Source organism: Variovorax sp. Soil_C_39 (assembly GCF_057656815.1).
In genome coordinates this window covers 1-55,369 of the sequence record NZ_JBDGJQ010000001.1, presented here as the reverse complement: position 1 = coordinate 55,369, position 55,369 = coordinate 1, and the positions used below count along the sequence as shown (strand labels likewise).

Here is a 55,369-nt window from a genome sequence, read left to right as displayed (position 1 = left end):
TAGTAGTTGAACCCGCCGAGCACCGCGAGGTAGGTCAGGTCCTTGAGCGGGTCGTAGGGCGCACCGGTGATGTGCGGCATCCGGAACACGCCCACGGGCACCGCCGTGAGCGTGTAGCCCGCGGGATCGGTGGAGAGCATCTGCACCGCGCCCAGCGTGCCGTTGGCGCCCGGGCGGTTCTCGATCACCATCGGCTGGCCGAGCCGCGGGCCCGCGAGCTCGGCCAGCGCGCGGCCCATCTGGTCGGTCACGCCGCCGGCCGAGTAGGGCACGATGAGCTTCACCGGCTGCTTCGGATAGTCGGCCTGCGCATGGGCCGTGAGGGTGAAGGCTGCCGCACAGGCGGCGATGAGCGTTGAAATGCGTGTCGCGATGGTCGTCATGGTTGTGTCCCTTGTTTTTCGGTTCAGGCTGCCGTGGTGCCGCCGTCGATGGTCCAGGCTGCGCCGCGCACTTCCTGTGCATCGTCCGAGCACAAGTAGGCGGCGAGCGAGGCGATCTGGTCGATGGTCACGAAACGACCCGAGGGCTGGCGCAGCCCGAGCAGCTTGCGTGCGGCGGTCTCGTCGTCGAGGTGCTCGCGCTCGGCCAGTGCATCGACCTGGCGCTGCACCAGCGCGGTGAGCGCCCAGCCCGGGCAGATCGCGTTGCAGGTGATCGGCGTGTCGGCGGCCTCCAATGCCACTGCCTTGCTCAGCCCGATGAGGCCGTGCTTGGTGGCGTTGTAGGCCGACTTGCCGGCCCGGCCGCGCAGACCGCTGATCGACGCGATGTTCACGATGCGGCCCCAGCCGCGCTCGCGCATGCCGGGCAGCGCCAGTCGGATGGTGTGGAAACTGGCCGACAGGTTGATGGCCAGCATGTCGTTCCAGGCCGAGACCGGAAACTGCTCGATCGGCGACACATGCTGCATGCCGGCGTTGTTGACCAGGATGTCGATCGCGCCGCCGCCGAGTTCGCTGGCGGCCGCCATCAGCCGTTCGATCTGCGCCGCGTCGCGCAGGTCGGCATGCAGGTAGTCGGCGCGCACGCCGAATTCCGCCGCGAGTGCCTTGCAGATGTCCTGCCCTTCGGCCTCGGGCGCGATGCCGTTCACGACCAGGTGCGCACCGCCGCGCGCCAGGCGCCGTGCGATGCCGAGGCCGATGCCGCTGTTGCCGCCGGTCACCAGTGCGGTGCGTTGTTCGAGTTCCACGTGCTGATCCTTTTGCTCGTCTGTAGTACTTTCATGCTAGGAATTCGCCATTCAGATGTCCAATACCGAATACACCGGCTATTGATATCGTGTCAGTCTGAATACGGAGAAGGGCTTCTCGATGGAACTTCGGCATCTGCGCGGCTTCATGGCCGTGGCACAGGAACAGAGCTTCACGCGCGCGGCCGAGCGACTGCACATGGCGCAGCCGCCACTGAGCCAGCGCATCCTCGAACTCGAGCGCGAACTGGGCGTGCGGCTGTTCGACCGCCACACGCGGCAGGTGTCGCTGAGCGCCGCCGGCCGCGCATTCCTCGAGGGCATCGAGCCCGTGTTCGCGCAGCTCGAGCAGGCCGCCGAGGCCAGCCGCCGGGCGCACCGCGGCGAAACCGGGCGCCTGCGCCTGGGCTTCACCGGCCGCGCCAGCCACCATCTGCTGCCCCGGCTGGTGCAGGCCTTCCATGCACGCCATCCCGGCGTGGCGCTGGATATCGAGGGCCCGCTCGCCACCGGCCCACTCAAGGCGGCGCTGCTGAACGGATCACTGGATGCGGCGCTGTGCTTTCTGCCGCTCGGCGGCGACGGGATCGCGACGCGCGCCTTCGCGCGCAGCGAACTCGCCCTGTTCCTGCCCGCAGCGCATCCGCTGGCCGGGCGCCGCAGTGTCTCGCTCGCGGCATTGGCCGGCGAGCCCTTCGTGGGCTATCCGGCCAACCGCGGCTTCCACCTGCGCGAAGCCATGGACGCGGAATGCCTGCGTGCCGGCTTCACGCCGCGCGTGGTGCGCGAATCCGAGGCGTCGCAGGTACTGCTGTGCCTGATCGCGGCGGGCGCGGGCGTGTCGGTGCTTCCGCGCGAACTGGAAGCGCTGGAGGAGTTCGGCGGCGTGGTGCTCAGGCCGCTGCGGCCGAAGGTGCGTGCCTTGCAGCACGGGCTGGCGTGGATGGCGGGCAACCGGAATCCGGCGTTGGCGAACCTGCTGGCGATCGCTTGAGGTCCGCGGTCCGATGCGGCGCGGCGGCCGATGTCAGTGGGACTCCGCATTCCCCAGCACGTCCCGGCAATGCAACTGCAACTGCTGGAAATGCGAACGCCAAGCGACTGCATCGACCCAGTGCTCCAGGTCCAGCCGCAACCACACCTGGCGCTGGCCTTCGGCCTGCTGCGTGAGCTTGACGCGCAGCCCCTGGCCGCTCGGGCGGGTGGCGAGCTCGACGCTGGTCTCGAGCAGCGGGATGACGATGCGCTGCATTGCCGCGGCGCTGTCGAGCGTCTTCTTGAGTACGAGGTGGCATTCGTCGCGGCTCGCGAGCCGGCGTGGCCTGCCGCCGTGTGCGAGATAGCCGTTGAGCACGTTCAGGTGCTCGGCCATTGTCATCTGGCGCACGCTGGGCGCGTCCTGGTTCGGATAACGACTGCAGCCGGCCGCGAAGGCCACGGCCAGCACCAGCGCGGAGGCGGCCGGCAGCGATGGCGTGCGGATGCGGTTCATGGGCGAGACAATCGTCGAATGCGGGGTAGCTGCCGAAGGCCGCGCCATGATAGCGGCACCCCGCGCGTCCCTGATGAAGTCCGGCGGCGTGGCCACTCAGGGATATCCCCGCGGAACTTATTCGGCTTGGCGCGCCCAGACGGGCTCGCCCGGCATCCGCCGGACATTTCAACCCCATAGAAAAGGAACCCGTTCTCCATGAGATTCACCCGACTTCCCGCCTTGCTGCTGGCCTTCGCACTGTCGTGCATGTTGCTGCCGGCCGCGTTCGCCGCCCCGCAGATGGTCAGCGTCGCGGTCAAGACGCTGAACATGCGCACCGGCCCCGGCCAGCGCCACGAGGCCCACTGGACCGTCGGCAAAGGCTATCCGTTCCGGGTGATCGGCAGGAAGGGGTCGTGGCTCCATGTGCGCGACTTCGAGGGCGACAAAGCCTGGGTATTCCGCTCGATGACCAACAAGACGCCGCACCACGTGGTTAAGGTCGCGATCGCGAACCTGCGCCGCTCGCCCAGCACCACGAGCGCGATCAAGATGAAGGCCGCCTACGGCGACGTGCTGCGCACGCTGGCGCGGCGCGGCAACTGGATCAAGGTGAAGCACGAAAGCGGCGCCACCGGGTGGATCTCGCGCAAGCTGCTCTGGGGCTGGTAGCCGCCGCGCCGCGACGCGCAGCGGCTACGCCTGCGTGGCCTGCCGTACGGCGCGCTCCCAGCGCGCCATCGACTCCTCGGCCTGGGCACGGCCCATGGTCGGCATGAAGCGCCGTTCGATCTTCCAGAGCTTCGACAGCGCGCGCACGTCGCTGTAGAAGCCGGTCGACAGGCCGGCCAGGTACGCCGCGCCGAGCGCGGTGGTTTCGATCACTTCGGGCCGCACCACCGGAATGCCCAGCAGGTCGGCCTGGAACTGCATCAGCAGGTCGTTCACGCTGGCGCCGCCGTCGACGCGCAGTTCGGCCACCGGCGTGCCGCCGGCTGCCACCGCATCGCGGCTCATGGCCTGCAACAGTGCGGCGCTCTGGTAGGCGATGCTCTCGAGCGCGGCGCGTGCGATGTGCGCCACGGTGGTGCCGCGCGTGAGGCCGGTGATGGTGCCGCGCGCCTCGGCATTCCAGTAGGGCGCGCCGAGCCCGGTGAAGGCCGGCACCATCATCACGCCGCCCGCATCGGGCACGCTCTCCGCGAGCGACTGCACCTCGGCGCTGCCCTTGATGGCCTTCAGCCCGTCGCGCAGCCACTGCACCACGGCGCCGCCGACAAAGACGCTGCCTTCCATGGCGTATTGGGGCATGGCATTTGTTTGCGCGGCGCTGGTCACGAGCAGGCCGTTGTGCGAGGGCTGGAATTCGCCGCCCGTGTGCATCAGCAGGAAGCAGCCGGTGCCGTAGGTGTTCTTGGCCATGCCGGGCCCGAAGCAGGCCTGGCCGAAGAGGGCGCTCTGCTGGTCGCCCGCAACGCCGCCGATCGGCAGCGCGCGGCCGAGCAGCGCGGCATCGGTGTCGGCGAAGTGCGAGCTCGAGGGCTGCACCGCGGGCATCAGCGCGGCCGGGATGCGCAGCGCATCGAGCAGCTCCGCGTCCCATTCGTTGCGATGCACGTCGAACAGCATGGTGCGCGAGGCGTTGGTCACGTCGGTCACGTGCACCTTGCCGCCGGTGAGCTGCCAGATGAGCCAGCTGTCGACGGTGCCGAAGGCGAGCTCGCCGCGCTCGGCCTGCGCGCGCGCGCCGGGCACGTTGTCGAGCAGCCAGCGCAGCTTGGTGCCCGAGAAGTAGGCGTCGATCACGAGGCCAGTCTTCTGCTGGATGGTGTCGGCCATGCCTTCGTCGCGCAGCTGCGCGCACAGCGGCTCGGCGCGGCGGTCCTGCCAGACGATCGCATGGTGCACCGGCTGGCCGGTCTTGCGGTTCCACAGCAGGGTGGTCTCGCGCTGGTTGGTGATGCCTATCGCATGGATGTCGGCGGGCTGCAGCTTCGCCTTGGCGAGCACCTCGCGCGCGGTGGCGAGCTGGCTGCGCCAGATCTCCATGGGATCGTGCTCGACCCAGCCCGGCTGCGGATAGATCTGCGTGAGCTCCTTCTGCGCGATCGCGACGATGCGGCCTTCGCGGTCGAACACGATGCTGCGGGAGCTGGAGGTGCCCTGGTCGAGGGCGAGCAGGTAGGTGGTCATGGATTCATCTTCCTCTGTCTTGCTCCTTCCCCTCCCGGGGGAAGGTTGGGATGGGGGCCGGCGTTCGTTCGGGCGCCGCGCTTGTCCGGGTGCTGTCGTGCCCCCACCCCGGCCCTCCCCCGAAAGGGGAGGGAGGCAGACGGGGAGGCCTCATGATTTTGCGATCTCCAGGCGCACCTGCGCGGCCTGCAGCAGGTCGGCGAAGGGCGGCGGCGGCTCGGCGTCGGTGATCAGGCGGTCGATCTGCGACAGGGTGCCGAGCTGGATCATTGCGGGCCGGTTGAACTTGCTCGCGTCGGCCGCGAGCCAGACCTCGCGCGCCTGCGCGATGATGGTCTGCGCCACCTTCACCTCGCGCAGGTCGAAGTCGCGCAGCGAACCGTCCGACTCGATGCTCGACACGCCGATCAGCGCGATGTCGACCTTGAACTGGCGGATGAAATCGATGGTGGCCTCGCCCACGACCGCGCGGTCGCGCGGGCGCACCGAGCCGCCTGCCACGATCACCTCGCACGACGCATTGCCGCTCAGGATCGTCGCGACGTTGAGGTTGTTGGTGATCACGCGCAGCCCCGTGTGGCGCAGCAGCGCCTTGGCAATGGCCTCGGTGGTGGTGCCGATGTTGAGGATCAGCGAGCAGTCATTGGGCACCAGCTCGGCCACGCGGCGCGCGATGCGCGCCTTGCCTTCGGCATTCAGCGTTTCGCGCTGCTGGTAGCCGATGTTCTCGGTGGTGGAGCTCGGCACCCGAACGCCGCCGTGAAAGCGTGTGAGCAGCCCCTGGTCGGCGAGGCGCTGCACGTCGCGGCGCACCGTCTGCAACGTGACGCCGAGCATGTCGGCGAGCTGCTCGACGGTGACGGACCCGCGCGTGCGCACGGTGTCGAGGAGGTTGATCTGGCGTGGGTTGGAATTCACGGAACGGTCGCGGAAAGCAGTGAGACTGCCGCCGAGGGTACAGGCGGGCTACTTTAAAACGAAAGAAAACGAATACCTGTAAGGGAAAACTCGGAGGAAAATCGCGTCGAAAGGAATCCAAATGAAAAGATGCGAAAATACAATGGCGCCCTTCCGTGAACAAAGTCACGATTCGAACGGGCCATTTTCAGTGAGCGATTTGTCCTCCGACCCGAAGGCGCCGGCCACCACCGAATGCGACGTGCTGATCGTCGGCGGTGGCATCAACGGCTGCGGCATCGCGCGCGACCTCGCGGGCCGCGGCTGGCGCGTGGTGCTGTGCGAGAAGGACGATCTCGCGGCGCACACCTCGTCCTCGTCGACCAAGCTGATCCACGGCGGCCTGCGCTACCTCGAGTACTACGAGTTCTCGCTGGTGCGCAAGGCGCTGCAGGAGCGCGAGGTGCTGCTCAAGAGCGCGCCTCACATCATGTGGCCGCTGCGCTTCGTGATGCCGCACGATCCCTCGATGCGGCCCGGCTGGATGATCCGCATCGGCCTGTTCATGTACGACCACCTCGCCAAGCGCGAGGTGCTGCCGGCCTCGCGCGGCATCGACCTGCGCCGCCACGTGGCGGGCGAGCCGCTCAAGCGGCAGTTCGAGCGCGGCTACGTCTACTCGGACGGCTGGGTCGACGACGCGCGGCTGGTGGTGCTCAATGCGGTGGACGCGCGGGCGCACGGCGCCGAGGTGCTCACGCGCACGCGCTGCACGCACGCGCAGCGCGACGCCGAAGGCTGGACCGCGACGCTTGAGGTGGCGGGCGGCGCCACCCGCGTGGTCCGCGCGCGCGCCGTGGTCAACGCGGCGGGGCCGTGGGCCGAATCGTTCCTGCGCGGCGTGGCGCAGTCGGCCAAGGGCGAGGCCCTGGCCACGCGCCACCTGCGGCTCGTCAAGGGCAGCCACATCGTGGTGAAGCGCCTGTTCGCGCACGACCATGCCTACATCTTCCAGAACCCCGACAAGCGGATCATCTTCGCGATCCCCTACCAGGACGACTTCACGCTGATCGGCACCACCGACATCGAGCTGAACGCCGACGATCCCGGCGCGGCGCGCATCTCGCAGGACGAGATCGACTACCTCTGCACGCAGGCGAGCCGGTATTTCGAGCGGCCGGTGGTGCCGGCCGACGTGGTCTGGACCTATTCGGGCGTGCGGCCGCTGCTCGACGATGCCTCGGGCGACCCGTCGGCCGTCACGCGCGACTACATGCTCGAATCGAACACCGCCGCGGCGCCGCTGCTATCTGTGTGGGGCGGCAAGATCACCACCTTCCGCAAGCTGGCCGAGGACGCGGCCGACGAGGTCGGCCGGATGCTCGGCGAGCCGGGCCCGAAGCGCGCGGCCTGGACCGAAGGCGCTTTCCTCGCCGGCGGCGACCTCTCGGCATGGATCGGCGCCGCGACCCGGCCCGACGACGACTTCGAGCGCTTCGTGGCCGCGGTGCAGGCCCGCCATGCCTGGCTCGACAAAGCGCTCGCGCGGCGCCTGGCGCGTGCCTACGGCGCGCGCGTGGCCGACCTGCTGGGCGATGCGCAGTCGATGGCCGACATGGGCGAGGCCGTGGCCCCGGGGCTCCATGCGCGCGAACTGCATTTTCTTCAGCAGAACGAGTGGGCCACCAGCGCGGACGACGTGCTCTGGCGCCGCTCCAAGCTCGGCTTGCGCTACACCGCCGCCGAGCGCGCGCAAGTGGCCGCGTGGATGCAGGCGCACGCCGCCCACCCCAGCGACAACATCATCAACCAGGAGCGCTGATGCAATTGACTCTGGAGCGCGTCACCCAGAAGGTCGGCGCGCAGACCTGGCTCTACGAGCAGAGCATCGCGCCGAAGAGCGGCGCGGTCACCGTGCTGCTGGGCGCGACGCAAGCCGGCAAGACCAGCCTGATGCGGCTGATGGCCGGGCTCGATGCGCCGAGCACCGGCCGGGTGCTGGTGGACGGCAAGGACGTGACCGGCATGCCGGTGCGCGAGCGCAACGTGGCCATGGTCTACCAGCAGTTCATCAACTATCCCTCGCTCACGGTCGCCGACAACATCGCTTCGCCGCTGAAGCTGCGCGGCGAGCCGGACATCGATGCGCGCGTGAAGGCGCTGGCCGACAGGCTGTCGATCGGCATGTTCCTCGACCGCTATCCGTCCGAGCTCTCGGGCGGGCAACAGCAGCGCGTGGCGCTGGCGCGCGCGCTGGCCAAGAACGCGCCGCTGATGCTGCTCGACGAGCCGCTGGTGAACCTCGACTACAAGCTGCGCGAAGGCCTGCGCGAAGAGCTCACGCAGCTCTTTGCGAGCGGTGATTCGACGGTGGTCTACGCCACCACCGAGCCCGGCGAGGCACTGCTGCTGGGCGGCTACACCGCGGTGATGGATGCCGGCGAGCTGCTGCAGTACGGCCCCACGGCCGAGGTATTCCATGCGCCGCAGTCGCTGCGCGTGGCGCGGGCCTTCAGCGATCCGCCGATGAACCTGCTGCGCGCCACGGCATCAGCCGGGCGGGTGCAGCTCGAAGGCGGACCGGCGCTCGCGCTGGCGCTGCCCGGTGACACGGGTGGCGCGGTCACGGTGGGCCTGCGTGCGAGCGCGCTGAACGTCGATGCGGGGGAGGGCGACATCGCCTTGCCCGGCAAGGTGGAACTGGCCGAGATCTCGGGCTCGGACACCTTCGTGCACGTCGAGACGCCTGTGGGCGAACTGGTGGCGCAGCTCACGGGCGTGCACCGCTTCGAGCTCGGCACGTCGATCACGCTGTACTTCAGCGCATCGCAAGCCTATGTGTTCGATGCCAGCGAGATGCTGGCGCTGGCGCCGGCCTGGCGCAGGGGAAACTAGTCATGGCACGCATCGACCTCGACCTGGCGCACGCCTACCGTCCGAGCCCCACGCAGGACAGCGACTATGCGCTGCTGCCGCTCAAGATGAGCTTTCGCGACGGCGGCGCCTACGCCTTGCTCGGCCCCTCGGGTTGCGGCAAGACCACCATGCTCAACATCATCTCGGGCCTGCTGGCGCCGTCGCAGGGCACGGTGCAGTTCGACGGGCGCGACATGACCCGTGCCACGCCGCAGGAGCGCAACATCGCGCAGGTGTTCCAGTTCCCGGTGATCTACGACACGATGACCGTGGCCGAGAACCTGGCGTTTCCGCTGCGCAACCGCAAGGTGCCCGAAGACCAGATCCGGAAGCGCGTCGGCGAGATCGCCGAGATGCTCGACATGAGCGGCCAGCTCAACCAGCGCGCGGCGGGTCTCGCGGCCGATGCCAAGCAGAAGATCTCGCTCGGGCGCGGCCTGGTGCGCAGCGACGTATCGGCGGTGCTGTTCGACGAGCCGCTCACGGTGATCGACCCGCACCTCAAGTGGCAGCTGCGGCGCAAGCTCAAGCAGATCCATCGCGAGCTCAAGCTCACGCTGATCTACGTGACGCACGACCAGGTCGAGGCGCTCACCTTCGCCGAGGAGGTGGTGGTCATGACGCGCGGCAAGGCCGTGCAGGTGGGCAGCGCCGAGGCACTGTTCGAACGGCCGGCGCACACCTTCGTGGGCCACTTCATCGGATCGCCGGGCATGAACTTCCTGGCGGCGCGCTGCGAGGACGGCACGCTCGAAGTGGGCCGCACCCGGCTTACGCCGGCGCGCGCGCTGCCGCAGGGCATGCTCAAGATCGGCATCCGGCCCGAATACCTTCGCCTCGCGAGTGCGGGCGCGCCGGGTGCGGTGCCGGCGGTGGTGACGCAGGCGCAGGACGTCGGCACGCACACCATGCTGAGCGCGGAGGTCGACGGCAGCCTGGTCAGGGTGCGGCTGCATGCCGACGAGGTGCCGCCCGCGGTCGGCGAGACAGTGTGGCTGCGGGTGCTCGATGCGCACACCTGTTTCTACAAGGACGAGGAGCTGGTGGTGGCCGGCGCAGGGGGCACGGCATGAACGCCACCAACAAGCCCGTGAACCAGAAGGCCTGGTGGCTCGTGCTCCCGGTGCTGCTGTGCGTGGCCTTCTCCGCCATCGTGCCGCTGATGACGGTGGTCAACTACTCGGTGCAGGACATCATCTCGCCCGACCGGCGCGTGTTCGTCGGCACCGAGTGGTTCGCCTCGGTGATGCGCGACGACGAGCTGCACCAGGCGCTCTGGCGCCAGCTGGGCTTCTCGCTGTCGGTGCTGCTGGTCGAGATTCCGCTGGGCATCTGCCTGGCGCTGTCGATGCCGGCCAAGGGCTGGAAGTCGTCGGCGGTGCTGGTGGTGGTGGCGCTGTCGCTATTGATCCCTTGGAACGTGGTCGGCACGATCTGGCAGATCTACGGCCGCGCCGACATCGGCCTGCTGGGCCACGCGTTGCAGAAGCTGGGCGTGGACTACAACTACACCGGCAGTGCGACCGACGCCTGGCTCACGGTGCTGGTGATGGACGTGTGGCACTGGACGCCGCTGGTGGCGCTGCTGTGCTTTGCGGGCCTGCGCTCGATCCCCGATGCCTACTACCAGGCGGCGCGCATCGACGGCGCGAGCAAGTTCGCGGTGTTCCGCTACATCCAGCTGCCGAAGATGCGCGGGGTGCTGATGATCGCGGTGCTGCTTCGCTTCATGGACAGCTTCATGATCTACACGGAGCCCTTCGTGCTGACGGGCGGCGGACCGGGCAATGCGACGACCTTCCTGAGCCAGTACCTCACGCAGAAGGCGGTGGGGCAGTTCGACCTCGGGCCGGCGGCGGCGTTCTCGCTGATCTACTTTCTGATCATCCTGCTGTTCTGCTTCGTGCTCTACAACTGGATGCAGCGCGTGGGTACGCAGACGGTGGAGGTGGAGAAATGAACGAGCGTCGGTTCCGCAAGCGCAGCATCTTCCTGGTGCTGTACATCCTGTTCGCGCTGCTGCCCATCTACTGGATGGTCAACATGAGCTTCAAGACGAACGAGGAGATCGTCTCGAGCTTCTCGTTCTTTCCGCAGGAGCTCACCTGGGCCAACTACGCGCGCATCTTCACCGACGAGTCGTGGTACTCGGGCTACATCAACAGCCTGATCTACGTCGCGATCAACACCGTCATCTCGCTCACGGTGGCGCTGCCCGCGGCCTATGCGTTCTCGCGCTATTCGTTCCTCGGCGACAAGCACGTTTTCTTCTGGCTGCTGACCAACCGCATGACGCCGCCCGCGGTGTTCCTGCTGCCGTTCTTCCAGCTCTATAGCACCGTCGGCCTCATGGACACGCACCTCGGCGTGGCGCTCGCGCACCTGCTGTTCAACGTGCCGCTCGCCGTGTGGATCCTCGAAGGCTTCATGAGCGGCATTCCGCGCGAAATCGACGAGACCGCCTACATCGACGGCTACTCGTTCCCGCGCTTCTTCATCAAGATCTTCTTGCCGCTCATCAAGGCCGGCGTCGGCGTGGCGGCGTTCTTCTGCTTCATGTTCAGCTGGGTCGAGCTGCTGCTCGCGCGCACGCTCACGAGCGTGGATGCCAAGCCGATCGTCGCGACGATGACGCGCACGGTGAGCGCCTCGGGCATGGACTGGGCCACGCTGGCGGCGGCTGGCGTTCTGACGATCGTGCCGGGCGCCATCGTGATCTGGTTCGTGCGCCACTACATCGCAAAAGGCTTTGCGATGGGCAGGGTCTGAGAGGAGGGCGGCAACATGTTTGACTGGATGGTCTGGACCACCCCGGTGGCCGTTTTCTTCACCTGCATCGTGCTGATGCTGATCGGCATGACCGTGTGGGAGCTCAAGTCGCCCACCACCATGCGCCGTGGCTGGCTGCCGATTGCCACCACGCGCGGCGACCGCTTCTTCATCGGCCTGCTTTCGGCCGCCTACCTCAACCTGATCTTCATCGGCCTCGCGGGCAAGTTCCAGGAATGGCTGAGCCTCGAGGCCGAGCCGTCGATCTGGATCAGCTTCGTGCTGTCGATGTTTCTCCTCGCGCTGGTGATGCGCAAGGGCTAGTTTCTTCAAGGAAAGACGCGACCGGCTCTCCGCCTCCCCGGAGCCGCGATCGAAACACCCGGGGAAGCCTTCAACCGAGGAGACACATTCATGAAGATGCGCTATACGGCATTGGCAATGGCAGCGGCGCTATGCGCCGCGCACGGTGCAGGGGCCGCAGAGCCCGAGGCGAAGAAGTGGATCGACAGCGAGTTCCAGCCTTCCACGCTCAGCAAGGAGCAGCAGACCGCCGAGATGAAGTGGTTCATCGATGCGGCCAAGAAGCTGCAGGCGAAGGGCGTGAAGGAGATCTCGGTCGTGTCGGAGACCATCACCACGCACGAATACGAATCGAAGACGCTCGCCAAGGCCTTCGAGGAGATCACTGGCATCAAGGTGAAGCACGACTTGATCCAGGAAGGCGACGTGGTCGAGAAGCTGCAGACCTCGATGCAGTCTGGCAGGTCGATCTACGACGGCTGGATCTCCGACTCCGACCTGATCGGCACGCACTACCGCTACGGCAAGATGATGAACCTGACCGACTACATGGCCGGCGCGGGCAAGGAGTTCACCAATCCGGGCCTGGACATCAAGGACTTCATCGGCACCAAGTTCACCACCGCGCCCGACGGCAAGCTCTACCAGCTGCCCGACCAGCAGTTCGCCAACCTCTACTGGTTCCGCGCCGACCTGTTCGACCGCAAGGACCTTAAGACCAAGTTCAAGGCCAAGTATGGCTACGACCTGGGCGTGCCGCTCAACTGGAGCGCCTACGAGGACATCGCCGAGTTCTTCAGCGTCGACGTGAAGACCATCGACGGCAAGCCGATCTACGGCCACATGGACTACGGCAAGAAGGACCCGTCGCTCGGCTGGCGCTTCACCGACGCCTGGCTCTCGATGGCCGGCACCGCCGACGTCGGCAACCCCAACGGCATGCCGATCGACGAGTGGGGCATCCGCGTGGCCGACGACAAGTGCACGCCGGTGGGTGCGGCCGTGTCGCGCGGCGGCGCCACCAATTCGCCGGCCGCCGTGTACGCGCTCACCAAGTACATCGACTGGATGAAGAAGTACGCGCCCAAGGAAGCCATGGGCATGACCTTCGGCGAGTCGGGCCCGGTGCCGGCGCAGGGCCAGATCGCGCAGCAGATCTTCTGGTACACGGCCTTCACCGCCGACATGACCAAGAAGGGCCTGCCCGTGGTCAACGAGGACGGCACGCCCAAGTGGCGCATGGCGCCCGGCCCGAACGGCCCGTACTGGAAGCAGGGCATGCAGAACGGCTACCAGGACGTGGGTTCGTGGTCGTTCTTCAACGGCCATGACGCCAACAAGACCGCCGCGGCCTGGCTCTATGCGCAGTTCGTCACGTCCAAGAGCGTCTCGCTCAAGAAGACCATCGTGGGCCTGACCCCGATCCGCGAATCGGACATCCAGTCGAAGGCCATGACCGACATGGCGCCCAAGCTTGGCGGCCTGGTCGAGTTCTACCGCAGCCCGGCGCGCGTGGCCTGGACGCCCACCGGCACCAACGTGCCCGACTATCCGAAGCTGGCGCAGCTCTGGTGGAAGAACGTGGCCGAGGCCGTCACGGGCGAGAAGACCCCGCAGAAGGCGATGGACAACCTGGCCGACGAGATGGACAACGTAATGGCCCGTCTGCAGCGTGCCGGCATGGCGCATTGCGCACCCAAGCTCAACGCCAAGGGCGATCCGAACAAGTGGCTCAGCGACAAGAATGCGCCCTGGAAGAAGCTGGCCAACGAGAAGCCCAAGGGCGAAACGATCGAATACAGCAAGCTGCTGACCGCCTGGAAGGAAGGCAAGGCCCGCTAGAAACAGGACGCCCCCCGAAGCGCCTGCGGCGCCTCCCCCCACTGGGGGGGCGCACCCGGTGGCCCGGCGAAGCCGGTTCCACGGGTGCTTCGCGTCGGGCCGCGCCGAAGGGCGCGGCCTTTTTTTTGCTTGGCGTAGCCTATCGCGTGGGGCATACGCGACGCCATGACCATTGGCAGATGCGTCGACTGCACTCTTTCGCTTACATTCGACGGCCCTCGTTTCGCCCAGCAAGTGACTTCAAGCCTCCCCATCCCCGCCGCGCGCCCGAAGCGCGTCCTGGTCGTCCAGTATTCGCAGACGGGTCAACTCGCGGCCGTTGCCGGGCAGATCGTGGCGCCGCTCGTGGCCGATCCCGGGATCTCGGTGCATGTCGAAGTGCTGCGGCCCGTGGCGGAATTTCCGTTCCCTTGGCCGTTCCTGCGCTTCTTCGATGCCTTTCCCGAATCGGCCCACCTGAAGCCGCAGCCGCTGGCGCCGCTGTCGCTCACGGGCGAGGAAGATTTCGACCTCGTCATCCTGCCGTACCAGGTGTGGTTCCTGGCGCCGTCGCAGCCCGTCGTCGCCTTTCTCCAGCATCCGGTCGCGGCCCGGCTGCTGAGCGGCAAGCCGGTGGTCACGGTGATCGCTTGCCGCAACATGTGGCTCATGGCGCACGAAAAGCTCAAGGGCCTGCTCGGCGCCGTCGGCGCGCGGCTGATCGACAACGTGGTTCTCACCGACCCCGGCCCGACGCTCGCCACCTTCTTCACCACGCCGGCCTGGCTGATCTGGGGCCGCAAGCGCGGCTTCTGGGGCATGCCCGACGCCGGCCTCTGCGATGCGCAGGTCCGTGGCGCGGCCCGTTTCGGCCGTGCGCTGCGTGATGCGCTCCTGCATGACCTCGAGCGCGGGGCCGAGCCGCTGCTCGCGGGCCTGGGCGCTGTCAAGGCCGATGCCCGGCTGCTCGCGAGCGAGAAGGCCGGCACGCGCAGCTTCTTTCTCTGGGGGCGGCTGATCATGGCAGCGGGCCGGCCGGGCGCCTGGCAGCGCAAGCCGCTGCTGCTGCTCTATGTGCTCTTCTTGCTGGCGCTGATCGTCACGGTGGTGCCGGTGAGCCTGGCGCTCCAGGCCCTGTTGCGGCCGCTGTTCGGGCGCTGGCTCACTAAAATGACGGCCCATTTCGAACACCCCTCGGGCTCGGGCATGGACCGTGTTCCGCTTTATGACGATTGAAGTCTTCCTGACCCGCACCGCCGCCTTCCTGCCTTTTTCCGCGGTCGGCAACGAAGACATCGAAGAGGTCCTCGGCCGCATCGGCGGCAAGGCATCGCGCGCACGGCGGCTCATTCTTCGCAGCAACGGCATCCAGTCGCGCCACTACGCGATCGACCGCGCCACCGGCCGGCTCGCCATGAGCAATGCGCAGCTCACGGCGGCCGCGATCCGGGCGCTCGGCGACGACATCGGTCCCGTGGACTGCCTTGCCACCGGCACCTCGCTGCCCGACCAGCTGATGCCCAACCATGCGGTGATGGTGCACGGCGAGCTCGGCTGGCCGCGGCTCGAGGTGGTGGCCTGCGCGGGCATCTGCCTGGCGGGTGCCGCGGCGTTCAAGCATGCCTGGCTCTCGGTGCGCGCGGGCGATGCGCGGCGTGCCGTGGCCACCGGTTCGGAGCTGGCCTCTGCCGTGATGCGCGGCGACCGCTTCGAGGCCGAGCTCGCGCACAAGCTCGCGGCGCTCGAGGAGCGGCCCGAGATCGCGTTCGAGAAAGACTTCCTGCGCTGGATGCTGTCCGACGGCGCGGGCGCGGTGCTGCTCGAACGCGAGCCGCGCGGGCCGCTGTCGCTGCGCGTGGACTGGATCGAGCTCTCTTCGGCCGCGCACGAACTGCCGGTCTGCATGTACGCGGGCGCCGAGAAGAACGCCGGCGGCGGGCTCGACGGCTGGGCGCACACCGCGCCGGGCGACTGGGCGCACGCATCCACCTTCGCGGTGAAGCAGGACGTGCGCCTGCTCAACGAGAACATCGTGCGCGCCACGCTCGGCGAGCCGCTCGCGGGCCTCATCGACAAGCGCAGCCTGAAGGCGGGCGAGATCGACTGGTTCCTGCCGCATCTCTCGTCGAGCTACTTCTTCGAGCCGGTGGCGCAGTGCCTCGATAACCTGGGTTTCGCGATCCCGCGCGAGCGCTGGTTCACCAACCTGGCGACCAAGGGCAACACCGGATCGGCATCGCCATACATCATGCTCGACGAGCTGTTCCGATCGGGCCGCATCCGGCCGGGGCAGAAGCTCCTGATGTTCGTGCCCGAGAGCGGCCGCTTCTCGAGCGGCTTCATCCACCTGACCGCCGTCTGACCGGAATCGCCATGGACCTCGACGCTGTTCCGCAAGAGGGCAATGCCACGCTCGACGGGCATTCCAAGCTCATGTACGCGCGTGATGCGCAGGGCCGCGTGGTCACCACGCGCTCACGCGGGTGGGAGGCGGAGGAGATCGTCACGAGCCATGCGGTCGACGTGCTGGTGGAGCAGGCCGAGGCCGCCAGGGTGCGCGTAGCGGCCGGGGTCGCGTCGCCGCTCGAATATTGGATGTACGCGCGCCGCATGGACGTGGCGCTGCTCTCGCAGACCAGCGGCTTCTGGCAGTGGCGCGTGCGCCGCCACCTGCAGCCGCGGCACTTCGCGGCGCTTTCCGGGCGGCAGCTGGCGCGCTACGCCGAGGCGCTGGGACTTTCCATCGCCACCTTGCGGAGCCTGCCATGACGACGACGAACTTCGCGCACCAGCAAGCGGCGCACTGCGAAAGCGGCGTCATCTCGAGCCTGATGCGCCACCACGGCGCGCCGATGACCGAGGCGATGGCGTTCGGCCTCTCGTCGGCGCTGTCGTTCGCATACCTGCCGTTCATCAAGCTGTCGGGCCTGCCGCTGATCTCGTACCGCATGCCGCCCAAGGCCATCATCAAGGGCCTGCTGGCGCCGATGGCCGCACGCTTTCGCTTCGAGACCTTCCGCAGCGCCGAGGCCGGCGAGCAGCGGCTCGACGCGCTGCTGGCCGGGGGCCAGCTGGTGGGCCTGCAGACCTCGGTCTACTGGCTGCCGTACTTTCCGCCCAACATGCGCTTCCACTTCAATGCGCACAACCTGCTGGTCTACGGCAAGGACGGCGACGACTACCTCATCAGCGACCCGGTGTTCGAAGAACCCGTGCGCTGCGCCAGCGCCGACCTTGCGCGTGCCCGCTTCGCCAAGGGCGTGCTCGCGCCCAAGGGGCTCATGTACTACCCGCAGGCGATCGAGCGCAAGGCGCCCGATGCGGCCTCGGTGACGAAGGCGATCCGAAAGACGGTGCGCACCATGCTCGCACCGATTCCGATCGTGGGCGTGCGCGGCATGCGCATGCTGGCCGCACGCCTGCAGAAGCTCGCCGCGACCGATCCGCGCAGCGTCGACTTCATCGGCCACGTGGTGCGCATGCAGGAAGAGATCGGCACGGGCGGTGCGGGCTTCCGGTTCATCTACGCGGCCTTTTTGCAGGAGGCTGCCGAACTGCTCGGCAAGCCGCAGCTCACGCAGATGTCGGAGCGGCTGATCGCCATCGGCGACAACTGGCGCGCGTTTGCGCTCAAGGCGGCGCGCATGGTGAAGGGGCGCGAGGCGGTCGATCCGGGGCGGCTCGCTTCGATGTTGCGTGCGCTGTCGCAGGAGGAAGAAGCGTTCTTTCGCGACCTCAAGGCGGCGGTGGCCTGAGATGGGGTTTCTTCCTTCCTTTCGACGCGGGCCTTGTCTTGGGCGCTGCCGTCCAGGGCGCGTGCCCAGGGCACCGGGACACGCTCGCTGTGCATCGCCGATCAACGACCGCTCTGCGCAGCGATCACGTCGATGGGGTGCCTTGCGCAGCGAAATAGAGGAGGAGGCCGCAGGCCGGGGGACATTCGCGGAGGGGAGCCCACCGTCGGCGGGATCGCCCCCCGAACAACAGCGTCAAAAACGACCCCCGACATGCTCGAACTGAAGCACCTCGGCCACCGCTATCCGCACAGCGATGCGGCGGCGCTGGCGGACGTCTCGCTCACGGTGCCGCGGGGCTCGGTCATGGGCCTGCTCGGCCCCAACGGCGCCGGCAAGACCACGCTGATCTCCCACCTCTCGGGCGCGCTCGAGGTGCAGACCGGCGAGATCCACATCGATGGCCAGCCGCTGGCACAGGTTCGTGCGAACGCGCCCACGCGCATCGCGGTAGCGCCGCAGGAGCATGCCTTCTATCCGATGCTCACTGTGGCCGAGAACCTGGCCTGTTTTGCCGCGGCCGGCGGGCTGTCGGGCGGCCGGCGCAAGACGCGCATTGGCGAGTGCATCGGCTTTGCGCAGCTCGAACAGTTTGCCGGCGTGCGCGCCGAGCGCCTGTCGGGCGGGCTCAAGCGCCGGCTCAATCTCGCGATCGCGCTCTTGCCCGAGCCCGAGCTGATGCTGTTCGACGAGCCCACCGTGGGCGTCGATCCGCAGTCGCGCGCCTTCATTCTCGATGCCATCAAGAGCCTGGCGCAGCAGGGCGCGGCCGTGATCTACGCCTCGCACTACATGGAAGAGATCGAGGCCATCGCCGACCGCGTCGCGATCCTCGACCACGGCCGCGTGCTGCGCGAAGGTTCGCTCGACGCACTGCTTTCCAAAAGCGCGATGCTGCTCACGCTCGCCGCCGACGGGCTCGATGCCGCGATGCTCTCGCGCTTCGGCACGGTGGAAGAGGGCGGCGTGCACTGGCGCGTGCACCTGAACGAAGGTGTCGGCCCGGCCCCGGTGCTCGCGGCGCTCGAGGCTGAAGGCATCGCGGTGCGCCATGCCGAGTTCGGCCGCCACGACCTCGAACAGCTCTTCATGGCGCTCACGCATCGCTCGTTGCGCGATTGAAGGATTCGATGCTGATCGCACTCATCAAAAAGGAACTGCTCGCACTCGTGCGCGACGTGCACGGGCTGGCGGCGCTGTTCCTGCTTCCGATGGTGTTCATCGTGCTGATGTCGCTCACGCTCAAAGACATCTACCGCGCGCCGCTGGCCGAGCTGAGCTACGCGGTCGACCTGCGCGACAGCGGCACGCCCGCGCAGTGGCTGCGGCAGATCTGGGCCCGCAGCCACGGCGAACCGCGTGCGCTCGACGCCGACTGGCAGGCGCAGCTCAAGAGCGGCGCGCTCAAGTACGTGATCGTGCTGGAGCCTGGCCTCTCGGACGAGCTCGAATCGGCCGCGCTGCCGCGCCGCGCGCACATCCGCCTGCTCGCGGAGCCGGGCATCGACGCCAACCTGTTCAATGCGCTGCGTGCCGAACTCGTGGGCGCCTCGGGCGAGCTCAAGGCGCGGCTCGCGCTCGCGGTGCCCGGCACCGCCAGCCCGCCGGCCGGCGCATCGATCCAGGCGCTGGTGCATGCCGAGCGCCATGCCACCAGCGGGCCGCGGCCCACGTCGGTGCAGCAGAACGTGCCGGCCTGGCTGGTGTTCGGCATGTTCTTCGTGGTGGCCTCGCTCTCGAGCCTGTTCGTGCAGGAGCGCAGTTCCGGCGCGCTCGGGCGGCTGCGCAGCCTCGGGGTTTCGCGCGCCATGCTGCTGGCGTCGAAGGCTCTGCCCTACCTCGGCGTGAATGCGCTGCAGGCGCTCTTGATGCTCGCAGCCGGCATCTGGCTGATGCCGCTGATCGGCGGCGATGCGCTGTCGCTCGCGGGCATCCACTGGGGCGCGCTGGCGGTGGCGCTCGCGGCGGTGAGCCTGGCCGCGGTCAGCCTGTCGCTCGCGATCGCCTGCGCGGTGCGCAGCCATGCGCAGGCCGCGACCGTCGGGCCGATGGTCAATGTGCTGATGGCGGCCGCGGGCGGCATCATGGTGCCGAAGTTCGTGATGCCCGGCTTCATGCAGCGGCTGGTCGAGGTGTCGCCGATGAACTGGGGCCTCGAGGCGCTGCTCACCGTGCTGCTGCGCGGCGGCGGCGTGGTCGACACGCTGCCGCAGGTCGGCCGGCTGGTGCTTTTCGCGGCCGCCATGTTCGTGCTCGCCGTCTTCCTCTTTCGCAGACCCGCAACGTGACCGACACCATCTCCCCCGAATTCATCGCAACCCTCAAGGCCATGGTGCTCGAGGCCGTCGAGAAGGAAGCGCCGCCGGGCGGGCTCGGCAACGACGAACCGCTGTTCGGCCCCGACGCGCGCCTCGACCTCGACTCGCTCGACGCGCTGCAGGTCTCGATGACGGTGCAGCAGCGCTTTGGCCTGCGCATGCCCGACAGCAAGGAAACGCGCCGCGCGCTGGCGTCGATCGCGCACCTTGCCGACCACCTCGTGCGGGCCGGCAAGGCATGAGCGTCGGTGCGGGCGCAGGCGTGTACCTCGCGGGCACGGGGCTCGCATGCGCGCTCGGGCCCGACTTGCGGTCGGCTGTCGCAGCGATCGGACGCGGTGCCGCCATGGCGCCCGAACCGGTCGCGGTGTCACCGGGCGTGCAATGGCCGGTCTACCGCCTGCCGCGCGGCGAGGGCGACTGGCAGCAGCGTCTGGTGCACACGGTGCGCAGCGTGGCGGCCGAAGCGGGCCTGGGTGCCGCGCGCGGCGGTCCGCTCTTCGTCGCCTCGTCGTCGCTCGACATCGGCGCGATGGAGCAGGCGCCGCAGGACCTGCGCCTGGGCGGCGACCTGCAGGACTTCGCGGGCATCGTCGCCGGCGCGCTCGATTGGCAGGGGCCGGTCTTCACCGTGTCCACCGCCTGCACCTCGTCCTTCAATGCCGTGCTCGCGGCATGCGACCTGGTCCGCAGCGGCGAGGCGCACGAGGCGCTCGTCGTCGGCGCCGAGCTCGGCAACCGCTTCACGCTGGCGGGCTTTGGCGCGATGCAGCTGCTGTCGCCCGACGGTGCGGCGCGGCCTTTCGGCGCCGGGCGCAACGGGCTGGTGCTTGGCGAGGCGGTGGCCGCGCTGCGCCTCACGGCGTCGCGCGCGGGCCGTTGGCGCATCGCCGGCGGCGCCAACGTGGTGGACGGGCGCAATCCCTCGGGCACCGAAGCGGGCGCGGTGCTCGCCATGTGCGAGGGCGCGCTGGCGCAGGCCGGGCTTCGGCCAGCGGACATCGACCTGGTCAAGGTGCAGGCCGCGGGCAGCCCCGTCAACGACGCCATCGAGGCCGAGGCGCTGAAGCAGGTGTTCGGCGCGGCGCCGCTGCCGCCGCTGGTGTCGCTCAAGGCGTGGATCGGCCACACGCTCGGCGCCTCGGGCGCGGCCGAACTGGCGCTGCTGGCGGCCTGCATCGAAGCCGGCTGCTGGCCCGCGGCGGCCCACGCGATCGACGATCGGCTCGGTGTCGCGCTGGCCGGGCAGGCACCAGCGCGGCTGCGCCACATGCTGCTCAACGTGGTCGGCTTCGGTGGCGGGCATGCCGCGCTGGTGCTGTCGGACGCTGCCGCATGAAGCCGGCCTGGCGCACCGTCGCGCACGTGGGTGCCGATGCGCCCCCCGAGGACTGGCGCGACCGGCTCGCCGAGCGGCTCGGTTACCGGCCGCGGCGCGTCGGCCTCTGGACCGAGCTGGCGATGTACGGTGCGCGCCGCTGCCTCGATGAAGCCGGCGAGGCCGTGCTGCCGGCCGGCACACGCCTGCGCGTGGCCAGCCTGCGCGGTGCCTGGAGCGCCACGCATGCGGGGCTGGCGCAGCACGATGCCGGCATGCTGATGCCTTTCACCTTCATGCAGGGGCAGCCGGCGCTGATGCTCGCGGAGGTCGGGCGTTGCCTCGGCTGGCAGGGCGATGCGAGCTTTGCGCTGTGCCGCGATCCGCAGCGCGCGCTGCAGCTTGCGCAGTGCGGCGCGGGAAGCGCCGGCTTGCTCGTCGGCGTGGTGGAGGAGGGGCGCAACGGCGAGGCCGCACGCTCCGAATGGTGGCGGCTGGTGCCGATCAGCTGAGCGCGGCGATCGAGCGCGTCAGGTTGGCACGCGCCTGCGCCTCGAGCAGCGCGTGCATGCGGGGCGTGGCGTAGATCGCTTCGCGGTCGAGGAAGCGCTGCAGGATCGCGCGGCGCCGCGGCAGCCGCGTCGCGTCGGGCACGAACGCGTATTCGGCGTGTACCTGGCGCTCGTACTCGGCGAAGCGCACCGGATCGGCACCGAGGATCGACAGGTCGATGTCGATCAGCAATTCAGCGTCGCGGCCCTCGGGCACCGCGTCGTGGCAGGTGGCCATGACGAGCGCGTGCACACGCTCGGCGGCCGGCGCCGGAACGCCGGCGTCCCGCATCGCACGGCGTGCCCAGTCGGCGCTCCGGGCTTCGTTGTCGTGCGCATGCACGTCGTAGACTGCGTCGTGGAACCAGAGCGCCAGCGCGACTTCGCCCGGATGTTCGGCCAGCTGCTTCTCGCGGTCGAACCAGGCCAGGCATTCGCCCAAGTGCTGCAGGGTGTGGTAGTGGCGCTGTGGCTCGGCGTAGCAGCGCTGCAGTGCAAGGCACAGCGCGTCGTCGGTGGCGGCCGCACCCACGTCGTGCCACGCTGCGCGCCAGTTGTCGCAGAGCGCATCGGGCCCGAGCGGCGTCGCCGTCGACATGGTTCTATTGCGCCATCGCGGCCTTGATCTCCTGGCCGAGATCGAGCACCGACATCGCGTAGTAGCTGCTCCAGTTGTAGCGCGTGATCACGTAGAAGTTCTGCGTGCCGGCCACGTAGGTCGGTTCGGCATTGGCGCCGTTCTGCAGTTCGATCAGCGCGAGCAGCCCCTGGTGCCGGAGGCCCTCGCTCTCGGGCACGGCGCCGGCAGCCACGAAGCTGTCGGCGCTGAAGGTCGGCTTGATGTCGGGCGCCAGCAGCAGCGCCTTCTTGAGGCGCGCTTCATCGAAGCGCACCGCATAGGTCGACGGCATGCCGGGTGTCCAGCCGAAGGCCTTGAAGTAGTTGGCCACCGAGCCGATCACGTCGACCGGGTTGTCGACCAGGTCGATGCGGCCGTCGGCGTCGAAGTCGACCGCGTACTTCGCGATGCTGCTCGGCATGAACTGCGGCATGCCCATGGCGCCCGCGTAGCTGCCGACGGGCAGCAGCGGATTGCGCGAGGTGCGGCCGTTGTCGCCGAGAAAGGCCTCGAGCTCGCCGCGGAAGAAGGCCTCGCGCTCGGCCGCGCGCGGATGGCCCTGCGGAAAATCGAAGGACAGCGTCGCGAGCGCATCGATCACGCGGAAGTTACCCATGTTGCGGCCGTAGATCGTCTCGACGCCGACGATGCCCACGATGATCTCGGGCGGCACGCCGTACATCGCCTCGGCCCGCGCGAGCGTCTCGGCATTGGCCTGCCAGAAGCGCACGCCCGCGGCAATACGGGTGGCATCGATGAAGCGGCTGCGATAGGCCTGCCAGTTCTTCACCGTGCCCGGCGGGCCCGGCAGCATCAGACGCGGCACGTTCGGCAAGAAGCGCGCGCTGCCGATGGTGGCGCGCACCCAGTCGCGGTCGAGGCCGCGGCGCTCGGCCACCTGGTCGGCGAACTGCATCGCGTCGTCGCGCGTGGCATAGGGCGTGCTGCCGGTCACGGTCTTGACCGCACGTTGGGACGAGGCCTTCTGGGCCGCTGCGCCCAGGGGCCAGACGCAGCAGGCGGCAAACAGGGCGAGGGTGGCGGCGCGCGACGGCGCAGAAAGAACAGATCGCATGGAAGCGATTGTGCCGTCCGCGCGGGCGCGGCTGCCGCGGGCGCTTCAGCGGCGGTTCTGGGCTGACGGCCAGTCGAGGCGGCGGAACTCGGCGCGCAGCGCCGCGAGCGAGGCAGCCGACGTGGCCGATGCCTTGGCATAGCGCTGCGCCTCGAGCTTCAGCAGCCAGTCGCGCACGGCTGTTGCGGCCGGGCCGAAGCGCGCCTCCGCCTGCTGAGCGATCTGCCGGGGCGGTGCGGTCTCGAGCACCTTCAGGCCCGCCTTGGCGAGCCGCGCGCGCGCCTGCCCGAGAAGCCGCAGCCACGGGTCGTGCCGGCTGCGCTCCCACAGCGTCCATGCCGCGCCGGCCAGGCTCGCGCCCACCAGCAGGCAGAGCAGCACGTAGGCCAGGTCCGCGAGGCTCGGCGCGTCGAAACCGAGGTTCTTCAGCAGATTGAGCTGCCGGCTCTGGCTGTAGTTGAGTACCCACTGGTTCCAGCCGTTGTTGACCGCCTCCCAGGCGGCGCGCACGGTCTGGGCGAGCGTCGGGCTCATGGCGCCGATCGCGCCCTCGAACAGCCCTGGCTGCGGCACCAGCCGCTGCAGCTGTCCGACCCGGCCCGGCGCCACCGACGCCGTGGGGTCGACGCGCACCCAGCCCGTGCCTTCCTGCCAGACCTCGGCCCAGGCATGCGCATCGCTCTGGCGCACCATCCAGTAGCCGTCGATGCGGTTGAAGTCGCCGCCCTGGTAGCCGGTCACGATGCGTGCGGGAATGCCGAGGCCGCGCATCAGCACCACGAATGCCGAGGCGATGTGCTCGCAGAAGCCCTGCTTGCGGTCGAACCAGAACTCGTCGGCCGTCTCGCTGCCGTAGACGCCGGGCTCCAGGGTGTAGGTGTAGCCGCCCGTGCGCAGCCGCTGCAGCGCGGCGCGCACGAATGCCGGCGTGTCGGCGGCGGCCAGGGCCGGGTCGGCGCGCATCTGGGCGGCCAGTTCGGCGGTGCGCGGATTGGTTCCGGGCGGCAGCGCCAGATAGGCCTGCAGCAGGCCGCTTTGCCGCGTCGGGCCGCTTTCGAACTGAGTGTGGCTTTCGGCGCGGTAGCGCACCAGGTCGGAAACCGGGCGATTCGCGAGCCATTGCAGGTCGCTCGTGCCGGTCACGCCGAAGCCGGGCAGTTCCGGCGCGGTGGCTGCCGCATCCAGCGTGAGCAGCCACGGCCGGTGGTTGGGCTCGAGCGTGACTTCGTAGCGCACCGGCGCTCCGCGGGTGCGCAGGTTCGAAGGCGACGGCGCGCCGCGCAGCCAGGCCGGCAGCGAGGTCCATTCGCGGCCGTCGAAGCGCGCCAGCACCGGGCCGCGGAAATAGAGCTGGCTCTGCGGCGGGATGCGGCCATCGTCGAAGCGAATGCGCGCCGCGATGCCGTCGTCGAGCGCGAGCTGCGCGATGGTGCCCACACGCATGGTGTTCGACAGGCCGGTGCGGCCGACCATGGCATCGCCCGGCGTGCCCCAGAGCGGCGCGAAGCGCGGGAACAGCATGAACAGCGCGAGCATGATCGGCGCGCCGGCCAGCGCCATCCAGCCCGCGGTGCGCGCCGCCTGCATCAACGGCGGACGACCCACGGGCATGTGCGCGTTGACCAGCGCCGTCAGCAGGCCGAGCAGCGCGAGCAGCATCAGGAACGCGGTCACGAGCGACTGCGAATAGAAGAAGTTCGTGAGCATCGCGAAGAAGCCCAGGAAGAACAGCACGAAGGCGTCGCGGCGCGCGCGCAGCTCCAGCGTCTTGAGCGCGAGCAGCACCACGACCAGCGTGACGCCGGCATCGCGCCCGAGCAGCGTGCGGTGGGTCGCGAAGGTGGCCGCGAGCGTGAGCACCAGCAGGCCCACGCGCCACCATCTGCCGGGCAACGGCTTGGCCTCGACCGCGAGCATGCCGCGCCACACCAGCACCATCGCGGTGATGGCGCTGCACCACCACGGCAGATTGGAGGCCTGCGGCAGGACGATCAGCGCGATCACCGCAAGCAGGAACAGCGTGTCGCGGGCATCCCGCGGCAGGGCTGCCAGTTCGCGTGCGAGTTTCTTCAACATAGCGCCAGTGCCTCCAGGCAGGCACGGCGGTGGGCTTCGCCCTGCGAGGGCTGCACCACGCGGCCCGCCACGCGCACGCCATAGTCCACGCCCAGCCGCTCGGCCATCAGCACCCAGGCGCACAGCCGCGAGAGTCGGGCCTCGGTGTCGGCCAGACCAGCAGCCTGCGCGTCGAGCCACAGTTCTTCGCGTTGCGTCTGCTGCAGGTCGCGGCTCACGAGCTCTTCGGAGCCGGTGGCCTGTGCGCGGGCAGCCCTTTTCCAGACCACCAGCTTGAGCGGATCGCCGCGCTGGTAGGCCCGCAGGCCGTCGTACTCGCCGGCTGCCTGCGCGCGCAGCGCCGACGACACCGCGGCCGCGCCGGTGAGCGGCTCGGCGGGCGGCAGCGGCGGCGGATGCGCCTCGGGCGCCGGATAGACCAGCATCTGCGCCGCCGGCCGCCACACCGTCCAGACGCGGAAGGTGCCGAGCGGAAAGCGCGTTTCGGCCGTGAGCGGCGGCACCGGATGCAGGCCGCGCCGCTCGGGCAGGAACGCGATCTCGACCGTGGCGCTGCCTTCGGCCGGCACGTCGGTCCAGGCCCAGTGGCCGCTGCCGCGCACCGCCATGCCGATGCCGTAGCGCACGCTGCGCCGCGTGTTGTGCAGCACCACGCGGAAGACGGCGGCCGCGCCCGCATAGTGCGGCTCCGGCGGCGCCAGGTGCAGCGCCAGCCCGCGCAGCGTGGCGTGGCAGACATGCATGCCCACGGCCACGCTGCCCGCAAGCAGGAAGGTCAGCAGGTAGCCGAGGTTGAGCTGGTAGTTGATCGAGGCCACGAGCAGCACCAGCAGCGTGGCGGCCAGCGTCCAGCCGGCGCGCGTGGGCACGATGTAGACGTTGCGCTGTGTGAGTTCGAGCGTGTCCGAGGGCGGCCGGCGCGACAGGAACCAGCCGTCGATGCGCGAACGGAGCGACGCGATCATGAGGGCGCCAGCCTAGGGCAGCGGCACGTCGGCGATCATCGCGCGCACCTGCTCGACCGCGCCGCGGCCCGCGTCGCCGACGGGCGTGAGGCGGTGCGCAATGGTCTGCGGCAGCACCGACTGCACATCGTCGGGCGCCACGTAGTCGCGGTTGGCCAGAAGCGCCTGCGCCTTGGCGGCGCGCAGCACCGCGATGCCGGCGCGCGGCGACAGGCCCTGCAGGAACCAGCGGCCCGACCGCGTGGCGGCGATCAGGTCCTGCACGTAGTTCAGCAGCGGCTCGGCCGCATGCACCTGCTGCACGCGCTGCTGCAGGGCCGTGAGTTCGCCGGCCGTGAGCAGCGCCGGCAGCGTGGCGAGCATCTCGCGACGGTCGGCGCCCGCGAGCAGTTCGCGCTCCGCGGCGCGGTCGGGATAGCCGAGCGAGATGCGCATCAGGAAGCGGTCGAGCTGCGATTCGGGCAGGGCAAAGGTGCCGAGCTGGTCCTGCGGGTTCTGCGTGGCGATCACGAAGAACGGCGTGGGCAGCGGTCGGGTCTCGCCCTCGATCGTGACCTGCTTCTCTTCCATGGCCTCGAGCAGCGCGCTCTGGGTCTTGGGACTGGCGCGGTTGATCTCGTCGGCCAGCAGCACCTGCGCGAAGATCGGGCCCGGATGGAACACGAACGATTGCTGGCCGCGGTCGTAGATCGCGACGCCCGACAGGTCGCCCGGCATCAGGTCGGCGGTGAACTGCACGCGCGAGAACTGCAGCCCGAAGGTGTGCGACAGCGCATGGGCGAGGGTGGTCTTTCCGACCCCGGGCACGTCCTCGATCAGCAGGTGGCCGCCCGCCAGCAGGCACGCCACGCAGTCGCGCACCTGGGTCTCCTTGCCGACAATCACCGTGTTAAGCTGATTTAGCAAAGTGGAAAGTTTGGCGGCAACGTCCATATTTGTATCCATATGCAAACGATACCCGAAGACCGCGCGGCCCCATGCCGTGTGAGGTCTAGACAAGTCCAGCAACAAAAGAGTCACATGGGCACGACCGGCTACTTCACACATCGCGATTGCTGGAAGCACGACATGGGCCGGGGCCATCCCGAATGTCCCGAGCGTCTCGATGCCATCGAGGACCGGCTGCTCGCTACCGGCGTGGGCGATGCCCTCGAGCGCCGCGAGGTGCCGCTCGCCACGCTGTCGCAGATCACGCGGGCGCACAGCGAAGCGCACCTCGAATACCTTGAGTCGCTGCACCAGCGTCTCGTGGCCGACGAGCCAGCCGGCGGACCCAGCCACGCACAGCTCGACCCCGACACCATCCTGAACCGCTACACGCTGCTGGCTGCGCGCCGCGCTGCGGGCGCTGCCATTGCCGCCACCGACGCGGTGATCGCGGGCGAGATCGAGAACGCCTTCTGCTCGGTGCGCCCGCCGGGCCACCACGCCTGCCGCGAGCAGGCGATGGGCTTCTGCTTCCTGAACAACGTGGCCATCGCGGCGCGGCATGCGCTCGAGGTGCACGGGCTCGAGCGCGTGGCGATCGTCGACTTCGACGTGCACCACGGCAACGGCACCGAGAACATCCTTTCGGACGATGAGCGCGTGCTGATGGTGGGCTTCTTCCAGCATCCGTTCTACCCCTACAGCGGCACCAATCAACCGGCCGCGAACATGCTGAACCTGCCGGTTCCGGCCTACACCAAGGGCATGGACGTGCGCGAGCTGATCGAGGCGCTCTGGATGCCGCGGCTCGAGGAGTTCGCGCCGCAGATGGTGTTCGTGAGCGCGGGCTTCGACGCCCACCGCGAGGACGACCTGGGCCAGCTCGGGCTCACCGAGAGCGACTTCAGCTGGATCACGAGGCGCATCCAGGACGTGGCCCGGCGCCATGCGCAGGGCCGCGTCGTCTCGATGCTCGAAGGTGGCTACAACCTCGATGCGCTGGCGCGCAGCGTCGAAGCCCACATCCGAGTGCTTGCGGGTCTCTGAGCGCCCGCACGGCGTGGGCGCGAAGCCCTTTTGCCTCGGTCCATGAACTTCCACGACTTCACACAACGGCTGAACCTGGTCGACGCGCGCGGCATCGGCATCGAACTCGCGGCGCTCGTGGCCTGCGTGGCGCTCGCCTGGCTGGTGAGCCGCTGGTTCGGCCGCGACCAGCCCAAGGACTCGATCTGGTTCGGCGAGCGCATCTTCGACGGCGTGCTGTTCCCGCTGCTCGCGCTGGTGTTCGCCGAGCTCGCTCGGCGCACCGTGGCCGAGTACCAGACGGTCCTGATGCTGCGCATTGGCGTGTCGGTGTTCCTGTCGCTCGCGGTGATCCGCCTGTGCGCGCGCGTGATGCGGGCGGTGTTTCCCACCTCGCACCTGGTGCGGCTCGTCGAGCGCACGATCTCGTGGCTGGCCTGGATCGCCGCGATCCTCTGGATCGTCGGGCTGCTGCCGCCGCTTCTGGCCGAACTCGACGAGATCACGCTGGCCTTCGGCAAGACGCGCGTGAGCCTGCAGACCATCGTGCAGGGCGTGCTCTCGGCGGGGTTGGTGATGGTGATCGCGCTCTGGATCGCCGCCACCATCGAGAAGCGCATCCTGCGCGAGGCCGTGACCGACCTGTCGATGCGCAAGGTGGCTTCGAACGCGGTGCGCGCCTTCCTGCTGCTGGTGGGCCTGCTGTTCGCGCTATCGGCGGTGGGTGTCGACCTCACGGCGCTGTCGGTGCTCGGCGGCGCATTCGGCGTGGGCCTGGGCTTCGGCCTGCAGAAGCTCGCGGCCAACTACGTGAGCGGCTTCGTGATCCTGCTCGAGCGTTCGATCCGCATCGGCGATAACGTCAAGGTCGACACCTTCGAGGGCCGCATCACCGACATCAAGACGCGCTACACGCTGATCCGGGCGGGCAACGGCCGCGAAGCCATCGTGCCGAACGAATCGCTCATCACGAGCCGGGTCGAGAACCTCTCGATGGCCGACCTCAAGTTCAACATCACCACGCGCATCGTGGTGGGCTACGAGAGCGACGTGGCGCAGGTGCAATCGATCTTGACCGGCGCGGCCAGGGCCCAGCCGCGCGTCATGACCGATCCCGAGCCGGTCAGCTACCTGGTCAGCTTCGCGCCCGACGGGCTCGAGTTCGTGCTGAACTTCTGGGTCACCGACCCCGACAAGGGCAAGGACAACGTGCGCTCGGAGATCAACATCGCGATCCTCGAAGGGCTGCGTGCCGCGGGCATCGACATTCCGTACCCGCAGCGCGTGCTGCGCGTGGAATCGATGCCGGCGGGCCTTTCGGCACCCGCCGACCCTGCCGTATAATCACCGAAAAGCACGACCGTTCTTTTTTGCTGCAGTGCAGTACTGATCGCGACGAATGCGGAGCCGGCCGGGGCCGGACTCTAGAATGACCGGTTGCTCTCGCAGCCCCCTTTTTGCAATCCCAATGGAGTCAAGTCAATGAAGGTTCTAGTGCCTGTCAAACGGGTCGTCGATTACAACGTCAAGGTGCGCGTGAAGAGCGACGGCACCGGTGTCGATATTGCCAATGTCAAGATGAGCATGAACCCCTTCGACGAGATCGCGGTCGAAGAGGCCGTGCGGCTCAAGGAGAAGGGCGTGGTCACCGAAGTGATCGCCGTCTCCTGCGGCGATGCCAAATGCCAGGAAACGCTGCGCACCGCGATGGCCATCGGCGCCGACCGCGGCATCCTGGTCGAGACCTCCGAAGAACTCCAGCCGCTGGCCGTGGCCAAGCTGCTCAAGGCGCTGATCGACAAGGAACAGCCGCAGCTCGTCATCCTCGGCAAGCAGGCCATCGACGACGACGCCAACCAGACCGGCCAGATGCTCGCCGCACTCGCCGACCTGCCGCAAGCCACCTTCGCCTCGAAGGTCGAAGTGGCCGACGGCAAGGCCACCGTGACGCGCGAGGTCGACGGCGGCCTGGAAACCATCCAGCTCAGCCTGCCGGCGGTCATCACCACCGACCTGCGCCTGAACGAGCCGCGCTACGTCACGCTGCCCAACATCATGAAGGCCAAGAAGAAGCAACTCGACACCTTCAAGCCCGAAGACCTGGGCGTCGACGTCAAGCCGCGCCTGAAGACCCTCAAGGTCAGCGAGCCGCCCAAGCGCGGCGCCGGCATCAAGGTGCCCGACGTCGCCACGCTGGTGGACAAGCTCAAGAACGAAGCCAAAGTGATCTGAGGAGGAACAAAAAATGACCGCACTTGTTATTGCCGAACACGACCACGCGACCGTCAAGCCCGCGACCCTCAACACCGTGACCGCAGCCCTCGCCTGCGGCGGCGACGTGCACGTGCTCGTCGCCGGTGCCAATGCCGCCGAAGCCGGCAAGGCCGCCGCCCAGATCGCGGGCGTGGCCAAGGTCATCGTGGCCGACAGCCCGTCGCTCGCCGAGAACCTGGCCGAGAACGTGGCCGCGCAGGTGCTCGCCATCGCGGGCAACTACAGCCACATCCTGTTCCCCTCGACCGCCAACGGCAAGAACGTCGCACCGCGCGTGGCCGCCAAGCTCGACGTGGCACAGATCTCCGACATCACCAAGGTCGAGAGCCCCGACACCTTCGAGCGCCCGATCTATGCCGGCAATGCCATCGCCACCGTGCAGAGCAGCGATGCCACCAAGGTGATCACCGTGCGTACGACCGGCTTCGATGCCGCCGCAGCAACCGGCGGCAGCGCGACGGTCGAAACCGCCGAAGGCGTGGCCGACAGCGGCAAGTCGAGCTTCGTGGGCCGCGAGGTCACCAAGAGCGACCGCCCCGAACTCACGGCCGCCAAGATCATCGTCTCGGGTGGCCGGGCACTGGGCAGCGCCGAGAAGTTCACCGAAGTCATGACGCCGCTGGCCGACAAGCTCAACGCGGGCCTGGGCGCGAGCCGCGCCGCGGTCGATGCGGGCTACGCACCGAACGACTGGCAGGTGGGCCAGACCGGCAAGATCGTCGCACCGCAGCTCTACATCGCCGCGGGCATCTCGGGCGCGATCCAGCACCTGGCCGGCATGAAGGACTCGAAGGTGATCGTCGCGATCAACAAGGACGAAGAGGCGCCGATCTTCTCGGTGGCCGATTACGGCCTCGTGGCCGACCTGTTCACGGCCGTGCCGGAACTGACCAAGGCGCTCTGATCGCCTTGCCGCACTGAGCCGAAGGGCATCGTTCGCGATGCCCTTTTCGTATCCGCCGTATCCGCCGCATCTGGAGACAAGACCATGAGCTACATCGCCCCCCTCAAGGACATGCTGTTCGACATCGAGCACCTTGCCGACATCGGCGAGATCGCCAGGCTGCCGGGCTTCGAGGATGCCGGCCTCGAAACCGCGCAGGCCGTGCTCGAGGAATGCGCGCGCTTCAACCAGGACGTGGTCGCGCCGCTGAACGTGGTGGGCGACCGCGAACCCTCGTCGTTCAAGGACGGTGACGTGACGACCACGAAGGGCTTCAAGGAAGCATTCGCGCAGTACGCCTCGGGTGGCTGGCAGGGGCTGCAGCATCCGGCCGACTTCGGCGGGCAAGGCCTGCCGAAGACCATCGGTGCAGCCTGCGGCGAGATGCTCAACTCGGCCAACATGAGCTTCGCGCTGTGCCCGCTGCTGAGCGACGGCGCCATCGAGGCGCTGCTGACCGCGGGCTCGGACGAACTCAAGGCGGTGTACCTCGAGAAGCTCGTGAGCGGCCAGTGGACCGGCACGATGAACCTGACCGAGCCGCAGGCCGGCAGCGACCTCGCGCTGGTGCGCAGCCGCGCCGAGCCGCAGCCCGATGGCAGCTACAAGGTCTTCGGCACCAAGATCTTCATCACCTACGGCGAGCACGACATGGCCGAGAACATCGTGCACCTCGTGCTCGCGCGCGTGACCGGCGCGCCCGAGGGCGTGAAGGGCATCAGCCTGTTCGTGGTGCCGAAGTTCCTGGTCGAAAAGGACGGCTCGCTCGGGGCGCGCAACGACGTGCACTGCGTGAGCATCGAGCACAAGATGGGCATCAAGGCCTCGCCAACGGCCGTGCTGCAGTACGGCGACAACGGGGGGGCCGTCGGGTATCTCGTCGGCCAGGAGAACCGCGGCCTCGAGTACATGTTCATCATGATGAACTCCGCCCGCTATGCGGTCGGCATGCAGGGCATCGCCATCGCAGAGCGCGCCTACCAGCATGCCGTGGCCTACGCGAAAGACCGCGTGCAGAGCCGCCCGGTCGATGGTTCGATGAACGCCAGCGCGCCGATCATCCACCACCCCGACGTGAAGCGCATGCTCATGACGATGCGCGCCTACACCGAAGGCTGCCGCGCGATGGCCGCGGTGGCTGCAGCTGCCTACGACGCCGCGCACCATCACCCCGATGCCGAGGCGCGCAAGCAGAACCAGGCCTTCTACGAATTCATGGTGCCGCTCGTGAAAGGCTACAGCACCGAGATGAGCCTCGAGGTCACTTCGCTCGGCGTGCAGGTGCATGGCGGCATGGGCTTCATCGAGGAGACCGGCGCCGCGCAGTACTACCGCGACGCGAAGATCCTCACGATCTACGAAGGCACCACCGCGATCCAGGCCAACGACCTCGTGGGCCGCAAGACCGCGCGCGACGGCGGCCAGACCGCCCGTGCCATCGCCGCGCAGATCGAGAAGACCGAGGCCGAGCTCGCCAAGCGCGAGAGCGCCGCGGCGGCGGCCGTGCACAAGCGCCTGAAGGCCGCGCGCGAAGCCTTCGTCGAGGTGGTCGACTTCGTCGCCGGCCACACCAAGGCATCGCCCAACGCGGTGTTCGCGGGCAGCGTGCCGTACCTGATGCTCGCGGGCAATCTCGTGGCCGGCTGGCAGCTCGCGCGCTCGCTGGTCATTGCCGAGGAGCAGGCCTCGCGCAACGTCGACGTCGACTTCATGCAGGCCAAGATCGTGACCGCGCGCTTCTATGCCGAGCACATCCTCGCCAAGGCGCCCGGCCTGCGCGACAGCATCGTCGAGGGCGCCGAGAGCGTGACGGCGCTGGCGCTCGAAGCCTTCTGAATCCCGGCTCCGTGTCGCCTGGCTGACGGGCGATCGAGGCCTTCCTCTTATATAAAGCCGAACCCCATTCCGGAGAAGACATGTCGAAGCTGCCCCCCGTCCTTGCGAACCTTCCGCTGCCCATCATCGGCTCGCCGCTGTTCATCATCAGCAACCCCAAGCTCGTGATCGCGCAATGCAAGGCCGGCGTGGTCGGCGCGATGCCGGCGCTCAATGCGCGTCCCGCGGCGCAACTCGAAGACTGGCTGGCCGAGATCACCGAGGAACTCGCGGCCTACAACAAGGCCAACCCCGACAAGCCCGCCGCGCCGTTCGCCATCAACCAGATCGTGCACAAGAGCAATGACCGGCTCGAGCACGACATGGAGATGGTCGTGAAGTACAAGGTGCCGATCGTCATCACCTCGCTCGGCGCGCGCACCGACGTGAACGACGCGGTGCACAGCTACGGTGGCGTCACGCTGCACGACATCATCAACAACAAGTTCGCGCAGAAGGCGATCGAGAAGGGCGCCGACGGCATCATCGCCGTGGCGGCCGGCGCCGGCGGCCATGCGGGCGTGAAGAGCCCGTTCGCGCTGGTGCAGGAGATCCGCCAGTGGTTCGACGGCCCCATCGCGCTGTCGGGCTCGATCGCCACCGGCGGCGCCGTGCTCGCGGCGCAGGCCATGGGCGCCGACTTCGCCTACATCGGCACCGCCTTCATCGCCACCGAGGAAGCGCGCGCGAGCGACGACTACAAGCAGGCCATCGTCGACGGAAACTCGGACGACATCGTCTATTCGAACCTCTTCACCGGCGTGCACGGCAACTACCTGGCGCCGAGCATCGTGAAGGCCGGCATGGACCCGACCAACCTGCCCGAAGGCGACGTGAAGACCATGAATTTCGGCGGCGGCGAGGGCAGCAAGGCCAAGGCCTGGAAAGATATCTGGGGCTCGGGCCAGGGCATCGGCGCCGTCACCGAGGTGTCGAGCGCCGCCGCCTACATCGAGAAGCTCAAGCGCGAATACCAAGAGGCAAGGCAGCGGCTCGCGCTTTGAGCCCAGGGCCCGCCGCGGCGCCCGCCGAGCGCGGGCGCATGCCGCTGCTCGACATCGCCAAGGGCATCGCCTGTGCGGTGATCGTCGGCCACCACCTGTCGCGCTACGGCGCGATGCCCGACGGCGCTCTTGCCGTTGCGCCGGCCTTCTTCGGCTGGCTGGCCGAAGAAGGACGGCTCGCGGTGCAGGTCTTCCTCGTGATTGCGGGCTTTCTCGCGGCGGCCAGCCTCGCGCCCGACGGCGTGCTGCGCGCCGACCGCTCGCCGGCCGCGCGGATATGGCAGCGCTACGGGCGCCTCGCCATGCCTTACCTGGCCGCGCTCACTGCCTGCGTGCTCGTGGCGGCGCTCGTGCGGCCCCTGCTCGGCGACGAGGACGTGCCGGCCGCGCCGAGCCTCGGCCAACTGCTCGCGCACGGGCTCCTGCTGCAGGACCTGCTCGACTACGAGTCGCTGTCGACCGGCGTCTGGTATGTGGCGATCGACTTCCAGCTGTTCGTGCTGGCGCTCGCGCTCATGGGCCTGCCCGCGGCATGGCGGCGGCGCGCACCCGCGGACGCGCCGGTGTCGGCGCGCGAGCGCTGGACGCCGGTCGCGTTGGTGCTCGCCGCCGCCGTGGCATCGCTGGCGCTCTTCAACTGCGACGCCGACCTCGACGACACGGCCTTCTATTTCTTCGGCGCGTACGGGCTCGGCATGCTGGTGTTCTGGATCGGCCGCGCCACGCGTGCGAGCACCTGGCAGGGCGCCGTGGCGCTGCTCATGCTGACCGGCGCCGCCGCGCTCGCGATCGACTGGCGCAGTCGCATCGCGCTGGCGCTCGCGAGCGCGATGCTGATCGCCATCGCGCAGCGCCGTGGCTGGCTCGCGCTTGCAGGGCGGCCCGGCTTCGCCATGCCATTGCAGCGCCTGGGCCGCATTTCGTACTCGCTGTTCCTGATCCACTTTCCGGTGCTGCTGGCAACCAATGCCCTGGTGGCGCGGATGGAGCCGCACGCGGGTTGGATCGATGCGCTCGGCCTCGCCGCGACCTTCGCGCTGTCGGTGGCCGCCGCGCATCTGCTGTACCGCTGGGTGGAGGCGCGCCCGGTCTCATGGCGGGCGGTGGCCGCATTGTTCACGGTGCTGCTCGTGAGCGGCGTGCTGGTGTCCGCCTGAGCGCGCTGCGCCCACCGGCTTGACGCAGCCGGCCGCTGCCGCGATACTTAACCTCATGGTTCACTCAGAAGATCAGGCGACGCTCGATGCAGTGTTCGCCGCACTGTCCGACCCGACACGGCGTGCCGTGCTCGAGACCCTGGGCGAGTGCAGCCTCAGCGTGACCCAACTCGCCGAGCCGCATGGCATGTCGCTGACCGGCTTCATGAAGCACCTTCGCGTGCTCGAGGAGGCCGGCCTCATCTCGCGCACGAAGGCGGGCCGGATCGTGCGCTGCGAACTGTCGCCGCAGCCCATGCAGGAGGCCGCCATGTGGTTGTCGCGCTACGAGAAATTCTGGACCGGGCGACTCGATGCACTGGCGCGCTTTCTCTACCAGCAAGAGGAGATCGAATGGAAAAACCTGCCACCCCCAACACCGCCTCCGGCACCGAGCGCCCCTCGCTTACGCTCCGCCGCCACTACCCTGTCGCCTGCGAAAAAGTCTGGCGCGCGTGGACCGAGCCGCAAGCGCTGAAGGCCTGGTTCGGGCCTGAAGAAATCGTCGAGGTCCCGGTGGCCGAGATCGACCTGCGTGTCGGCGGAGGGTTTCGCGTGCGCATGCATGCGGCCGATGGCGAGACACACGAGGTGAGCGGCACTTACCTGGAGATCGTGCCGAACCGCAAGCTGGTCTTCAGCTGGGCCTGGCGCAGCACGCCCGAGCGTGCGTCGCGCGTGACGGTGCGCATCGAGCCCGTTGGCGCGGGCTGCGAACTCGTGCTGCTGCACGAGCAGTTCTTCGACGAGGCCGCGCGCGACGGACACAGCCATGGCTGGACTGGCGCGCTCGTCAAGCTCGAGGGATGGCTGGGCCGCGAATGACTGCAGCCATCGTCCCGCCACGTGCCACGGCGCGCGAATGGACCGGCCTGGCCGTCATCGCGCTGCCGTGCATGCTCTATTCGATGGACCTCACGGTGCTGAACCTCGCGATCCCCGCGATCAGCGAGGAACTCAAGCCGACCGCGGCGCAATTGCTGTGGATCGTCGACATCTACGGCTTCTTCGTGGCGGGGCTGCTGGTCACCATGGGCACGCTGGGCGACCGCATCGGCCGCCGGCGGCTGCTCCTGATCGGCGCGGCGGCGTTCGGCATCGCGTCGGTGCTGGCGGCATTCTCCACCAGTGCCAACATGCTCATCGCAACCCGGGCGCTGCTCGGCGTGGCGGGCGCGACGCTCGCGCCGTCCACGCTCTCGCTGATCCGCAACATGTTCCTCGACCCGGCGCAGCGCACTGTGGCCATCGGCGTGTGGATATCGAGCTTCTCGGCCGGTGCCGTGCTCGGGCCGGTGCTGGGCGGCGTGCTGCTGCAGTTCTTCCCTTGGGGCTCGGTGTTCCTCATCGGCGTGCCCGTGATGGCTCTGCTGCTGGTACTCGGCCCGATCCTGCTGCCCGAGTACCGCGACCCCGATGCAGGGCGGCTCGATCTGGCCAGCGCGGCGCTGTCGCTCGGTGCGGTGCTGGCGGCCATCTACGGCATCAAGCAGACCGCGGAGCACGGGCCCGATGCGGTGTCGGTTTCGGCGATCGCGGTGGGCGCGCTGCTCGGCTGGGTCTTCGCGCGCAGGCAGAAGCGGCTCGAGAACCCGATGATCGACCTGCAGCTCTTTCGGCTGCCGGCCTTCGCGGTCTCGCTCGCGGCCTACATGCTGGCCTGCTTCGTGATGTTCGGGCTGTTCCTCTACAACGCCCAGTACCTGCAGTTGGTTCTGGGCCTGCCGCCGTTGCAGGCGGGCTTGTGGAGCGTGCCGGGCGCGGGCGCCTTCATCGTCGGTTCGATGGTGGTGCCGGCGCTCGTGCGGCGCATGCGCCCGGCCTATGTGATGGGTGGCGGACTGGCCGTGGCTGCGCTGGGTTTCGCGATGCTGGTGGTGCTGCCGATGCAGGGCGGGCTGGCCTGGCTGGTGGCAAGCGCCGTCGTTTCCTCGCTCGGCCTCGCGCCGGTGTTCACGTTGGCCACCGACCTGGTCGTGGGCAGCGCGCCGCCCGAGCGCGCGGGCGTGGCCTCGGCCATTTCGGAGACCAGTTCCGAATTCGGCGGGGCGCTGGGCATTGCCATCCTGGGCAGCATCGGCGCGGCCATCTACCGCGGCACCATGGCCGATGCAGTGCCTGCGGGCCTGGCGGGCGCAGCCGAGGTCGAGGCCGCGCGCAGCACCCTTGGCGGCACGGTGGCGCTCGCGGCCCAGCTCACGGGCAGTGCGGGCGCCGAGCTGCTCGACGCGGGCCGCGCTGCGCTGGTGCACGGGCTGCGGCTCACGGCCGGCATCTGCGCCGCCGTGCTGCTGGTGGTGTCAGGGCTGGTGGCATTCAGGCTGCGCGGCGCGGGGCCGGCGAGCGAGGCTGCAGCGTCCGAGCCCCCGGGCGCCGCCGCATTGCCGGAGCGCTGAGGACGCCCCATACTGGAACCTCCACGACGCAACGACCGGAGTCCCACCATGAGCAACGAACTGCGCAAGAAGCTGCACGACCTGGCGGAACTCGCCGAGAACACCACCGACCCGCAGGCCCGGGCCATCGTCGAGGCGATACGCCTGCAGACGGCCGTGCTCAACGAGCGGCTCTTCGCCATCGAGCTGCAACTGGGCGCACTCGAGCGGCGCGCCGAGGACACGCCGGGCTGACCCCGCCCCGGCATTGACCGTTGCTTTGTGGGGATAATCGCTCCCCATGAGCGGCAATACCTTCGGAACACTCTTCGCGGTCACCAATTTCGGCGAGTCGCACGGCCCGGCCATCGGCTGCGTGATCGACGGCTGCCCGCCGGGCATGGCGCTCAGCGAGGCCGACATCCAGGGTGATCTCGACCGCCGCCGCCCCGGCACCAGCCGCCACGTCACGCAGCGCAACGAGCCCGACGCGGTGCAGATCCTGTCCGGCGTCTACGAAGGCAAGACCACCGGCACGCCGATCGCGCTGCTGATCCAGAACACCGACCAGCGCAGCAAGGACTACGGCCAGATCGCGCAGCAGTTTCGTCCCGGCCATGCCGACTACACCTACTGGAAGAAATACGGCATCCGCGATCCGCGCGGCGGCGGGCGTTCGTCGGCGCGGCTCACTGCGCCCATGGTCGCGGCCGGCGCGGTCGCCAAGAAGTGGCTGGCCGAGAGGCACGGCATCGCGTTTCGCGGCTGCATGACACAGATCGGCGAGATCGAGATTCCGTTCGAGAGCTGGGACCATGTGCCGAACAACCCGTTCTTCGCGCCCATCGCCGATGTGAGTGCGCTCGAGGCCTACATGGACCGCCTGCGAAAGGCCGGCGACTCCTGCGGCGCGCGGCTGCGTGTCACGGCGACGGGCGTGCCCGTCGGGCTGGGCGAGCCGCTGTTCGACAAGCTCGACGCCGAGATCGCCTACGCGATGATGGGCATCAACGCGGTCAAGGCGGTGGAGATCGGCGCCGGTTTCGACAGCGTCACGCAGCGCGGCACCGCGCACGGCGACTCGATCACCCCAACCGGCTTCGTCACCAACAATGCGGGCGGCATCCTTGGCGGCATCAGCTCGGGGCAAGACCTCGAGGTGAGCATCGCGATCAAGCCCACGAGCTCGATCATCAGCCCGCGCCAGTCGATCGACATCCACAACAATCCGGTCGAGGTGGTCACCAAGGGCCGCCACGATCCCTGCGTGGGCATCCGGGCCACGCCGATCGCCGAAGCGATGCTCGCGCTGGTGGTCATCGAGCATGTGCTGCGCCATCGCGCGCAGTGCGGCGACCTGCAGCAGGCTCAGGCCGACGCCGCCGAAGCCGCGGCGGCCGCATCACCCAAGGCCTCGTTCCTCTAGTGTCCACGCCGGCGTCAGCGGCCGCCGGGCGCGGCCACCTGCTGGCGTTCGCTGGCCTGTCGGCCAGCTATTTCGCGCACATCGGATTCTTCAATCCGTACTTGCCGCTGTGGCTCCAGGACCTGGGGCTGCCGATCTTCACGATCAGCCTGCTGGCGTCGGTGCAGTCGATCACGCGCGTGTTCGCACCCTATGCCTGGGGCGCGCTCAGCGACCACACCGGGCATCGCGTGATGCTGCTGCGCTTCAGCGCAGCGGTGGCGCTCGCCAGTTCGTTCGGTCTCTGGTGGAACGGCGGTGCGTGGTGGTTGGCGCTGGTGCTGCTCGTGATGTTCACGCACACCAGCTCGATGATGTCGCTCACCGAAGCGGCGATGGCGCAGTTGGTGGCGGGCGACTGGGGGCGCTATGGCCGCATCCGGCTGTGCGGGTCGGCGGGTTTCCTGGTGACGGTGTTCGTCGCGGGCGAGTGGTTCGAGCGCTTCGGCATGAAGCATTTCCCGGCCTGGGCCGCCGGCACGCTGGCCGTGGTGCTGCTCGCGACGCTCAAGCTGCCCGACGTGCGCGAGCCCGTGGCGGCCCACGATGCGCCCAAGGAGCCCATCGGGCCGGTGCTGCGCATTCCCGCGGTGCGCTGGTTCTTCGCATCGCTCTTCTTCCAGGTGATGTCGCATTTCTCGGTGTATGCGTTCCTCTCGCTCTACCTTGATTCGCTCGGCTACGGCAAGGGCACCATTGGCCTGCTGTGGGCACTGTCGGTGGTGGCCGAGATCGTCTGGTTCTTCTTGCAGGGACGCCTTATCGGCCTGCTGCCAATGTCGCGCTGGATGCTCGTGTGCGGCATCGCGGCGGTCGCGCGGCTGGGCCTCACCGCCGGGCTCGGCGGATCGATTGCGGCGCTGGTGGTGGCCCAGTGGCTGCATGCACTGAGCTTCGCGGCGCACCACACCACCTGCATCGCGGTCGTGTCGCGCCGCTTCCCGGGGCGGCTGCGCGGACGCGGGCAGGCGCTTTTCACGGTGATCGGCTACGGCTTCGGCGGCGTCCTTGGCGTGCTGCTGGGCGGTGCGGTGGCGCAGGAATTCGGCTATCGCGCGATGTTCGCGGCTGCGGCTGTGCTGGCAATGGTGGGCAGCCTTTGCGCATGGCGGGCGATGCGGCTGGAGCAGGCCGTGTTGGCGCAAGCGTGAGATAGCCGGCTCCACCGTTACGCCCAAGACCGTAACGCCGGCCGGTAACGCGCGGGAACCCCGTGGAGGCCTCCAGGACTGCCGGCGCGCCCGATGGTTCAAAGACCGGTTGTTTTGAAAACCAAATTACTCATTTCTGGCGCTTGAACCGGCGCTGGGGACTTCGGCACGCATGTTGCCCTGTAGATGGCTGTATCCCGTGGACCACCGAGGGGGAGAAAACAACATGAACGACAGCGCGCGACATTTCCTGGACTGCTATGCGCTGGGCATCGAGCCCGGCGGCGGCTGGGTGTTTCCGAACGCGCTGCAGCAGGCGCGACTGGACTACACGCCGGCAAGCCTCGAGCGCATGGACCTGCTGCTCGACGAGGTCAAGGCCCGGCTGAACCCCCGCCGCGGGTCGTTCCTGGAACTGCCAGGCGGCCACAATTTCTGCGCGCTGCTCGCGTTCTACCTCGTCGCGTACATCGCGCGGCAGACCGGGGCGCGGATCGCCTGGCACGAGGACAACCCCAACACGGTCTACCCCGTGCAGCACACGCCCGGCGCGCGCGCGCCTGTGCCGCGACACGCAGTCTGGCCCACCGTGGCCATGGCCGAGGATGCGGGCGTCGTGCTGCTGCCGTTCGGCTGGATCGAGGCCAAGCTGTTCGGCGCGACCCGGGCGCCCACCTGCGCCGAGTACGTGGCCGACAGTGTGGCGCAGCTCGACCATGCGGGCCCGATAGCCTGGATCACGGCCGCGCGGTGTCTCGGCATGCTGGCGTCCTATGCGATGTACACGGTCTCGGAAGGCAGACACCTGATGCCCACACTGTTCCAGCCGGGCGTCGACGGCGCGCGCCCGTACTTCGAGGCGATCACCGCCGGTGCCGACGGCAGCGCACTTGGGCGGGGCAGGGCCGCGCTCGAGGCGCCGATCGACGGTGCACTCGTCGCCGCCTTCGCGCGCGAGGCCCTCGTCACGCTGCCGGACGGTCGCGACAGCGAGGCCATCGTGATCGAACTGCGCTGCCACGGCGCCGCGCCGCTGGCCGTGACGGTCGCATTTCCGTTTCGCGCTGCGAGCGATCTGCACGGCTTTGCCATCTTCGGTGCGCAGATCCTCGAAGGCACGATCGACGATAGCGCGCAGGCGCTGTTCAGCCAGGCGACCGATGCCGGCGTGCAGGAGTTCGAGTGGCCCTCGGGCTCGTGGGCGAAGTACCGGGCCGCGGACGATGACGCGCAGGCGCGCCAGGGCCGGTCGACGGACCACGGATTGTTGGAGCCCGCCTGAGGCGCATGCCTCGTTCGCATCTGCCTAGATCAGGTTGCGCATCGCCTGCGCCGTCTCGCGCAACACCGGCAGCACGCGCGCCACGGCGTCTTCGGAGCTTTCGTGCCCCATCGGCATCGTGATGTTGAGCGCACCGACCAGCATGCCGTGCCGGTCGCGCAGGGGCACGGCGATCCCGCGCGAGTTGAGGTCGAGCTGCTGCTCCGAGATCGCCCAGCCCTGGGCCCGGATGCGCGCGAGCTCCAGCTTCATGCGCTCCATGCTGGCGATGGTGTGTGACGTGAACACGGTGAGCCGGTGGGTCGCCAGCCATTCGTCGAGCTCGGCGTCGCTGCGCAGCGCCAGCATCAGCATGCCCGAGGCCGTGACCTGCGCCGGCACGCGCGCGCCGAGCACGTAGCCGGTGCTCATGCTGCGGTTGGGCCCGTTGCGCGCGATGTAGACGACCTCGTCGCCGTCCATCACGCTGAGGTACGCGATCTCGTGGGTGCCGGCCGCGACCCGCTGGAGAAACGGCTGCACCACGCGCGGCAGCCGCGCCGATTCGAGGTACGACTGGCCGAGCCGCAGCACGCGCGGCGTGAGCCAGAACAGCTTGCCGTCGCTCGCCACGTAGCCCATGTGCTGCAGCGTCAGCAGGTAGCGCCGGGCCGCGGTGCGCGTCATGCCGGTGCGTTCGCCGGCCTGGCTGGCGGTCAGGCGCGGATGCGCGTCGTCGAAGGCCTCGATGATGCTCACGCCGCGCTCGAGCCCGGCGATCCAGTCGCGCTTGTCGAGGCCGGCGGGAGGCGCCGCGTCGTCGTGCTTGTGGCCGATGCTGTTGCTGCTGCTCATCGCGGGAGTTTGCCTTGCGCACGACCGATGCAACCTACCTTCCGATCTAGTGAAAACCCTTGATTTGATCGATCATCGATCATTTGAATTCGACAATCGTACGATTCGGCCCGCTCCAACCTGCAAGGACAACTCGATCGGGCTATAAACCCTTCGATCCGCTCTTCGCAGGGCGATTGACGAACGAAAGCTTGCCCATGAGCCAATCCATCAACGGTGCGACCCAGGCCTACCTGATCCCGGGCGACCCGGTGCGCAACGTGCGGCTGCCGCGCATGTTCAATGCGGCCTTCGAGCGCTTCGGCATCGACGCGGTGATGCTGCCCGTGCAGGTGCCGCTTCGCGACTTCGCGGTGTTCTTCAAGTCGGCGTTCCTGGCGCGCAACGTGCTGGGCATGGTGCTTGCGCCGCCGCACAAGCCGCTGGCGGTCGACCTGCTCGACGGCTGCGGGCTGTTCGGCCGGGTGGCGGGCTCGGTGAACGTGGTGCGCCGCATCGAGAACAACGAACTCGAGGGCGACCTGTTCGACGGCGAGGGTCTGCTCGGCGCGCTCGATCACTTCAACATCCCGTTTCGCGGCAAGCGCGTTTTGATCCTCGGCGCGGGCGTGAGCGCGGCGGCCATCGGCGTCGCGCTGGCCGAGGGAGGCACGGTCGACGGGGCCGAGCACATCGCCTTTCACGACACCTCGGCCGGCAAGGCCGCCGGCGTGGCGGCCAAGCTCGATGCCTTCTTCGATGCGCGCGTGACGGTGGTCGACAGCAATGCGCCCGAGGGCTACGACCTTGTCATCAACGCCACGCCGCTCGGGCTGGTGGAAGGCGATGCGCTGCCGGTCGACGTGTCGCGCATGGCGCCGCATGCGGCGCTGTTCGACATCCTGCTGCGCAACCAGCCCACGCCGCTGGTGCAGGCGGCCCGCGCGCGCGGGCTCAATGCGCAGGCCGGCTTCGAGATGCTGATCCAGCAGATGCCGCATTACTTTCGCTACTTCGGGCACCTCGATGCGGCCGAGGCGATGCAGGCCGACGCCAGCTTCCTGCGCGAAATCATCTATCCGCCCGCGATGCACGGCGAGATCGCCAACCCCCTGCGCTATCACTCGGCCAGCGTCGCCTGACGTCCGCGCAACGCTCCAACAAACACGACACCGAATGATTTCCGGCAAGACCACGCTCATCGCCCACCTGGGCTATCCCACCGAGGCCTTCAAGGCGCCGATGATCTACAACCCCTGGTTCGAGCGGCAGGGCATCGACGCGGTGGTGGTGCCAATGGGCGTCAAGCCCGAGGACTACGCTGCCACGCTGGCGCAGGTCTTCAAGTTCAGCAATCTCCGCGGCGCGCTGGTCACCATGCCGCACAAGGTCACGACCATGGGGCTGGTCGACGAGGCCACGCCCACGGCGCGCGTGGCCGGCGCCTGCAACGCGATCCTCAAGCGGCCCGACGGCAGCCTGCTCGGCGACCAGTTCGACGGCGCGGGTTTCGTGCGCGGCGTCGAGCGCAAGGGCCGGCGCTTCAAGGGCACGCGCGTGCTGGTGTCGGGCGCGGGCGGCGTGGGTTCGGCCATTGCGGCCTCGATCGCCGCGGCCGGCGCGGCCGAACTGATGCTGTTCGACATGAACGATGCCGCGGCCCAGGCGCTGGCCGCCCGGCTGCACGCGCACTACCCGCAGATGAAGGTGGCGACCGGCTCGAAGGACCCGGCGGGCTTCGACGTGATCGTCAATGCCACGCCGCTCGGGATGAACGAGGGCGACCCGTTGCCCTTCGATGTCGAGCGCATCGCGCCCGGCACCTTCGTCGGCGAGGTTGTCATGAAGACCGAATACACGCCGCTGCTGCAGGCCGCCCAGGCCAAGGGCTGCGCGGTGCAGGTCGGCACCGACATGCTGTTCGAGATGATCCCGGCCTACCTCGAGTTCTTCGGCTTCGGCACTGCGTCGCCCGACGACCTGCGCGCCGTGGCCCAATTGAAATACTGAGCGATCGACATGAGTATCTTCGAAGGTTTTCTTTCCACATCCGAAACGCTCGGTGCGTTCAGCGACCGCGCCTTCGTCGACGCGATGCTGCGCTTCGAGGCCGCGCTCGCGCGCGCCCAGGCTGCCGAAGGGCTGATTCCCGAGAGCGCGGCGCACTCCATCGTGGGCAGTTGCAAGGTCGAGCTGTTCGACGTGGCCAAGATCGTGCGCGAGAGCGGCCGGGCGGGCAGCGTGGCGATCCCGCTGGTGAAGGCGCTGCGCGAGGCGGTGGGCCTGTTCAATGCAGAGGCCGCGCCGTTCGTGCATTTCGGCAGCACCAGCCAGGATGTGATCGACAGCGCGATGGCGCTGGTCACGCGCGAATCCGTGGCGCTGGTCGAGGCCGACCTGGCCAAGGCGGCTGACGCGCTGCTCGGCCTGGCCGTGGTGCATGCCGAGACGCCGATGCTCGCGCGCACGCTGATGCAGCCGGCCTCGGTCACGAGCTTCGGCTTCAAGTGCGCGGGCTGGGCGGCGCCGCTGGTGCGCAGCCGCATCCGCCTGCGCGCGGCCGCGAAGCACGCGCTGCAGGTGCAGCTCGGCGGTGCGGTCGGCACGCTGGCGCAGATGAAGGGGCAGGGTGCCGCGGTGCGCGCGCGCATGGCCAAGGAACTCGGCCTCGGCGACCCCGGCGCGACCTGGCACACGCAGCGCGACGAATGGGTGGCGCTGGGCTGCGAGCTCGGCCTCGTCACCGGCAGCCTCGGCAAGATCGCGGTCGACATCGCGCTGCTCGGCCAGTACGAGGTCGGCGAAGTCACCGAGCCGAGCGAGCCCGGCCGCGGCGGCTCGTCGGCCATGCCGCACAAGCGCAATCCCGTGGCATCGATGGTGGCCATCGCCGCCGCGCACCGGGCGCCGCAGCGCGTGGCCGCCTTGCTCGGCGCCATGCCGCAGCAGCACGAGCGCGCGCTCGGCGCCTGGCAGGCCGAACTGGCCGAATGGCCGCAGCTGCTGATGTCGGCGCATGGCAGCGTGCGCGCCATGGCCGGCGCGCTGCCGGGCCTGCAGGTCGATGCCGCGCGCATGCGCGCCAACATCGACCGCCTGCGCGCCGAGCTGCCGCGCAACGCCGCCGACGAATGGTTCGATCCCGCGCTTGCAGTCCAAGCCGGGCAAGTCGCAATGGCCGAGGCCAAGGCGCTCCGGGCCAAACTCTCAGACAAGGAACTCTCCGCATGACCGCACCCGAAACACCGAGCACCGGCCACGACGACTACGAAGCCGGCCTCGTCAACCGCCGCCGCGTGCTGGGCGATGCCTGGGTCGACCGATCGCTCGCCAACCGCAACGAATTCAACGCCGAGTTCCAGGCGCTCATCACGCGCCATGCATGGAACGACATCTGGGGCCGGCCCGCGCTGGGCGACAAGACGCGCCGCTTCATGGTGCTGTCGATGATGCTCGGCATCCATGCCTACGAAGAGTTCGCGATGCATGTGCGCGCCGCGCTCGACGGACCCGAAGAATCGCGCCTCACGCCCGACGACATCAAGGAAGTCATCATGATGGCTGCCATCTACTGCGGCGTGCCGGTGGCCAACCATGCATTCGGCATCGCGACCGGCATCCTGCGCGAGAAGGGCCTGCTGCCGCCAGCGGCGGCGAAGTGAACGATCGGGCCGCGCCCTCCACAGCATTCATCGAGAAGGAAACACCATGACCCGTCTGAACGTGCGCCGAGAAGGCAGCGGCCCCTTCGTCGTGCTGAGCCACGCGCTCGGCTGCGACCTGCACATGTGGGACGGCGTGGCCGAGCAGCTCGCGCGCGGCCATACCGTGATCCGCTACGACCACCGCAACCACGGCGGCTCCGAGGTGGTGCCGGGCGCGCTCGGCATCGAGACCCTGGCGCAGGATGCCGCCGAGCTCATCCAGCGCGAGACCGGCGGCGAGCCCGTGCATTTCGTCGGCCTCTCGATGGGCGGCATGGCCGCGCAGGCGCTCGCAGTGCGGCACCCCGAACTGCTGCGCAGTGTGGTGATCGCCAACTCGTCGGCCTACTATGCAGACCAGAGCCCGTGGCGCGCGCGCGTCGAAACCGTGGCCGCCAAGGGCGTCGCGGCGATCGCGCAGGGCGCGGTGTCGCGCTGGCTCACGCCGGGCTATGTCATCACGGCCGAAGGCAAGGCCGCGTCGCAGGCGCTCCACGACGTACTGGTGCGCACCGACGCGCAGGGCTACATCGAGAGCTGCAATGCCGTGGCCGCGATCGACTTCCGCGAGAGCAACCGCCGCATCGCCGTGCCCACGCTGGTGATCGCGGGCGTGCAGGACGAGGCCACGCCGCTCGCGATGTCGGAGGCCATGGTGGCGGCGATCCCGGGTGCGCGGCTCGCGACCATCGACGCGGCGCACCTGAGTGCGGTCGAGCGCCCGGTCGAGTTCAGCCAGTTGCTGATCGATTACTGGCGCAGCCTCTGATCTACCGGGTTGCTGGCGGGGCGTGGCTCCTAGGTGTAACCCCTATTTCGCGCGAAGAATGAACGTTCGCGTTCGATGATCGAACATTTCTGGTGCGCCAAGCATTGTGGGCGGCGGCTGGGGTTCCTACAGTCAGGCCCATGCACCGCGCCATCGCCACCGTGTCCCTCAGCGGCACCCTTCGCCAGAAGCTCGAAGCCGTTGCGGCCGCCGGCTTCGACGGCATCGAGCTGTTCGAGAGCGACTTCGTCAATTTCAGGGGCTCGGCCGCCGAATTGCGCCGCATCGCCGCGGACCTCGGCCTGTCGATCGACCTGTACCAGCCGTTCCGCGACTTCGAGGCCATGCCCGAGGCCCAGTTTCGGCGCAACCTCGAACGCGCGGAGCGCAAGTTCGACCTGATGCAGGCGATGGGCGCGCCGCTGATGCTGTGCTGCTCCAACACCTCGCCGCTCGCCGTCGACGATCCTGCGCTGGCCGCGGCCCAGTTGCATGAACTGGCCGAACGCGCCGCCCGCCGCGGGCTGCGGGTGGGCTTCGAGGCGCTGGCCTGGGGCCGTTTCACCTCGCGCTATGGCCAGGCCTGGAACATCGTGCGGCAAGCCGGCCATCCGAACCTGGGCCTGATCCTCGACAGCTTCCATACGCTGTCGCTCAAGGACGATTTCAACGGCATCGCCGACATCCCGGGCGACCGGATCTTCTTTCTGCAGATGGCCGATGCGCCGCTGCTGTCGATGGACGTGCTGCAGTGGGCGCGCCACCACCGCGCGTTTCCGGGGCAGGGCGAGCTCGACGTGATCGGCTTCTTCGAACAGGTGCTGCGCGCCGGCTATGCCGGGCCGCTGTCGCTCGAGATCTTCAACGACCTGTTCCGCGAGACGCCGAACCGCCGCACCGCGGTGGACGCGATGCGCTCGCTGCTCTACCTCGAGAGCGAAGCGCGGCGGCGGCTCGCCGCGGACGCGCCTGCCACGGCCGCCGCGCCGGCGGTTGCGCCCGCCGTGGTGCTCTTCAGCCCGCCGCCGGCGCCCGCGCTGTCGGGCTTCTCGTTCATCGAGTTCGCGACCGACGAGAACGGCGCGCCCGCGCTCGGCGCGATGCTCGAGCAGCTCGGCTTTCGCCGCATCGGCCGCCACCGTTCGAAGGCCGTGGCGCTGTACCGCCAGGGCGAGATCAACCTGCTGGTCAATGGCGAGCCGGCGTCGTTTGCGCGCAGCCGCTTCGAGGCGCACGGCACCTCGGTGTGCGCGCTCGGCATCCGCTGTGCCGATCCGCAAGCGGCGGTCGAGCGTGCCACCGCCATGTGCTCGCAGCGCCACGACAGCCCCGTGGGCCCGGGCGAACTGCGCGTGCCGGCGATCGTTGCGCCAGGCGGCAACCTGCTGCACTTCGTGGCCGAATCGCTCGGCGCCAACGGGCTCTACGAGGCCGATTTCGTCCTCGATGCCAATGCCGACGTGCACGGTGCCGGCCTGCTTCGGATCGACCATGCGGCGCTTGGCCTGGCGCTCGACCAGCTCGACACCTGGGTGCTGTTCACGCGCGCCGTGCTGGGCCTGGCGCCTGGCGAGAGCCTCGAACTCGCCGACCCGTTTGGGCTCATCCGCAGCCGTGGCGTGGCCAATGCCGAGCGCAGCGTTCGGCTGGTGCTCAACGTGTCGCTGAGCCAGCGCACCCGCACCGCGCGCACGCTGAGCGTGACCGGCGGCGGTGCGGTGCACCACATCGCGCTGGCCTGCACCGACATCTTCGAGAGCGTGGCGCGGCTGCGCGAGATCGGCACGCGCTTCGTGCCGATCTCGGACAACTACTACGACGACCTGGCGACGCGCGTCGAGCTGGACCCCGCGCTGCTCGCGCGCATGCGTGCCGCCGGCGTGATGTTCGACCGCTCGCCGGCCGGCGACTACCTGCACATCTACACCGAAGGCCTCGAAGGCGGGCTCTTCTTCGAGCTTGCACAGCGCACCGCGGGCTACGACGCCTATGGCGCGCTCAATGCGCCCGCGCGCATGGCCTCGCAGGCGCAGGACTGACAGCAACTTTTCCCATTGTTCAACCGGAGACAAACAGCATGGCAAATCCGATGGCCCATGAACCCAAAGGCCGGCACCAGTCGAAGAAGGCCGCCGCCAGCGGCTGGATTGGCTCGGCGCTGGAGTACTACGACTTCTTCATCTACGCCACCGCGGCGGCGCTGATCTTTCCGCAGATCTTCTTCCCCAAGGGCGACCCCAAGACCGCGATCATCGCGTCGCTCGCGACCTATGGCGTCGGCTACATCGCCCGGCCCATCGGCGCCTTCGTGCTCGGCCACTGGGGCGACACCCACGGGCGCAAGCAGGTGCTGGTGCTATGCATGTTCCTGATGGGTTTCTCGACCGTCGCCGTGGGCCTGCTGCCGACCTACGACCAGGTTGGCCTGCTCGCACCGGCACTGCTGGTGCTCATGCGCCTCATCCAGGGCTTTGCCGTGGCCGGCGAGATCTCGGGCGCCAGCTCGATGATCCTGGAGCATGCGCCGTTCGGCCGGCGCGGCTTCTTCGCGAGCTTCACGCTGCAGGGCGTGCAGGCTGGCCAGATCATGGCCGCCGCCGTGTTCCTGCCGCTCGCGCACTACATGCCCGAGGAAGCCTTCAACTCGTGGGGCTGGCGGATTCCGTTCCTGCTGAGCTTCCTGGTCATCGTCGCGGGCTACATCATCCGCCGCGAGGTCGACGAGACACCGGCCTTCGCCGAGGTCGACAAGAAGGGCGAAGTGCCCAAGGCGCCGATCGTGCAGGCCATCACCGACAGCTGGCGCGACATGCTGCGCGTGATCTGCATGGCGCTGATGAACGTGATTCCGGTGGTGGCGACCGTGTTCGGCGGCGCCTACGCGGTGCAGGCCGCCTACGGCATCGGCTTCGAGAAGGACGTGTACCTGTGGATTCCGGTGCTCGGCAACATCGTCGCCGTGGTGGTCATTCCGTTCGTGGGCAACCTGTCCGACCGCATCGGCCGCAAGCCGCCGATCATCTTCGGCGCGCTCGCCTCGGGCCTGCTCTCGTTCGCATACCTGTACGCCATCAGCATCAGGAACGTGCCGCTCGCCGTGTGCATGTCGCTGCTGATGTGGGGCGTGGTCTACCAGGGCTACAACGCCACCTTCCCGAGCTTCTATCCGGAGCTGTTCCGTACGCGCAGCCGCGTGTCGGCGATGGCGATCTCGCAGAACCTGGGCACCACCTTCACCGCCTTGCTGCCGGCGCTGTTCGCGACCGTGGCGCCGCCCGGCGCGGCCAACATCTGGCTCACCGTGGGCGCCATCACCTTCGCGATCACCGTGCTCGCCGCGCTGGCCGCGATGAGCGCACGCGAGACCTACCGCGTGCAGATGAACGACCTCGGCAAGCCCGATGCGGTGCCGGTCGACAAGGCCGAGTACGACCGGCTGCGCGAGCAGACGCTGGCCGATTCGCGCCTGGCGCGGGCCGTGGCCTGAAGTCCCTGTCTGCACCAAGGACGCCGGCGTGGGGAAGAATGCCGGCATGACTTCTTCCTCCCCCTCCCATCTCAAGATCGACTTCGTCTCCGACGTGGCCTGCCCCTGGTGCGCGGTGGGCCTCGGCGCGCTCGAGGCCGCGCTCGGCCGCGTGGCTCCGGACGTCACGGCCGAGCTGCACTTTCAGCCCTTCGAGCTCAACCCGCAGATGCCGCCCGAGGGGCAGGACACCTTCGAGCACCTGAACGAGAAATACGGCGCCACGCGCGAGCAGCAGGCCCAGACGCGCGAGGCCATCCGTGCGCGCGGCGCTGAGGTGGGCTTCGCGTTCCACCCTGAGGGCCGCCCCCGCGTCTACAACACCTTCGACGCGCACCGCCTGCTGCATTGGGCGGGGCTCGAGGACGCGGCCCGGCAGCTCGCGCTCAAGAAACGGCTGCTGAAGGCCTTCTTCACCGACCGCGAGAACACGTCGGACCACGAGGTGCTGGTGCGCGCAGCCGGAGACGCGGGGCTCGACCCGGCGCGGGCGCGCGAGATCCTGTCCGGCGACGAATTCGCGCGCGAGACCCGCGATCGCGAGCGCATGTACACCGATGCGGGCATCCACTCGGTGCCCGCGATCATCATCAACGACCACCACCTGATCTCGGGCGGGCAGCCGGTCGAGGTGTTCGAGCGGGCGCTGCGGCAGATTGCGGGCGCGGCGCCGAATGCGGTGGCTGCGGCGTGACGGGATCTCAGGCTTCGATGCGCCAGGCCGCCGGCCAGTCGTCGAAGCTCTCGAGCGGAACCCCGCCGCGCAACAGCGTGTACATCGGCTCCTCGGGAAAATCGTTCATCCGGACGACGAGCTTCTGTCCGTCCGCGTCGGTCGCCTCGTAGGGAAATTCCGCATCGCCGGTCTTCGACCACGACATCGGCGTTTCAAGATGGGGTGAACTCATTTCGTGATTCCGAACTTGCTGTTGTATTCCGCGCTGGTCCTGGACGCGCCATCGATGATCGATTGGTAGATGTCGTCGCCTTGCAGGCCACGCGCCTGGTACTTCTGTACTTCCTGCTGAAAGGTCGGCCCGTCCGGTGAGCCGTACTTCTGCAGGTCTCGCTGGCGCAGCCCCTCGACTTCGACCGGGTCCTGCATGTAGGAGCGGGCAGTCATCCGCGCGTCGTGCCGTTCGTTGAAGGCCAGTTCGGCGCGTTCCTGGGGACTCTTGCCTTCCGCCTTCCATTGTTCATCGAGCGCCTTCATCCTTTCGGGCGAGGTGTGCTTGTTGTACCACTCGCGGATCGACTTGTTGTCGGTGGCCTTCATGCCGGGCGGCAAGGGCCGCACGACCACGGTACCGTCGCGGCCCACCTCGACACGCGGGGATGGGCGAGTGTGTCCCTGTTCCGTTGGCCTGCTCACCGGCTCGAGCGGTGCGCCGCGCGCCGTCTCGCCCGGGCGCGCGATGGGCTGGGTCGGGCGCCGCCCTCCGAACCCGGTACGGATCGTCGCGGCGTCGAGCAGCCCGGCACCGAATTGATTGGCCGCGGCCACCTGCTGTTCGGTGCCTCCGAGCACGCGCGTCGCGGCGCCGGGGCCGCCGAACACCGGTCCGAGGAAGCTGATGGCCATCGTGTTGCCGAAACGCAGGTTGCGTTCGTCCAGCCAGGCCTGCTCGGCATTCGAGAGGCTGCCCGAGACGCGAGGCCCGGGGTTGTAGACGTCGTCGAGAAAGTCGAGATCGCGCCGCAGCTTCAACGATTGCTCGGGCGGCAGCGGCGACTGGCCGGTCAGATGGTCGCTGAGCTGCTGGCGCTTGTCGTCGATCACCGATTGCGGGATCTCGTCGGGCCACCGCTCGCATTCTTCCTTGAACTGCCGGGCGTACATCAGCGCATCGGTGGGTTCCACCCCGGCGGGGCGGTCGAGGCCCGACGTCCAGCGCACATAGAACGGCTGGCTGTCGAATTCGGCCTGGGCCCGCTCGTAGCGCTCGCTGCAGATGCCGGGGCGGCGGCGCAGCATCGGGCCGCTCGGCACCTGGACGGTCAGCAGTCGGCCGATGGTCCCGTTGCCGTTGAACGGCGTTGTCTGCACCGCCTGGGCCAGCGTGTCCCGGCTGTCGGGCGCGGCGCTCACTGGTGCACCCTTGGCGCTGCGCGCCTTCCCGCCAAGCGGGAGCGAGCTTGCTTGGGGCGGCCCGGCGCGGCGCTCATCAGGCCGCTCCGTTCATCTCGCAAAGATCGCCGTGGCGCGCGACGGCGCGGCTTTCGACAAACACGGTCTGGGACCCGGAGACGACCTTGACGTTGCCCGACCCGAGGGACACGCCCGAGCGCACGCCGCTGCCGGCATTGCCTGCCACGCCCCGGATCACGCTCTCGATCATCAACACCTTCTCGCCGCGCGCGAACACGGTTCCCGCGTACGCCGCCTTCTCGGGCGGCAGGATGGAGACGATGTCGAACGGAACGACCCGATCGCCGACCACGCAGAAGTCGGGCGTCACGTTGACCACCATGAAGCGGGTCTCGGCATCCGCGATGTGCCGCTCCGAGCTCATGCGTACGTCCTTCTGTCGTGAACCGGATTGACGTGGCCGCTGTCCGCGTTGTCGATCGCCTCGAGATGCAGGTCGACGGCGTCGATCTCGCGGGCCTGGTCGAGGCTGAGGCGCCAGGTCAGGTGGACCAGCATGTCGTCTAGGTCGACGTGCACGGTATCGAGCGTCATGGCTTCGCTGCCTTGCGACCCGTCGCCGCTGCGCCAGCGTGCACCGATACGCCAGGCGGGCAATGCCGTCTCGATCGCATCGGCCGACGCGAAGAAGCCGGCCAGGCGCAGCCGCTCATCGCCTGCGAGCCCCCCGGCAATTCGCTGGTCAGCCGGTGCGTACTGGAAGAAGCGCGGATCGAAGTCGTCGGCGTAGTCCATGAACGGCGCTTGCGCATTGCGCTGCAGCCATGCTTCGTCGTAGGTGCCGGCAAGCTGTACCCGCGGCGCCCAGTGGCGCGCGACCGGACCGAACCCCGCGGGAGCGAGGCCCTCCTGGTTGGCATGCATGACTGGCGCCTCGGCGGCCTCGATCCGCGGTGCGGGCGAACGCGCGTCGCGGCCGGCCGTGCCGAAGCAGCCGAGGCCCGAGGGATTGGCGGCGTTCATGCGTGGCGGCGAACCCGGCGCATCGCCTTCATCGTGCCAGCATCCCCCGAAAGCGAGTTCCCAGCGCAGCGGCACTTCGAGCGTGGGCTCGGGATCGGTGGGCGTGCACTGCGTCGGATCGTCATGCCAGTGCCACCCGCGAGGCCCGGTCAGGCGCAGCGATTTCTGCAGCAACCGGATGTCGCCTCGCAAGACCTCGAGGGTCGCGCGCCATTCGCGCTGCGGTGTCCAGTTGCGCGCCCTGGCGCTGCCCGTGATGAATACATCGGCTTCGGGCTTCACCAGCACGAGATCGGTCGCGGCGCGCAGGCTCGAAAGGGCAGGGTGGGCTACGTCCCACGCCACGTCGGCAAAGACCGGGCCGCGATGAACCGGCGAAGCTTGCAGTCGCCCGGGGGCCAGCACGAAGCTCGCGCAGACGATCACCACGTCGCTGAAGCGCCTGCCGGGCCCCATCTTGTCGTACTGGAGGTGTCCGAAGGGCGTGAGATTGCGCACCTGCTGCAATCGCGGCGACGGAACGGTTGGCGCAGTCACTGGCGCATCGCCTTTGCGCCGACGGGATCGATGCCGCCGTCCGTAGCGGCAGCGCGGCCCAACACGTCCGAGGCCGCAGCGGCGGACGCCACGCCCAACACCTGCGCCGCGAGTCCGGCGCCACCGTCGGCGGCGCCGGCGACCTGCTTGGCGATCGAGGCCAGCTGCGAGGCCTGGCCCAGCAGCGAGCCGGGATTCCCACCCATCAACGCACCCAGGCTCGCCATCGGACTGCCGGGCGGCTCGGGCGCCGGCGCGCGCGGCACCGCCGTGGGCTGCAACGCCGCCTGGCCGCCCGTCGGATTGAGCCAGATGTGCTCTCCGTTCAGCGTCACGTCGTCGCCCTGCGCGGTGATGTTGATCTTCTTGCCCGTCACCGCGATCGACCCGTCCGCCTTCAACTGAACCACCGATGCGCCCACGCGAAGCGAAATCGAGGTTCCGTCCATCTGGATATGGCTGCCCTTGTCGCCGCCGACCGATAGCGTGTATTGCTCGCCGACCTTCGTTGTCTTCGTCTTGCCGACCAGGGTGTTGTCGGTCATGCCGACCACGGCATTGCGCAGCATGCCCACGTTGAACGAATAGGCGAGGCCGATGTTCACCATCTTGGCGAGGCCCACGTTGTGCATGTAGGCCATGCCGATCGTCGAGATCTGATTGCGGTCGACCTTCTTGCTGCGGTCGTTCCCCACCCAGTGGGTCTCGTCGCGCTCGACCTCGATGTCCTGGTTGCGCTCGGCATGCAGCCACACCTGCTCCTGGCCCTTCCTGTCCTCGAAGCGCAGCGCGTTGGCGTTCTCGCCGCTGCCGCCTTCGGAACTGCGCGTGAGCATGCCGCTCTGCGTGGCGTTGTCCGGCAGCTTCCAGGGCGGCATGTTGTCGGCGTTGTAGACCCGCCCCGTCACGATCGGCCGGTCGGGGTCGCCGTTCTCGAAGTCGACGATCACCTCCTGGCCGATGCGCGGCACCTGGATGCCGCCGAACTGGGTGCCGGCCCATGGCGAGGACACGCGCACCCAGCACGAACTGTTCTCGTCCTTCGTGCAGTAGCGGTTCCAGTGGAAGCTCAGCTTCACGCGGCCGTACTCGTCGGTCCAGATCTC

At 68.7% G+C, this 55,369-nt stretch carries 55 protein-coding genes and 1 pseudogene (1 of these 56 cut by a window edge); 40 read left to right on the top strand and 16 right to left on the bottom strand.

Annotated features, from left to right (window positions below):
- Together AC3A6J_RS00280 and AC3A6J_RS00275 are read right to left on the bottom strand one after the other, a co-directional pair.
- Positions 1-383: the 5' end (the start) of a Bug family tripartite tricarboxylate transporter substrate binding protein gene (locus AC3A6J_RS00280; RefSeq protein WP_487857891.1), read on the bottom strand. 586 nt of this gene lie to the left of the window's left edge; the window shows 383 of its 969 coding nt (coding positions 1-383); the start codon lies at positions 381-383; its stop codon lies off the left edge, out of view.
- Positions 384-406: 23 nt separating this feature from the next.
- Positions 407-1,195 (bottom strand): 3-hydroxybutyrate dehydrogenase, encoded by a 789-nt coding sequence (locus AC3A6J_RS00275; RefSeq protein WP_487857890.1) that lies wholly within the window; start codon positions 1,193-1,195, stop codon positions 407-409.
- 121 nt (positions 1,196-1,316) lie between these two features.
- Here AC3A6J_RS00275 and AC3A6J_RS00270 point away from each other — a divergent pair, with 121 nt between their 5' ends.
- Positions 1,317-2,189: a LysR substrate-binding domain-containing protein gene (locus AC3A6J_RS00270; RefSeq protein ID WP_487857889.1), complete on the top strand. Its 873-nt coding sequence runs from the start codon at positions 1,317-1,319 to the stop codon at positions 2,187-2,189.
- Between the two features lie 33 nt (positions 2,190-2,222).
- Here AC3A6J_RS00270 and AC3A6J_RS00265 read toward each other — a convergent pair whose 3' ends face one another.
- Complete coding sequence (locus AC3A6J_RS00265; RefSeq protein WP_487857888.1) at positions 2,223-2,687, bottom strand: hypothetical protein; 465 nt, start codon at positions 2,685-2,687, stop codon at positions 2,223-2,225.
- Positions 2,688-2,885: 198 nt separating this feature from the next.
- Between AC3A6J_RS00265 and AC3A6J_RS00260 the strand changes: the two genes are divergently transcribed.
- Entirely contained in the window at positions 2,886-3,341 is a 456-nt protein-coding gene (locus AC3A6J_RS00260) for an SH3 domain-containing protein (protein ID WP_487857887.1), read from the top strand.
- 24 nt (positions 3,342-3,365) lie between these two features.
- Here AC3A6J_RS00260 and glpK read toward each other — a convergent pair whose 3' ends face one another.
- Positions 3,366-4,862, bottom strand: coding sequence for a glycerol kinase GlpK (gene glpK, locus AC3A6J_RS00255; protein ID WP_487857886.1), 1,497 nt, complete (start codon positions 4,860-4,862; stop codon positions 3,366-3,368).
- 150 nt (positions 4,863-5,012) lie between these two features.
- Complete coding sequence (locus tag AC3A6J_RS00250; RefSeq protein WP_487857885.1) at positions 5,013-5,780, bottom strand: DeoR/GlpR family DNA-binding transcription regulator; 768 nt, start codon at positions 5,778-5,780, stop codon at positions 5,013-5,015.
- A 121-nt stretch (positions 5,781-5,901) separates the two neighbouring features.
- Here AC3A6J_RS00250 and glpD point away from each other — a divergent pair, with 121 nt between their 5' ends.
- The 16 genes from glpD (at position 5,902) to AC3A6J_RS00170 (ending at position 21,510) form a co-directional block, all read left to right on the top strand.
- Positions 5,902-7,581 (top strand): glycerol-3-phosphate dehydrogenase, encoded by a 1,680-nt coding sequence (gene glpD, locus AC3A6J_RS00245; RefSeq protein WP_487857884.1) that lies wholly within the window; start codon positions 5,902-5,904, stop codon positions 7,579-7,581.
- Complete coding sequence (locus AC3A6J_RS00240; protein ID WP_487857883.1) at positions 7,581-8,654, top strand: ABC transporter ATP-binding protein; 1,074 nt, start codon at positions 7,581-7,583, stop codon at positions 8,652-8,654. The genes glpD and AC3A6J_RS00240 overlap by 1 nt, the downstream gene beginning before the upstream one ends.
- A gap of 2 nt (positions 8,655-8,656) precedes the next feature.
- Complete coding sequence (locus tag AC3A6J_RS00235) at positions 8,657-9,748, top strand: ABC transporter ATP-binding protein (RefSeq protein WP_487857882.1); 1,092 nt, start codon at positions 8,657-8,659, stop codon at positions 9,746-9,748.
- Complete coding sequence (locus AC3A6J_RS00230; RefSeq protein WP_487857881.1) at positions 9,745-10,635, top strand: carbohydrate ABC transporter permease; 891 nt, start codon at positions 9,745-9,747, stop codon at positions 10,633-10,635. Before AC3A6J_RS00235 ends, AC3A6J_RS00230 begins: the two co-directional genes overlap by 4 nt.
- Complete coding sequence (locus AC3A6J_RS00225; protein ID WP_487857880.1) at positions 10,632-11,444, top strand: carbohydrate ABC transporter permease; 813 nt, start codon at positions 10,632-10,634, stop codon at positions 11,442-11,444. The genes AC3A6J_RS00230 and AC3A6J_RS00225 overlap by 4 nt, the downstream gene beginning before the upstream one ends.
- Positions 11,445-11,459: 15 nt before the next feature.
- Complete coding sequence (locus tag AC3A6J_RS00220; protein ID WP_487857879.1) at positions 11,460-11,768, top strand: DUF2160 domain-containing protein; 309 nt, start codon at positions 11,460-11,462, stop codon at positions 11,766-11,768.
- Between the two features lie 90 nt (positions 11,769-11,858).
- Positions 11,859-13,589, top strand: coding sequence for an ABC transporter substrate-binding protein (locus AC3A6J_RS00215; RefSeq protein ID WP_487857878.1), 1,731 nt, complete (start codon positions 11,859-11,861; stop codon positions 13,587-13,589).
- A 234-nt stretch (positions 13,590-13,823) separates the two neighbouring features.
- Positions 13,824-14,804 carry a dialkylresorcinol condensing enzyme gene (locus AC3A6J_RS00210; RefSeq protein WP_487857877.1) on the top strand — a complete coding sequence of 327 codons (981 nt, stop codon included), beginning with the start codon at positions 13,824-13,826 and terminating at the stop codon, positions 14,802-14,804.
- On the top strand, positions 14,794-15,930 hold the full coding sequence (locus AC3A6J_RS00205) for a beta-ketoacyl-ACP synthase III (protein ID WP_487857876.1): 1,137 nt from the start codon (positions 14,794-14,796) through the stop codon (positions 15,928-15,930). Before AC3A6J_RS00210 ends, AC3A6J_RS00205 begins: the two co-directional genes overlap by 11 nt.
- An 11-nt stretch (positions 15,931-15,941) precedes the next feature.
- Positions 15,942-16,337: a DarG family dialkylresorcinol biosynthesis protein gene (locus AC3A6J_RS00200; RefSeq protein WP_487857875.1), complete on the top strand. Its 396-nt coding sequence runs from the start codon at positions 15,942-15,944 to the stop codon at positions 16,335-16,337.
- The gene (gene darH, locus AC3A6J_RS00195) at positions 16,334-17,323 is read left to right on the top strand and encodes a BtrH-related acyltransferase DarH (protein WP_487857874.1); all 990 of its coding nucleotides are present in this window, start codon (positions 16,334-16,336) and stop codon (positions 17,321-17,323) included. The genes AC3A6J_RS00200 and darH overlap by 4 nt, the downstream gene beginning before the upstream one ends.
- A 252-nt stretch (positions 17,324-17,575) precedes the next feature.
- Complete coding sequence (locus AC3A6J_RS00190; protein ID WP_487857873.1) at positions 17,576-18,484, top strand: ABC transporter ATP-binding protein; 909 nt, start codon at positions 17,576-17,578, stop codon at positions 18,482-18,484.
- Positions 18,485-18,492: 8 nt separating this feature from the next.
- Entirely contained in the window at positions 18,493-19,650 is a 1,158-nt protein-coding gene (locus AC3A6J_RS00185) for an ABC transporter permease (RefSeq protein WP_487857872.1), read from the top strand.
- On the top strand, positions 19,647-19,922 hold the full coding sequence (locus AC3A6J_RS00180) for an acyl carrier protein (RefSeq protein ID WP_487857871.1): 276 nt from the start codon (positions 19,647-19,649) through the stop codon (positions 19,920-19,922). Before AC3A6J_RS00185 ends, AC3A6J_RS00180 begins: the two co-directional genes overlap by 4 nt.
- Complete coding sequence (locus AC3A6J_RS00175; protein WP_487857870.1) at positions 19,919-21,019, top strand: beta-ketoacyl synthase N-terminal-like domain-containing protein; 1,101 nt, start codon at positions 19,919-19,921, stop codon at positions 21,017-21,019. The genes AC3A6J_RS00180 and AC3A6J_RS00175 overlap by 4 nt, the downstream gene beginning before the upstream one ends.
- Positions 21,016-21,510 carry a hypothetical protein gene (locus AC3A6J_RS00170; protein ID WP_487857869.1) on the top strand — a complete coding sequence of 165 codons (495 nt, stop codon included), beginning with the start codon at positions 21,016-21,018 and terminating at the stop codon, positions 21,508-21,510. Before AC3A6J_RS00175 ends, AC3A6J_RS00170 begins: the two co-directional genes overlap by 4 nt.
- On the opposite strand, the gene AC3A6J_RS00165 is transcribed toward AC3A6J_RS00170, so the two are convergent.
- From AC3A6J_RS00165 to AC3A6J_RS00145, 5 genes are read right to left on the bottom strand one after another with little or no spacing between them, the layout of a single operon-like run.
- Positions 21,503-22,147 (bottom strand): HD domain-containing protein, encoded by a 645-nt coding sequence (locus AC3A6J_RS00165; RefSeq protein WP_487857868.1) that lies wholly within the window; start codon positions 22,145-22,147, stop codon positions 21,503-21,505. The genes AC3A6J_RS00170 and AC3A6J_RS00165 overlap by 8 nt on opposite strands.
- A 4-nt stretch (positions 22,148-22,151) precedes the next feature.
- Positions 22,152-23,243: a lytic murein transglycosylase B gene (gene mltB / locus AC3A6J_RS00160; RefSeq protein ID WP_487857867.1), complete on the bottom strand. Its 1,092-nt coding sequence runs from the start codon at positions 23,241-23,243 to the stop codon at positions 22,152-22,154.
- 45 nt (positions 23,244-23,288) lie between these two features.
- Entirely contained in the window at positions 23,289-25,319 is a 2,031-nt protein-coding gene (locus AC3A6J_RS00155; protein WP_487857866.1) for a transglutaminase TgpA family protein, read from the bottom strand.
- The gene (locus AC3A6J_RS00150; RefSeq protein ID WP_487857865.1) at positions 25,313-26,284 is read right to left on the bottom strand and encodes a DUF58 domain-containing protein; all 972 of its coding nucleotides are present in this window, start codon (positions 26,282-26,284) and stop codon (positions 25,313-25,315) included. The genes AC3A6J_RS00155 and AC3A6J_RS00150 overlap by 7 nt, the downstream gene beginning before the upstream one ends.
- Before the next feature lie 12 nt (positions 26,285-26,296).
- Positions 26,297-27,217: an AAA family ATPase gene (locus AC3A6J_RS00145; RefSeq protein WP_487857864.1), complete on the bottom strand. Its 921-nt coding sequence runs from the start codon at positions 27,215-27,217 to the stop codon at positions 26,297-26,299.
- Positions 27,218-27,304: 87 nt separating this feature from the next.
- Between AC3A6J_RS00145 and AC3A6J_RS00140 the strand changes: the two genes are divergently transcribed.
- The 14 genes and pseudogenes from AC3A6J_RS00140 (at position 27,305) to AC3A6J_RS00075 (ending at position 41,802) form a co-directional block, all read left to right on the top strand.
- Positions 27,305-28,258: a histone deacetylase family protein gene (locus AC3A6J_RS00140; RefSeq protein ID WP_487857863.1), complete on the top strand. Its 954-nt coding sequence runs from the start codon at positions 27,305-27,307 to the stop codon at positions 28,256-28,258.
- A gap of 42 nt (positions 28,259-28,300) precedes the next feature.
- Positions 28,301-29,581 (top strand): mechanosensitive ion channel family protein, encoded by a 1,281-nt coding sequence (locus AC3A6J_RS00135; RefSeq protein ID WP_487857862.1) that lies wholly within the window; start codon positions 28,301-28,303, stop codon positions 29,579-29,581.
- Between the two features lie 138 nt (positions 29,582-29,719).
- Complete coding sequence (locus AC3A6J_RS00130; RefSeq protein ID WP_487857861.1) at positions 29,720-30,469, top strand: electron transfer flavoprotein subunit beta/FixA family protein; 750 nt, start codon at positions 29,720-29,722, stop codon at positions 30,467-30,469.
- Between the two features lie 13 nt (positions 30,470-30,482).
- Positions 30,483-31,415, top strand: a complete 933-nt coding sequence (locus AC3A6J_RS00125; RefSeq protein WP_487857860.1) for an electron transfer flavoprotein subunit alpha/FixB family protein — start codon at positions 30,483-30,485, stop codon at positions 31,413-31,415.
- 84 nt (positions 31,416-31,499) lie between these two features.
- Positions 31,500-33,290: an acyl-CoA dehydrogenase gene (locus AC3A6J_RS00120; protein WP_487857859.1), complete on the top strand. Its 1,791-nt coding sequence runs from the start codon at positions 31,500-31,502 to the stop codon at positions 33,288-33,290.
- A gap of 80 nt (positions 33,291-33,370) precedes the next feature.
- Entirely contained in the window at positions 33,371-34,333 is a 963-nt protein-coding gene (locus AC3A6J_RS00115; RefSeq protein WP_487857858.1) for an NAD(P)H-dependent flavin oxidoreductase, read from the top strand.
- A 38-nt stretch (positions 34,334-34,371) separates the two neighbouring features.
- The gene (locus tag AC3A6J_RS00110) at positions 34,372-35,490 is read left to right on the top strand and encodes an acyltransferase family protein (RefSeq protein WP_487858613.1); all 1,119 of its coding nucleotides are present in this window, start codon (positions 34,372-34,374) and stop codon (positions 35,488-35,490) included.
- A 55-nt stretch (positions 35,491-35,545) separates the two neighbouring features.
- Positions 35,546-35,785, top strand: a pseudogene (locus tag AC3A6J_RS00105) (ArsR/SmtB family transcription factor); the annotation flags it as partial.
- Positions 35,786-35,883: 98 nt separating this feature from the next.
- Positions 35,884-36,354, top strand: coding sequence for an SRPBCC family protein (locus tag AC3A6J_RS00100; RefSeq protein WP_487857857.1), 471 nt, complete (start codon positions 35,884-35,886; stop codon positions 36,352-36,354).
- A complete protein-coding gene (locus AC3A6J_RS00095; RefSeq protein ID WP_487857856.1) occupies positions 36,351-37,925 on the top strand; it encodes an MFS transporter in 1,575 nt (524 codons plus the stop codon). Before AC3A6J_RS00100 ends, AC3A6J_RS00095 begins: the two co-directional genes overlap by 4 nt.
- Before the next feature lie 48 nt (positions 37,926-37,973).
- On the top strand, positions 37,974-38,159 hold the full coding sequence (locus tag AC3A6J_RS00090) for a hypothetical protein (protein ID WP_487857855.1): 186 nt from the start codon (positions 37,974-37,976) through the stop codon (positions 38,157-38,159).
- A gap of 46 nt (positions 38,160-38,205) precedes the next feature.
- A complete protein-coding gene (aroC, locus tag AC3A6J_RS00085) occupies positions 38,206-39,330 on the top strand; it encodes a chorismate synthase (RefSeq protein ID WP_487857854.1) in 1,125 nt (374 codons plus the stop codon).
- On the top strand, positions 39,330-40,520 hold the full coding sequence (locus tag AC3A6J_RS00080; RefSeq protein ID WP_487857853.1) for an MFS transporter: 1,191 nt from the start codon (positions 39,330-39,332) through the stop codon (positions 40,518-40,520). The genes aroC and AC3A6J_RS00080 overlap by 1 nt, the downstream gene beginning before the upstream one ends.
- 226 nt (positions 40,521-40,746) lie before the next feature.
- Positions 40,747-41,802 (top strand): hypothetical protein, encoded by a 1,056-nt coding sequence (locus AC3A6J_RS00075; RefSeq protein WP_487857852.1) that lies wholly within the window; start codon positions 40,747-40,749, stop codon positions 41,800-41,802.
- Between the two features lie 24 nt (positions 41,803-41,826).
- On the opposite strand, the gene AC3A6J_RS00070 is transcribed toward AC3A6J_RS00075, so the two are convergent.
- Positions 41,827-42,636: an IclR family transcriptional regulator domain-containing protein gene (locus tag AC3A6J_RS00070; RefSeq protein ID WP_487857851.1), complete on the bottom strand. Its 810-nt coding sequence runs from the start codon at positions 42,634-42,636 to the stop codon at positions 41,827-41,829.
- Between the two features lie 197 nt (positions 42,637-42,833).
- On the opposite strand from AC3A6J_RS00070, the gene AC3A6J_RS00065 reads away from it, so the two are divergent.
- From AC3A6J_RS00065 to AC3A6J_RS00030, 8 genes are all read left to right on the top strand, one after another.
- Positions 42,834-43,757 (top strand): shikimate dehydrogenase family protein, encoded by a 924-nt coding sequence (locus tag AC3A6J_RS00065; RefSeq protein ID WP_487857850.1) that lies wholly within the window; start codon positions 42,834-42,836, stop codon positions 43,755-43,757.
- Between the two features lie 34 nt (positions 43,758-43,791).
- Positions 43,792-44,625: a shikimate dehydrogenase family protein gene (locus tag AC3A6J_RS00060; RefSeq protein WP_487857849.1), complete on the top strand. Its 834-nt coding sequence runs from the start codon at positions 43,792-43,794 to the stop codon at positions 44,623-44,625.
- 9 nt (positions 44,626-44,634) lie between these two features.
- Positions 44,635-45,846 (top strand): 3-carboxy-cis,cis-muconate cycloisomerase, encoded by a 1,212-nt coding sequence (gene pcaB / locus AC3A6J_RS00055; protein ID WP_487857848.1) that lies wholly within the window; start codon positions 44,635-44,637, stop codon positions 45,844-45,846.
- Positions 45,843-46,277 (top strand): carboxymuconolactone decarboxylase family protein, encoded by a 435-nt coding sequence (locus AC3A6J_RS00050; protein ID WP_487857847.1) that lies wholly within the window; start codon positions 45,843-45,845, stop codon positions 46,275-46,277. Before pcaB ends, AC3A6J_RS00050 begins: the two co-directional genes overlap by 4 nt.
- A 46-nt stretch (positions 46,278-46,323) precedes the next feature.
- Positions 46,324-47,088, top strand: coding sequence for an alpha/beta fold hydrolase (locus AC3A6J_RS00045; RefSeq protein ID WP_487857846.1), 765 nt, complete (start codon positions 46,324-46,326; stop codon positions 47,086-47,088).
- 140 nt (positions 47,089-47,228) lie between these two features.
- A complete protein-coding gene (locus AC3A6J_RS00040; protein WP_487857845.1) occupies positions 47,229-49,127 on the top strand; it encodes a bifunctional sugar phosphate isomerase/epimerase/4-hydroxyphenylpyruvate dioxygenase family protein in 1,899 nt (632 codons plus the stop codon).
- Positions 49,128-49,165: 38 nt separating this feature from the next.
- Positions 49,166-50,575 carry an MFS transporter gene (locus AC3A6J_RS00035; RefSeq protein ID WP_487857844.1) on the top strand — a complete coding sequence of 470 codons (1,410 nt, stop codon included), beginning with the start codon at positions 49,166-49,168 and terminating at the stop codon, positions 50,573-50,575.
- A gap of 46 nt (positions 50,576-50,621) precedes the next feature.
- Positions 50,622-51,308, top strand: a complete 687-nt coding sequence (locus tag AC3A6J_RS00030; RefSeq protein WP_487857843.1) for a DsbA family oxidoreductase — start codon at positions 50,622-50,624, stop codon at positions 51,306-51,308.
- A 7-nt stretch (positions 51,309-51,315) separates the two neighbouring features.
- Here AC3A6J_RS00030 and AC3A6J_RS00025 read toward each other — a convergent pair whose 3' ends face one another.
- From AC3A6J_RS00025 to AC3A6J_RS00005, 5 genes are all read right to left on the bottom strand, one after another.
- The gene (locus AC3A6J_RS00025; protein WP_487857842.1) at positions 51,316-51,522 is read right to left on the bottom strand and encodes a hypothetical protein; all 207 of its coding nucleotides are present in this window, start codon (positions 51,520-51,522) and stop codon (positions 51,316-51,318) included.
- Positions 51,519-52,703 carry a hypothetical protein gene (locus tag AC3A6J_RS00020; protein WP_487857841.1) on the bottom strand — a complete coding sequence of 395 codons (1,185 nt, stop codon included), beginning with the start codon at positions 52,701-52,703 and terminating at the stop codon, positions 51,519-51,521. The genes AC3A6J_RS00025 and AC3A6J_RS00020 overlap by 4 nt, the downstream gene beginning before the upstream one ends.
- Before the next feature lie 76 nt (positions 52,704-52,779).
- A complete protein-coding gene (locus AC3A6J_RS00015) occupies positions 52,780-53,127 on the bottom strand; it encodes a PAAR-like domain-containing protein (protein WP_487857840.1) in 348 nt (115 codons plus the stop codon).
- Complete coding sequence (locus tag AC3A6J_RS00010; RefSeq protein WP_487857839.1) at positions 53,124-54,263, bottom strand: DUF2169 family type VI secretion system accessory protein; 1,140 nt, start codon at positions 54,261-54,263, stop codon at positions 53,124-53,126. Before AC3A6J_RS00010 ends, AC3A6J_RS00015 begins: the two co-directional genes overlap by 4 nt.
- On the bottom strand, positions 54,260-55,369 hold a 1,110-nt coding region (locus AC3A6J_RS00005), incomplete at its 5' end, for a type VI secretion system Vgr family protein (RefSeq protein ID WP_487857838.1). The genes AC3A6J_RS00005 and AC3A6J_RS00010, both read right to left, overlap by 4 nt.

What these genes read in the sequence shown, in the direction of transcription:
- AC3A6J_RS00270 (WP_487857889.1), top strand. Translation starts at nt 1,317, where the DNA reads ATGGAACTTCGGCATCTGCGCGGCTTCATGGCCGTGGCACAGGAACAG.
- AC3A6J_RS00265 (WP_487857888.1), bottom strand. Translation starts at nt 2,687, where the DNA reads ATGAACCGCATCCGCACGCCATCGCTGCCGGCCGCCTCCGCGCTGGTG.
- AC3A6J_RS00260 (WP_487857887.1), top strand. Translation starts at nt 2,886, where the DNA reads ATGAGATTCACCCGACTTCCCGCCTTGCTGCTGGCCTTCGCACTGTCG.
- glpK (WP_487857886.1), bottom strand. Translation starts at nt 4,862, where the DNA reads ATGACCACCTACCTGCTCGCCCTCGACCAGGGCACCTCCAGCTCCCGC.
- glpD (WP_487857884.1), top strand. Translation starts at nt 5,902, where the DNA reads ATGAAAAGATGCGAAAATACAATGGCGCCCTTCCGTGAACAAAGTCAC.
- AC3A6J_RS00240 (WP_487857883.1), top strand. Translation starts at nt 7,581, where the DNA reads ATGCAATTGACTCTGGAGCGCGTCACCCAGAAGGTCGGCGCGCAGACC.
- AC3A6J_RS00235 (WP_487857882.1), top strand. Translation starts at nt 8,657, where the DNA reads ATGGCACGCATCGACCTCGACCTGGCGCACGCCTACCGTCCGAGCCCC.
- AC3A6J_RS00230 (WP_487857881.1), top strand. Translation starts at nt 9,745, where the DNA reads ATGAACGCCACCAACAAGCCCGTGAACCAGAAGGCCTGGTGGCTCGTG.
- AC3A6J_RS00225 (WP_487857880.1), top strand. Translation starts at nt 10,632, where the DNA reads ATGAACGAGCGTCGGTTCCGCAAGCGCAGCATCTTCCTGGTGCTGTAC.
- AC3A6J_RS00220 (WP_487857879.1), top strand. Translation starts at nt 11,460, where the DNA reads ATGTTTGACTGGATGGTCTGGACCACCCCGGTGGCCGTTTTCTTCACC.
- AC3A6J_RS00215 (WP_487857878.1), top strand. Translation starts at nt 11,859, where the DNA reads ATGAAGATGCGCTATACGGCATTGGCAATGGCAGCGGCGCTATGCGCC.
- AC3A6J_RS00205 (WP_487857876.1), top strand. Translation starts at nt 14,794, where the DNA reads ATGACGATTGAAGTCTTCCTGACCCGCACCGCCGCCTTCCTGCCTTTT.
- AC3A6J_RS00200 (WP_487857875.1), top strand. Translation starts at nt 15,942, where the DNA reads ATGGACCTCGACGCTGTTCCGCAAGAGGGCAATGCCACGCTCGACGGG.
- darH (WP_487857874.1), top strand. Translation starts at nt 16,334, where the DNA reads ATGACGACGACGAACTTCGCGCACCAGCAAGCGGCGCACTGCGAAAGC.
- AC3A6J_RS00190 (WP_487857873.1), top strand. Translation starts at nt 17,576, where the DNA reads ATGCTCGAACTGAAGCACCTCGGCCACCGCTATCCGCACAGCGATGCG.
- AC3A6J_RS00185 (WP_487857872.1), top strand. Translation starts at nt 18,493, where the DNA reads ATGCTGATCGCACTCATCAAAAAGGAACTGCTCGCACTCGTGCGCGAC.
- AC3A6J_RS00175 (WP_487857870.1), top strand. Translation starts at nt 19,919, where the DNA reads ATGAGCGTCGGTGCGGGCGCAGGCGTGTACCTCGCGGGCACGGGGCTC.
- AC3A6J_RS00170 (WP_487857869.1), top strand. Translation starts at nt 21,016, where the DNA reads ATGAAGCCGGCCTGGCGCACCGTCGCGCACGTGGGTGCCGATGCGCCC.
- AC3A6J_RS00165 (WP_487857868.1), bottom strand. Translation starts at nt 22,147, where the DNA reads ATGTCGACGGCGACGCCGCTCGGGCCCGATGCGCTCTGCGACAACTGG.
- mltB (WP_487857867.1), bottom strand. Translation starts at nt 23,243, where the DNA reads ATGCGATCTGTTCTTTCTGCGCCGTCGCGCGCCGCCACCCTCGCCCTG.
- AC3A6J_RS00155 (WP_487857866.1), bottom strand. Translation starts at nt 25,319, where the DNA reads ATGTTGAAGAAACTCGCACGCGAACTGGCAGCCCTGCCGCGGGATGCC.
- AC3A6J_RS00150 (WP_487857865.1), bottom strand. Translation starts at nt 26,284, where the DNA reads ATGATCGCGTCGCTCCGTTCGCGCATCGACGGCTGGTTCCTGTCGCGC.
- AC3A6J_RS00145 (WP_487857864.1), bottom strand. Translation starts at nt 27,217, where the DNA reads ATGGACGTTGCCGCCAAACTTTCCACTTTGCTAAATCAGCTTAACACG.
- AC3A6J_RS00140 (WP_487857863.1), top strand. Translation starts at nt 27,305, where the DNA reads ATGGGCACGACCGGCTACTTCACACATCGCGATTGCTGGAAGCACGAC.
- AC3A6J_RS00135 (WP_487857862.1), top strand. Translation starts at nt 28,301, where the DNA reads ATGAACTTCCACGACTTCACACAACGGCTGAACCTGGTCGACGCGCGC.
- AC3A6J_RS00130 (WP_487857861.1), top strand. Translation starts at nt 29,720, where the DNA reads ATGAAGGTTCTAGTGCCTGTCAAACGGGTCGTCGATTACAACGTCAAG.
- AC3A6J_RS00125 (WP_487857860.1), top strand. Translation starts at nt 30,483, where the DNA reads ATGACCGCACTTGTTATTGCCGAACACGACCACGCGACCGTCAAGCCC.
- AC3A6J_RS00120 (WP_487857859.1), top strand. Translation starts at nt 31,500, where the DNA reads ATGAGCTACATCGCCCCCCTCAAGGACATGCTGTTCGACATCGAGCAC.
- AC3A6J_RS00115 (WP_487857858.1), top strand. Translation starts at nt 33,371, where the DNA reads ATGTCGAAGCTGCCCCCCGTCCTTGCGAACCTTCCGCTGCCCATCATC.
- AC3A6J_RS00110 (WP_487858613.1), top strand. Translation starts at nt 34,372, where the DNA reads ATGCCGCTGCTCGACATCGCCAAGGGCATCGCCTGTGCGGTGATCGTC.
- AC3A6J_RS00100 (WP_487857857.1), top strand. Translation starts at nt 35,884, where the DNA reads ATGGAAAAACCTGCCACCCCCAACACCGCCTCCGGCACCGAGCGCCCC.
- AC3A6J_RS00095 (WP_487857856.1), top strand. Translation starts at nt 36,351, where the DNA reads ATGACTGCAGCCATCGTCCCGCCACGTGCCACGGCGCGCGAATGGACC.
- AC3A6J_RS00090 (WP_487857855.1), top strand. Translation starts at nt 37,974, where the DNA reads ATGAGCAACGAACTGCGCAAGAAGCTGCACGACCTGGCGGAACTCGCC.
- aroC (WP_487857854.1), top strand. Translation starts at nt 38,206, where the DNA reads ATGAGCGGCAATACCTTCGGAACACTCTTCGCGGTCACCAATTTCGGC.
- AC3A6J_RS00075 (WP_487857852.1), top strand. Translation starts at nt 40,747, where the DNA reads ATGAACGACAGCGCGCGACATTTCCTGGACTGCTATGCGCTGGGCATC.
- AC3A6J_RS00070 (WP_487857851.1), bottom strand. Translation starts at nt 42,636, where the DNA reads ATGAGCAGCAGCAACAGCATCGGCCACAAGCACGACGACGCGGCGCCT.
- AC3A6J_RS00065 (WP_487857850.1), top strand. Translation starts at nt 42,834, where the DNA reads ATGAGCCAATCCATCAACGGTGCGACCCAGGCCTACCTGATCCCGGGC.
- AC3A6J_RS00060 (WP_487857849.1), top strand. Translation starts at nt 43,792, where the DNA reads ATGATTTCCGGCAAGACCACGCTCATCGCCCACCTGGGCTATCCCACC.
- pcaB (WP_487857848.1), top strand. Translation starts at nt 44,635, where the DNA reads ATGAGTATCTTCGAAGGTTTTCTTTCCACATCCGAAACGCTCGGTGCG.
- AC3A6J_RS00050 (WP_487857847.1), top strand. Translation starts at nt 45,843, where the DNA reads ATGACCGCACCCGAAACACCGAGCACCGGCCACGACGACTACGAAGCC.
- AC3A6J_RS00045 (WP_487857846.1), top strand. Translation starts at nt 46,324, where the DNA reads ATGACCCGTCTGAACGTGCGCCGAGAAGGCAGCGGCCCCTTCGTCGTG.
- AC3A6J_RS00040 (WP_487857845.1), top strand. Translation starts at nt 47,229, where the DNA reads ATGCACCGCGCCATCGCCACCGTGTCCCTCAGCGGCACCCTTCGCCAG.
- AC3A6J_RS00035 (WP_487857844.1), top strand. Translation starts at nt 49,166, where the DNA reads ATGGCAAATCCGATGGCCCATGAACCCAAAGGCCGGCACCAGTCGAAG.
- AC3A6J_RS00030 (WP_487857843.1), top strand. Translation starts at nt 50,622, where the DNA reads ATGACTTCTTCCTCCCCCTCCCATCTCAAGATCGACTTCGTCTCCGAC.
- AC3A6J_RS00025 (WP_487857842.1), bottom strand. Translation starts at nt 51,522, where the DNA reads ATGAGTTCACCCCATCTTGAAACGCCGATGTCGTGGTCGAAGACCGGC.
- AC3A6J_RS00015 (WP_487857840.1), bottom strand. Translation starts at nt 53,127, where the DNA reads ATGAGCTCGGAGCGGCACATCGCGGATGCCGAGACCCGCTTCATGGTG.